General features: G+C 65.5%; 46 protein-coding genes, 1 tRNA gene and 2 pseudogenes (1 of these 49 only partly in view). 24 read left to right on the top strand and 25 right to left on the bottom strand.

Annotated elements, in window-relative coordinates; all coding sequences use genetic code 11:
- Positions 1–125: pseudogene (locus ABE463_RS16530) on the bottom strand (IS3 family transposase); the annotation flags it as partial.
- A 151-nt stretch (positions 126–276) separates the two neighbouring features.
- Here ABE463_RS16530 and ABE463_RS16525 point away from each other — a divergent pair.
- Positions 277–820: pseudogene (locus ABE463_RS16525) on the top strand (integrase core domain-containing protein); the annotation flags it as partial.
- 268 nt (positions 821–1,088) lie between these two features.
- Here ABE463_RS16525 and ABE463_RS16520 read toward each other — a convergent pair.
- Positions 1,089–1,691, bottom strand: a complete 603-nt coding sequence (locus ABE463_RS16520) for a hypothetical protein (RefSeq protein WP_346468904.1) — start codon at positions 1,689–1,691, stop codon at positions 1,089–1,091.
- 105 nt (positions 1,692–1,796) lie between these two features.
- Here ABE463_RS16520 and ABE463_RS16515 point away from each other — a divergent pair, with 105 nt between their 5' ends.
- Entirely contained in the window at positions 1,797–2,555 is a 759-nt protein-coding gene (locus tag ABE463_RS16515; protein ID WP_346468903.1) for a hypothetical protein, read from the top strand.
- A 109-nt stretch (positions 2,556–2,664) separates the two neighbouring features.
- Here the strand turns inward: ABE463_RS16515 and ABE463_RS16510 are convergent, their stop codons facing one another.
- Together ABE463_RS16510 and ABE463_RS16505 are read right to left on the bottom strand one after the other, a co-directional pair.
- Entirely contained in the window at positions 2,665–2,961 is a 297-nt protein-coding gene (locus ABE463_RS16510) for a hypothetical protein (protein WP_346468902.1), read from the bottom strand.
- A gap of 438 nt (positions 2,962–3,399) precedes the next feature.
- Positions 3,400–3,475, bottom strand: a tRNA-Thr gene (locus ABE463_RS16505).
- 162 nt (positions 3,476–3,637) lie between these two features.
- Between ABE463_RS16505 and treA the strand changes: the two genes are divergently transcribed.
- Entirely contained in the window at positions 3,638–5,266 is a 1,629-nt protein-coding gene (treA, locus tag ABE463_RS16500) for an alpha,alpha-trehalase TreA (RefSeq protein WP_346468901.1), read from the top strand.
- Positions 5,267–5,299: 33 nt separating this feature from the next.
- Here the strand turns inward: treA and ABE463_RS16495 are convergent, their stop codons facing one another.
- From ABE463_RS16495 to murJ, 7 genes are all read right to left on the bottom strand, one after another.
- On the bottom strand, positions 5,300–6,088 hold the full coding sequence (locus ABE463_RS16495; protein ID WP_346468900.1) for a hypothetical protein: 789 nt from the start codon (positions 6,086–6,088) through the stop codon (positions 5,300–5,302).
- A 202-nt stretch (positions 6,089–6,290) separates the two neighbouring features.
- Positions 6,291–8,171, bottom strand: coding sequence for a peptidase M61 (locus ABE463_RS16490; protein ID WP_346468899.1), 1,881 nt, complete (start codon positions 8,169–8,171; stop codon positions 6,291–6,293).
- 220 nt (positions 8,172–8,391) lie between these two features.
- Positions 8,392–9,342 carry a 4-hydroxy-3-methylbut-2-enyl diphosphate reductase gene (ispH, locus tag ABE463_RS16485; RefSeq protein WP_346468898.1) on the bottom strand — a complete coding sequence of 317 codons (951 nt, stop codon included), beginning with the start codon at positions 9,340–9,342 and terminating at the stop codon, positions 8,392–8,394.
- A gap of 53 nt (positions 9,343–9,395) precedes the next feature.
- Positions 9,396–9,902 carry a signal peptidase II gene (gene lspA / locus ABE463_RS16480; RefSeq protein WP_346468897.1) on the bottom strand — a complete coding sequence of 169 codons (507 nt, stop codon included), beginning with the start codon at positions 9,900–9,902 and terminating at the stop codon, positions 9,396–9,398.
- Entirely contained in the window at positions 9,902–12,733 is a 2,832-nt protein-coding gene (gene ileS, locus ABE463_RS16475; protein WP_346468896.1) for an isoleucine--tRNA ligase, read from the bottom strand. The genes lspA and ileS overlap by 1 nt, the downstream gene beginning before the upstream one ends.
- Positions 12,730–13,677, bottom strand: coding sequence for a bifunctional riboflavin kinase/FAD synthetase (locus ABE463_RS16470; RefSeq protein WP_123728667.1), 948 nt, complete (start codon positions 13,675–13,677; stop codon positions 12,730–12,732). Before ABE463_RS16470 ends, ileS begins: the two co-directional genes overlap by 4 nt.
- Positions 13,678–13,752: 75 nt before the next feature.
- Positions 13,753–15,357, bottom strand: coding sequence for a murein biosynthesis integral membrane protein MurJ (gene murJ, locus ABE463_RS16465; RefSeq protein ID WP_346468895.1), 1,605 nt, complete (start codon positions 15,355–15,357; stop codon positions 13,753–13,755).
- A gap of 116 nt (positions 15,358–15,473) precedes the next feature.
- Between murJ and rpsT the strand changes: the two genes are divergently transcribed.
- Positions 15,474–15,743, top strand: a complete 270-nt coding sequence (gene rpsT, locus ABE463_RS16460; RefSeq protein ID WP_019184515.1) for a 30S ribosomal protein S20 — start codon at positions 15,474–15,476, stop codon at positions 15,741–15,743.
- 199 nt (positions 15,744–15,942) lie between these two features.
- Here the strand turns inward: rpsT and obgE are convergent, their stop codons facing one another.
- The 3 genes from obgE to rplU all read right to left on the bottom strand — a co-directional run bounded on the left by obgE (position 15,943) and on the right by rplU (position 17,783).
- Positions 15,943–16,995, bottom strand: coding sequence for a GTPase ObgE (obgE, locus tag ABE463_RS16455; protein WP_346468894.1), 1,053 nt, complete (start codon positions 16,993–16,995; stop codon positions 15,943–15,945).
- Positions 16,996–17,189: 194 nt separating this feature from the next.
- Positions 17,190–17,450 carry a 50S ribosomal protein L27 gene (rpmA, locus tag ABE463_RS16450; RefSeq protein WP_019184517.1) on the bottom strand — a complete coding sequence of 87 codons (261 nt, stop codon included), beginning with the start codon at positions 17,448–17,450 and terminating at the stop codon, positions 17,190–17,192.
- A 15-nt stretch (positions 17,451–17,465) separates the two neighbouring features.
- Entirely contained in the window at positions 17,466–17,783 is a 318-nt protein-coding gene (gene rplU, locus ABE463_RS16445; RefSeq protein ID WP_019184518.1) for a 50S ribosomal protein L21, read from the bottom strand.
- A gap of 295 nt (positions 17,784–18,078) precedes the next feature.
- On the opposite strand from rplU, the gene uvrA reads away from it, so the two are divergent.
- From uvrA to ABE463_RS16430, 3 genes are all read left to right on the top strand, one after another.
- Positions 18,079–21,054 (top strand): excinuclease ABC subunit UvrA, encoded by a 2,976-nt coding sequence (gene uvrA, locus ABE463_RS16440; protein WP_259261362.1) that lies wholly within the window; start codon positions 18,079–18,081, stop codon positions 21,052–21,054.
- The gene (locus tag ABE463_RS16435; protein ID WP_088432134.1) at positions 21,051–21,458 is read left to right on the top strand and encodes a thioesterase family protein; all 408 of its coding nucleotides are present in this window, start codon (positions 21,051–21,053) and stop codon (positions 21,456–21,458) included. The genes uvrA and ABE463_RS16435 overlap by 4 nt, the downstream gene beginning before the upstream one ends.
- 76 nt (positions 21,459–21,534) lie before the next feature.
- Positions 21,535–22,248 (top strand): enolase, encoded by a 714-nt coding sequence (locus tag ABE463_RS16430; protein ID WP_346468893.1) that lies wholly within the window; start codon positions 21,535–21,537, stop codon positions 22,246–22,248.
- Positions 22,249–22,281: 33 nt separating this feature from the next.
- Here the strand turns inward: ABE463_RS16430 and ABE463_RS16425 are convergent, their stop codons facing one another.
- Positions 22,282–22,725, bottom strand: coding sequence for a copper chaperone PCu(A)C (locus ABE463_RS16425; RefSeq protein ID WP_346468892.1), 444 nt, complete (start codon positions 22,723–22,725; stop codon positions 22,282–22,284).
- Between the two features lie 34 nt (positions 22,726–22,759).
- On the opposite strand from ABE463_RS16425, the gene ABE463_RS16420 reads away from it, so the two are divergent.
- The 4 genes from ABE463_RS16420 (at position 22,760) to ABE463_RS16405 (ending at position 26,394) form a co-directional block, all read left to right on the top strand.
- Complete coding sequence (locus tag ABE463_RS16420; RefSeq protein ID WP_346468891.1) at positions 22,760–23,539, top strand: enoyl-CoA hydratase/isomerase family protein; 780 nt, start codon at positions 22,760–22,762, stop codon at positions 23,537–23,539.
- Positions 23,540–23,679: 140 nt separating this feature from the next.
- The gene (gene tesB / locus ABE463_RS16415) at positions 23,680–24,588 is read left to right on the top strand and encodes an acyl-CoA thioesterase II (protein WP_088432131.1); all 909 of its coding nucleotides are present in this window, start codon (positions 23,680–23,682) and stop codon (positions 24,586–24,588) included.
- Between the two features lies 1 nt (position 24,589).
- Entirely contained in the window at positions 24,590–25,099 is a 510-nt protein-coding gene (locus tag ABE463_RS16410; protein WP_346468890.1) for a DUF2007 domain-containing protein, read from the top strand.
- An 86-nt stretch (positions 25,100–25,185) separates the two neighbouring features.
- Positions 25,186–26,394, top strand: coding sequence for a sigma-70 family RNA polymerase sigma factor (locus tag ABE463_RS16405; RefSeq protein WP_346468889.1), 1,209 nt, complete (start codon positions 25,186–25,188; stop codon positions 26,392–26,394).
- A gap of 58 nt (positions 26,395–26,452) precedes the next feature.
- Here ABE463_RS16405 and ABE463_RS16400 read toward each other — a convergent pair whose 3' ends face one another.
- Entirely contained in the window at positions 26,453–27,058 is a 606-nt protein-coding gene (locus ABE463_RS16400) for an EF-hand domain-containing protein (protein ID WP_346468888.1), read from the bottom strand.
- A gap of 154 nt (positions 27,059–27,212) precedes the next feature.
- Here ABE463_RS16400 and ABE463_RS16395 point away from each other — a divergent pair, with 154 nt between their 5' ends.
- Both ABE463_RS16395 and ABE463_RS16390 read left to right on the top strand, forming a co-directional pair.
- On the top strand, positions 27,213–27,968 hold the full coding sequence (locus ABE463_RS16395) for an arginyltransferase (protein ID WP_346468887.1): 756 nt from the start codon (positions 27,213–27,215) through the stop codon (positions 27,966–27,968).
- A 37-nt stretch (positions 27,969–28,005) separates the two neighbouring features.
- Complete coding sequence (locus ABE463_RS16390) at positions 28,006–29,211, top strand: endonuclease/exonuclease/phosphatase family protein (RefSeq protein WP_346468886.1); 1,206 nt, start codon at positions 28,006–28,008, stop codon at positions 29,209–29,211.
- 271 nt (positions 29,212–29,482) lie between these two features.
- Here ABE463_RS16390 and purT read toward each other — a convergent pair whose 3' ends face one another.
- A complete protein-coding gene (gene purT / locus ABE463_RS16385; RefSeq protein WP_259261354.1) occupies positions 29,483–30,670 on the bottom strand; it encodes a formate-dependent phosphoribosylglycinamide formyltransferase in 1,188 nt (395 codons plus the stop codon).
- Positions 30,671–30,801: 131 nt separating this feature from the next.
- Here purT and ABE463_RS16380 point away from each other — a divergent pair, with 131 nt between their 5' ends.
- The 6 genes from ABE463_RS16380 (at position 30,802) to ABE463_RS16355 (ending at position 34,791) form a co-directional block, all read left to right on the top strand.
- The gene (locus tag ABE463_RS16380; RefSeq protein ID WP_346468885.1) at positions 30,802–31,671 is read left to right on the top strand and encodes an SPFH domain-containing protein; all 870 of its coding nucleotides are present in this window, start codon (positions 30,802–30,804) and stop codon (positions 31,669–31,671) included.
- Positions 31,672–31,759: 88 nt separating this feature from the next.
- Positions 31,760–31,939: an Arc family DNA binding domain-containing protein gene (locus ABE463_RS16375; protein WP_346468884.1), complete on the top strand. Its 180-nt coding sequence runs from the start codon at positions 31,760–31,762 to the stop codon at positions 31,937–31,939.
- Positions 31,936–32,124 carry a DUF4177 domain-containing protein gene (locus ABE463_RS16370; protein WP_346468883.1) on the top strand — a complete coding sequence of 63 codons (189 nt, stop codon included), beginning with the start codon at positions 31,936–31,938 and terminating at the stop codon, positions 32,122–32,124. The genes ABE463_RS16375 and ABE463_RS16370 overlap by 4 nt, the downstream gene beginning before the upstream one ends.
- A gap of 1 nt (position 32,125) precedes the next feature.
- A complete protein-coding gene (locus tag ABE463_RS16365; protein ID WP_346468882.1) occupies positions 32,126–33,418 on the top strand; it encodes an alpha/beta fold hydrolase in 1,293 nt (430 codons plus the stop codon).
- On the top strand, positions 33,415–33,972 hold the full coding sequence (locus tag ABE463_RS16360; RefSeq protein WP_346468881.1) for a PH domain-containing protein: 558 nt from the start codon (positions 33,415–33,417) through the stop codon (positions 33,970–33,972). Before ABE463_RS16365 ends, ABE463_RS16360 begins: the two co-directional genes overlap by 4 nt.
- 9 nt (positions 33,973–33,981) lie before the next feature.
- Positions 33,982–34,791 carry a M15 family metallopeptidase gene (locus ABE463_RS16355; RefSeq protein ID WP_346468880.1) on the top strand — a complete coding sequence of 270 codons (810 nt, stop codon included), beginning with the start codon at positions 33,982–33,984 and terminating at the stop codon, positions 34,789–34,791.
- A gap of 15 nt (positions 34,792–34,806) precedes the next feature.
- Here the strand turns inward: ABE463_RS16355 and ABE463_RS16350 are convergent, their stop codons facing one another.
- The 5 genes from ABE463_RS16350 to ABE463_RS16330 form a co-directional block, all read right to left on the bottom strand.
- Positions 34,807–35,481, bottom strand: a complete 675-nt coding sequence (locus ABE463_RS16350; RefSeq protein ID WP_346468879.1) for a DNA-3-methyladenine glycosylase — start codon at positions 35,479–35,481, stop codon at positions 34,807–34,809.
- A gap of 1 nt (position 35,482) precedes the next feature.
- Positions 35,483–35,854 (bottom strand): DUF423 domain-containing protein, encoded by a 372-nt coding sequence (locus ABE463_RS16345; protein ID WP_259261348.1) that lies wholly within the window; start codon positions 35,852–35,854, stop codon positions 35,483–35,485.
- A 103-nt stretch (positions 35,855–35,957) separates the two neighbouring features.
- Positions 35,958–37,037 (bottom strand): SRPBCC family protein, encoded by a 1,080-nt coding sequence (locus ABE463_RS16340; RefSeq protein WP_346468878.1) that lies wholly within the window; start codon positions 37,035–37,037, stop codon positions 35,958–35,960.
- Between the two features lie 313 nt (positions 37,038–37,350).
- On the bottom strand, positions 37,351–37,992 hold the full coding sequence (locus ABE463_RS16335) for a response regulator transcription factor (protein WP_019184539.1): 642 nt from the start codon (positions 37,990–37,992) through the stop codon (positions 37,351–37,353).
- Positions 37,992–39,188 carry a sensor histidine kinase gene (locus tag ABE463_RS16330; protein WP_259261346.1) on the bottom strand — a complete coding sequence of 399 codons (1,197 nt, stop codon included), beginning with the start codon at positions 39,186–39,188 and terminating at the stop codon, positions 37,992–37,994. Before ABE463_RS16330 ends, ABE463_RS16335 begins: the two co-directional genes overlap by 1 nt.
- 139 nt (positions 39,189–39,327) lie before the next feature.
- On the opposite strand from ABE463_RS16330, the gene ABE463_RS16325 reads away from it, so the two are divergent.
- From ABE463_RS16325 to ABE463_RS16305, 5 genes are read left to right on the top strand one after another with little or no spacing between them, the layout of a single operon-like run.
- Positions 39,328–39,924, top strand: coding sequence for a GNAT family N-acetyltransferase (locus tag ABE463_RS16325; RefSeq protein WP_259261345.1), 597 nt, complete (start codon positions 39,328–39,330; stop codon positions 39,922–39,924).
- 15 nt (positions 39,925–39,939) lie between these two features.
- Positions 39,940–40,722, top strand: a complete 783-nt coding sequence (gene minC, locus ABE463_RS16320) for a septum site-determining protein MinC (protein ID WP_346468877.1) — start codon at positions 39,940–39,942, stop codon at positions 40,720–40,722.
- Positions 40,723–40,757: 35 nt separating this feature from the next.
- Positions 40,758–41,567 carry a septum site-determining protein MinD gene (minD, locus tag ABE463_RS16315; RefSeq protein ID WP_088432112.1) on the top strand — a complete coding sequence of 270 codons (810 nt, stop codon included), beginning with the start codon at positions 40,758–40,760 and terminating at the stop codon, positions 41,565–41,567.
- 2 nt (positions 41,568–41,569) lie between these two features.
- A complete protein-coding gene (gene minE / locus ABE463_RS16310; RefSeq protein WP_017355894.1) occupies positions 41,570–41,830 on the top strand; it encodes a cell division topological specificity factor MinE in 261 nt (86 codons plus the stop codon).
- Between the two features lie 47 nt (positions 41,831–41,877).
- Complete coding sequence (locus ABE463_RS16305; protein WP_346468876.1) at positions 41,878–42,363, top strand: hypothetical protein; 486 nt, start codon at positions 41,878–41,880, stop codon at positions 42,361–42,363.
- 57 nt (positions 42,364–42,420) lie between these two features.
- Here the strand turns inward: ABE463_RS16305 and ABE463_RS16300 are convergent, their stop codons facing one another.
- The 3 genes from ABE463_RS16300 to ABE463_RS16290 form a co-directional block, all read right to left on the bottom strand.
- Entirely contained in the window at positions 42,421–43,668 is a 1,248-nt protein-coding gene (locus tag ABE463_RS16300) for a DUF819 family protein (RefSeq protein WP_346468875.1), read from the bottom strand.
- A 136-nt stretch (positions 43,669–43,804) separates the two neighbouring features.
- Positions 43,805–45,868, bottom strand: a complete 2,064-nt coding sequence (locus tag ABE463_RS16295; protein ID WP_346468874.1) for a S9 family peptidase — start codon at positions 45,866–45,868, stop codon at positions 43,805–43,807.
- Positions 45,869–46,019: 151 nt separating this feature from the next.
- Positions 46,020–46,373, bottom strand: partial view of an oligopeptide transporter, OPT family gene (locus tag ABE463_RS16290; protein WP_346468873.1) — the end only. It continues 1,617 nt past the right edge of the window; 354 of the gene's 1,971 nt are visible here — the last part of the coding sequence; the start codon falls outside the window, past its right edge; the stop codon is at positions 46,020–46,022.

Below are 46,373 nucleotides of genomic sequence, written 5' to 3'. Positions count from 1 at the left end.
CCTTGGATCCCGTATCGCTCCTGGGCCTTTTTGTAGGTCAGTTCCCCGCGCTCGACCTGGTCGACCACCGACAATTTGAAGGCCAGCGAGTAATCCCGCTGGCTGCGCCTGAGTGTTGAATCCATTGAACATTCCTCTTCCTGTGGGAAAAGGTGTCAACTCAATTCAGGACGGGTCAGTAACCAACAAAAAGCCCCGGCAACGTCGGGGCTTTTTGCTGCATCTGGTGCCGGGAGCAGAAATCGAGCCTGCTGCCAACCTGGCGCTGGAGCTTAAGTCCGCATCAAGCCGCGCAAGCGCATCATCCGAGAGACGCCGGAGCCACTGGCGGTGCCCGAGGCAGCTAACCAGACCTGGTCGATGGATTTCATGCACCATCAGCTCGCAGATGGGCGAAGCTTCCGGCTTCTGAATGTGCTGGACGATTTCAACCGGCAGGGACTGGCGATGGAGGTCGATATCTCCCTGCCTGCGGCGCGTGTGATCCGAAGCCTGGAGCAGGTCATCGAATGACGCTGCAAGCCAGTTGCGATACGCTGCGATAACGGCCCGGAATACATCAGTGGAGCGCTGCACGCGTGGGCCGAACAGAAAGGCATTGCACTGCATTACATCCAGACAGGAAATTCGCAGCAGAACGCCTACATCGAGCGCTAAAACCGGACCGTTTGCTACGCCTGGCTTGCAAGCAACCTGTTCCATGACATCGAGCAAGTCCAAGACATCGCCACCCGTTTGGCTATGGACTTACAACCACGAGCGCCCGAACATGGTGCTCGGCGGCGTCACGCCGATGCAGAGACTGGCGTTGGGAGCATAGTTCCACTTTTGGCGACCGTTAGAAACGGGGGGAATACCGCCCACCGTCACCTGCACGGGCCAACCGCGCTGCACGCCTAACAGCGGGTTTGGCACCCGGCAAGCCCTGCATACATGCAACGAGCACAACGTAGGCCTGGCCGCCGCGCCGGGTTCAACTGGTATAGGCAGCTCTACAATCCAGTCCGCGCGGACTATCAGGCGCTGACATTGATGTCCAGGGGTCCCTCGCAAGCGCCACCGCCATACAAATGCCCTGAAACGCTCCTTCAGTCTGGCCCTGACGGCAGCGGTGGCGGTGGCGGTGGCGGCACATTTAACTGATCAAGCAGTCTCCTGCGGCTCTCCATCTCCGTTCTGGATGCCCCAAGCATCCTGAAATAGGCTTTCTTGTCGACAATGACCGACGTCAATAGATTTACGTCAACTCCCCGAATAGGCTTGTCAGAAGCAAGCCACTTCCGCCAGCCCGCCAACATATCCGGATGGTCGCTCATCTCCTTCGTGTAGTTGTGAAGCTCATAATCCGCGAGTGGCCGGATAGCCAAAGCGTAAGAAGCCCTGGCATGAGTAGGGCTTAAGCACCCTTCTGCGAACGCTTTCACAGCGTAGTGACCATAGTTGCCAGCAGCAATTGCATCGGGGGCCTCGTCGTGGATCCTAAGTGCATTCCTGGCCTGACCCAGTTCAAAAAGCCGCATTGAGCGCTTCTGAGCCCCCTCAAAAAATGAACCTTTGGCCAGAGACTCGACCCTGGCTAACAGCACCTTTCGATGCTGTGCCATAAGACAGATCAGATCGTCGTCGGACAGCAGTTCATGTTCGACAAATTCTTTCAGCGTTTTCTGAAAGTTGTAAGCAACATCAGTCATGTCACATTCCAGGCGTCAATAAACTGACAGGCGACTACCACTGCAGGCTCTCCAAATCCCTGTCTATACTGGACTACTCATAGCGCGCATTCAATGGAGTGACACATGAAGCGTTTGGTGTGGCTGGCACTTCTTATTCCAGTAGCGGCACATGCTGATGACAACAGCCTTGGCAAGTTGCTGGGCGATGCAACCAAACATCTCCGACCTGGCGCGGCGGCCCCATCCGTTGAGTCTTTGAAGAAGCCTGGTCCAGATGTGCTCAACGGCTATACAAGGCTCGAATATAGAGAAGGGAGTTGGGATAGCTACCTGCTGGGTGCCGCTTTGCTACCAGAACGACCGGTGCTGCCCAAAGAATGGGAGATGTATGTCAACCGTGCACGTCGTGACAATCCTAGGGCAACCCTTGAGACGGTCAAAGGCCGTATTGCCAAGCTTGCTGCTACTCGTCGCTTCTACTTCGATGGTCTGATCGCGGTCGCATGGAGTGAGGACATGCAACTTGCAGTGCTCACGATGGCAAACCCCCCAGCGGATTTCCCGAAAGCTGGAGACGTGAAGTATGTATTTGTCTTCGACGGGCCGCACTGGACGAATACGCCGCTCGGCGCTTATCGCCCCGATCGCGTGGAAGAGGCCCCCCAACGTGGCACTTGGGGAAGATCTTGGCAAGCCTCGGTCAAGCACGGAAAAGGCGATGTACTGTGGAGCAATCAGAAACTCAGCCGAACGTTCATGACTGTCGGCGAGCCTCAGTTCATGCAGGTGGACGTATCCGGCCAGCGCATCTATCGCCTCCCGGTGAAGGTCGATCGGGTTGAATACAGCGACCAGGTCCGACACTTCGCCTTTACGGAGTAGGTACATCGGGCACGGCCGAGGAAGCCGGTCACTTCCTCGGCCGGTGGCGTAAGCTCCCCCGCCAAACTGGAATATCAAGCCCCCAACCGGCTTAGCCTAGAGCGAATGGCTACACGTTTTCGAGGTATTGACCAACAGCCTGCAGCCCTACTGCGCAAGCCGCCAGAAACGCGCCAATGCTTCCCCATTTTGATTGAGCGGCAAAAGTTGCCGACATGTCCCATCCGTCCAGGCTAGCGCTGGCATAGTTTGGCGCGAGTCCCTTTTTCTCTGCATTTCGCCTGCGCTTAGCCATCGCCTTCTCATGCGAGATCTTGACAGTGCTTGAGCGAAGCCAAGCCAATGCTGAGAGAACACCAAAGCTGATGGAAGCAACGACAACGCAATCGTAGATGGCGACGCACATTGTTTTTCCTACCTATCTAGCGCAGCTGTAAGGGATCGTCGGCCGGGCAACTGCGTATGGCGACAGGGCAAAGCTTATCAGCACCACACAGTACCGCCAGGCGCCTGCGCGACCCAACTTCCGAATTCGATCTTCAAATCTCCTAAAGCGGATCGACAAATCGCGTGCACTTTCCCCGAAACCCGCGCATCCCTTCAATCCCTGAAAGAGCCTTGAAGCATGGCTGAGTAGTCATAGCACAGGAGTGGCCGGCTGCGGTTGCCAGGTCAGGGACTGTGCGAGGAGCTAAGCGCCTGGGAAGCCGGCAGGCCGCGAGATTCGGAAATTGGGGCTGCCAGCCACGGGCTGGCACTACCAGGAGCCAACATTCCGCCGGGCATGGCCCGGCGCTACCAGAAACAAAAAGCCCCGACCAAGGCCGGGGCTTTTTGCTGTATCTGGTGCCGGAAATAGGAATCGAACCTACGACCTACGCATTACGAATGCGCCGCTCTACCAACTGAGCTATTCCGGCGAGGTCGTGAATTCTAGGGGGTGCGGACCACTTTGGTCAATCAGGGAAGCGCGCGCGCCACCGAACCGCCGCGCGCCAACGGGTCGACCCGACGTGCTCCAGCAGCACCAAGCCTTGACGCACCAGCCCCTACAGTGGATTCCCCACCTCCGGAGGCATCCCATGCGCCCCTGTCCCCGCTTGGCCGGTCTGCTGCTGTCATCCCTGTTGTTCAGTGCCCCCGCGCTGGCACAAGGCACGGCGCCGATGCCACAGACGCCGGACCAGCAGTGGCAGCCGCTGTTCCAGCAGGTCCAGGGGGCGCACCTGTTCAAGGATCAGAAGACCTTCGCGGATGCAGTGCCCCACAAGCCCAGCGCTGCCCTCCTCACCCAGTGGCGGCGCGCCAGGACTGAGCCCGGAGTCGACCTGGCAGCCTTCGTGGCCGAGCACTTCGCGGTGCCCGGTGACACCCAGCCCTACGTGCCACCAGCGGGCGAGACGCTGCGCGCGCACATCGAGGGGCTGTGGCCCGTGCTGACCCGCACCACCGACACGGTGGATCCGAACGGCTCGCTGCTGCCGCTGCCCAAGCCCTACGTCGTGCCCGGCGGGCGCTTCCGGGAGGTGTACTACTGGGACAGCTATTTCACCCTGCTCGGGCTGGCCTCCAGTGGCCGCTGGCAGCAGGTGCGCGACATGGTGGACAACTTCGCATGGCAACTCGACAGCTACGGCCATATCCCCAACGGCAACCGCAGCTACTACCTCAGCCGCTCGCAGCCGCCGTTCTTCAGCCTGATGGTGGATCTGCTCGCTACGCATGAGGGCGACGAGGCCTACCGCCGTTACCTGCCACAGTTACGCATCGAGCATGCATTCTGGATGCGCGGCGCGGAAGCGCTGGCGCCGGGCGAGGCACGCGAGCGGGCGGTCAGGCTGGCGGACGGGCAACTGCTCAACCGTTACTGGGACGACCGCGCGGTGCCACGCACCGAGTCGTGGATGGACGATCTGGCCACCGCCGCCCAGGCGCCACAGCGCGCGCCCTCGCAGGTGTATCGCGACCTGCGCGCCGGGGCGGAATCGGGCTGGGATTTCAGCTCACGCTGGCTCGCCGAGCCGTCTGCGTTGGCGAGCATCCATACCACGGCGATCGTGCCGGTGGATCTGAACAGTCTGCTGTTCCATCTGGAAACGACCGTGGCCCGCGCCAGCAAGGCGGCCGGTGATCGCAGCGGCGCACGCACCTTCACCCAACTGGCGAAGGCGCGTCAGCACGCCATCAACCAACTGCTCTGGGATGACACGCAAGGCTGGTACGTGGATCTCGATCTGGAGCGTAGCCAGACCCGCCCTGCCCTGACCGCAGCCGCTCTGTTCCCCTTGTGGCTGGACGTTGCTGACCGCACGCAGGCACGCCGTACCGCGGAGGCCGTCCAGGCTCAGTTGCTGCGCGATGGCGGACTGCTGACCACCACCGTGACGACCGGCCAGCAATGGGATGCCCCGAATGGCTGGGCACCGTTGCAGTGGGTCGCAGTGGACGGGCTGCAGCGCTATGGGCAGGACACCCTCGCCCGCCGGATCGGCACGCGCTTCCTGCGCACCGTGCAGACGGTGTACGACCGCGAGGGCAAGCTGGTGGAGAAATATGTGGTGGACGGTTCGGCCACCGGCGGCGGCGGTGGCGAGTACCCGCTGCAGGATGGCTTCGGCTGGAGCAACGGGGTCACGTTGGCGCTGCTGGATCGCCTGTGTGCGCCGAAGCGTGCGTGTGAGAGCGCCCAGGATGTGGACGCCGCAGACTGATCCACCACCCGCGCCGCGCGAACGTGATGCGCGCTATGGCACGCAACATGCGCCGTGGACGGTGTTGGCCAGCAGCCGTGCGCGTGCCCGCTGGTCTGCGTTCAATGCAGCATCCAGCGATTGCATGACCAGCGGGGAGACGTAGTTGGGATTCACCTGCTGCAAGGCCAGGTTGTAGGCGTAGGCGGCAACCGGATCGCGCGGCACGATGCCGCCGTGTTCGTAATCCTGGGCCAGCTTGGCGACCGCATCGATGCTGCCACTGCGGGCCAGCGTTTCCAGGTATTGCCCTGCGGTGTGCTTCCACGCCACGGCCCGCTCCGGGTCTTCCAGGATATCCGCGTAGGTGCCCAGCACATCCTTGGGCGAGCGTGCATAGTCCAGTTGACCCTCGACAGAGCCCTGCAGCGCCGCCGTTTCGAGCCAGTTGCCGGGATACAGATCGCGATCAAGCACCAGCGCGCCGCACTCGCGAAGCAGACGCTCGGAGCGCTCCAGGAATGCCTTCTCTGCACCCACCAGTGCCGCGGACTGCGCGAGTTGATCCACCCGGTCGGAGGTGAACGTGCGGCACTCAAGCACGGTCAGATAGATGTCGTAGCTGGCGGTACCGTCGCCAGCCTTCGAGCGCGGCAGCAACTGCTGGACGTAGGCCAGCGCATCGCCGGGTGGACGGCTCGAGCCTTGGCGCGACAGCTCGTAGGCTTTGGGTCCCAACGAACGGAACGTGCCCGGTGCCGGCGGTGGCGCAGTGACCGAGGCCGGCACGCGCATCCCACTGAGCGCCACCGGAGAGGCAGCATCACCGGTAGTGCTCCGCACGTGTTGGCCAGCCGGAACGCTGTCCTGACTTCGAAGTGCCAACGCTCCTACGAAGATGCCGGCCGCAGCGACGAGCACCACTGCCACTCGTGCCTTCCCGTGTTTTCCAAGCATGAGCGTCCGTGCCACCTTCGCATCCAGTCCAGCGCGTTTGATAACGCATCCACCATGAATCCTCGCTGCCTCGGGCGAGGACACGGCATCACCGCGCCTTCCACAACTCCGCCAACCGGTCCGGCTTGCCCGCGATGCGCTCCAGCGACGGATACTTCAGCCCATCGTGATAATCCAGCGTCACCGTATCGATGCGATCGAAGCTCTTCACCAGCAGCGTCAGCGGTGCCTTGTCGGTCTTGGCGGCGGTGATCGCCTCCTTCAACTGCTCGGCCTTGAACACACGTCCATTAAGCGCGACCACGCTCATGCCGGGAATCAGACCGGCATTGAACGCCGGGCTGTCCCACAGCACATCGCCGATGTAGCCGGACTCGCTGACAGACAGGCCGATGGAGTACAGCAGGTTGCTGTTCTTGCCGCGGGTTTCCTGTGCCTTGAACGCCTCGTTCGGCGTATCGGTGTAGACCAGTTTCCAGCCGGCCGCTTCCAGACCGCCGGTCAACGGACCGTGCCCATCCAGGCGCTCGCGCAGGAAGCTGGCCCAGTCGAACGGCGCCACGCCATTGAGCGTACTCACCACCTCGTCGAAGGTGTACGGATGGACGTTCCAGTCGCCATCGTTCATGCCGAAGAACGCCTTGGCGAAGTCATCCAGGCCGCGCTTATTGCCGGTCAGCGCGCGCAGCTTGCCCTCCACCTCCAGCCACACCATCTGGCCGCCGGAGTAGTAGTCCTCGCTCATCTGGTAGTTGCGGAAGGCCAGCGCGCGGCGCTGCGCGATGGTCGGGTCGTTGGTGGTGTCCTGCAGGTTGCGCCAGGCCAAGCCGGGGCGACCGCGATCATAGGTGCCCGCCACATTGGCCAGCACGTCGCGGGTCTGCTGCGGGCTCCACAGCCCGGAGCGCGCGGCCAGCACCTGGCCCCAGAATTGGGTCTGGCCTTCGTACAGCCACAGCAGGCTGTCGCCCATCGGCACGTTGAAGTTGGCTGTGGTCAGATCGGCGCCCCGACGGTACTTGCCGTTCCAGGAGTGATTGAACTCGTGCGGCAGCAGATCACGGCCCAGCCAGGTCTTGTCCCACTCGGTGAAGTAGCCGGTGTCGCCGCTGTTCTCGCTGGAGCGCTGGTGCTCCAGACCGATGCCGCCGAGCTTGTCGGTCAACGCCAGCAGGAACTCGTAGCGGTCGAAGTGGCGTGCGCCGTAGAGCTTGTACATCTGCTGCACCAGCGCGCGATGCGCTTGAATCTGCTCTGGCTTGGCGGCCAGCGATTTGGCCTCATCGGCGAAGACATTCAGGTGCACCGGCACCTTGGCACCGGGATCCAGATCAAAGCGTTGGAAGTGGCGGCCGGCGAACAGTGGCGAGTCGACCAGATGGTCGTAGCTGATCGGCTTGAACACCACGGTGTCGCCTTCGCGGCGCTCGGTATCCAGCGCGGTGGCGTACGACCAGCCCGGCGGCAGCGTCACGGTGGCCTGCGCCTGGATGTTGCGGGTAATCACCCCGGCCGGGTACAGCGAATTGGCATTCCACTGCAGGTTGAGCATGTCCGGGGTCATCACCACGCGGCCCTGGGTGCCCTGCGAAGAGAGGAACTTGAACTCGGCCACCACTTCGCTGGCGCCCTGCGGCACCTGCACGGTAAAGGCATAGACGTCGTACGGATCGCGCGTCCACTGCAGCGGTGTGCCGTTGGCGGTGACGACCAGGCCGGCGAGCTTGTCGATCGGGCCACTCGGCGAATGCGCCCCGGGCAGCCACTGCGGGTACAGCAGGGTCAGCGGGCCGGGCTTGGCTGGCACCGTGGCCTTGACCTTGAAGATGCGTCGCCCGATATCGCGCGCGTCCACGTCGATGCGCAGCAGACCCGGGAAGGCCACGTCCTGTGGTGACGGTGTCTGCGCCTGCACGCCGGTGGCGGACACGGCCAGCAACACGGACAGGGCAATGGCACGCATCTTCATCAGGCAGGCTCCGGCGGGGGAAGCTCTTGATCCTAGCCCTCCGCCTGCGCCCTGCCCCATGGCCAAAGGTCATGCGTCGCGTTGCGGCCATGATTGGCACAGCGGCGTGCAGTGACGTTCTGTCTGCCGGTCGGGATCAGGGCCAACCGGGGTGCGCTGCCGGCCAGCGGCCGGCACTACCGGGGCAGCGCCATGGCATGCGTAGCGGAATGCTGCGCGGTCAGTCGACCAAGCGCAGCCGCAATTCCTTCGGCAGCGCGAACACCATCGATTCGGGCTCACCCTCCAGTTCGCCCACACCGGTGGCACCGAGCTCCTTCAGGCGCGCGATCACGCCATCCACCAGTACCTGCGGCGCCGAGGCGCCCGCGGTCAGGCCGATGTGCTTCTTGCCGGCCACCCACGCCGGATCGATCTCGTCGGCACCGTCGATCAGGTAGGACTCCACGCCATCACGGCGCGCCAGTTCACTCAGGCGGTTGGAGTTGGAGCTGTTCGGCGAACCGACCACCAGCACCAGATCGCACCGTTTGGCCAGATCGCGCACGGCGTCCTGGCGGTTCTGCGTGGCGTAGCAGATGTCGTCGTTCTTCGGGCCCTGCATCGCCGGGAAGCGGGTGCGCAGCGCGTCGATGATGCTGCGCGTGTCATCTACCGAGAGGGTGGTCTGGGTGGTGTAGGCGAAGTTCTCCGGCTGGTCGATGAGCAGCGTGGCGACCTCCTCCACATCCTCCACCAGGTAGATCTGGCCGGTGCCGCGCTCGCGGCTCCACTGGCCCATCGTGCCTTCCACTTCCGGGTGCCCGGCGTGGCCGATCAGCACCACGTCGCGGCCGGCGCGGCAGTGGCGGGCCACTTCCAGGTGCACCTTGGTGACCAGCGGGCAGGTCGCATCGAACACCTTCAGGCCACGGCGCTCGGCTTCCTGGCGCACCGCCTGGGACACGCCGTGGGCGCTGAAGATCACCGTGTTGCCGTCCGGCACTTCATCGAGTTCTTCGACGAAGATCGCGCCGCGGGCCTTGAGGTCATCCACCACGAACCGGTTGTGCACGACCTCGTGGCGCACGTAGATCGGCGCACCCAGGGTCTCGATCGCGCGCTTGACGATCTCGATCGCACGATCGACACCGGCACAGAAACCACGCGGATTGGCGAGCAACACATCCATCGGTCAGATACTCCGGCCGGCGTGAGCCGGGTTGTTACGGATACAGGAGGGAATTATCCCGCTTTTTTGGCAGCCTTGCCGTCGAACAGGCCGAACAGGGCGATACCCACCGCGCCGACCACGATCGCCGAGTCGGCGATGTTGAACGAGGGCCAGTAATGGTCCCCGATATGCCACTGGATGAAATCGACCACGTGACCGTGCAGGAGGCGGTCGATCACATTGCCGATCGCCCCGCCGATCACCAGCGCGTAAGGCACGGCGCTGCGCCAGGCACCGCGCGCGGTGCCCCACATCCAGTAGGCCATCAGGCCGCTGATGCCCACCGCCAGCGCGGCGAAGAACCACAGCTGCCAGCCACCGGCATCGCTCAGGAAGCTGAATGCTGCGCCGGTGTTGTAGGTGCGGAACCAGTTCCAGAAGCCCTCGATGACCACCACCGGCTCGTACTCGGGCAGGCTGGACAGCACCCAGGCCTTGCTCCACTGGTCGGCGATGATGATCACCGCCGACAGCAGCAGCCAGATCAGCGCGTTCGGACGCGGACGGGCGGCGGTCATCAGAACCACCGCCGGTCTTCGCCGGCACCGTCGATGTTGGTCACGCAGCGGCCGCACAGTTCCCGGTGCGCAGCCACCGAGCCGACATCGGCGCGGTAATGCCAGCAGCGCACGCACTTCTGCTTGCCGGTCGGCTGGGCGCTGACGAACACCTCGTCGGTGGTCGCCGGGCGCACCTGCACGTCACCGCTGATCAGCAGGAAGCGCAGCTCCTCGGCCAGCGGCTGCCAGCGCGCGGCGGTCTCGGCATCGGCGGCGACGGTGATCTCCGCTTCCAGCGCCGCACCAATCGCACCATTGGCGCGCATCGGCTCAAGCACCTTGGCGACCTGCTCGCGCAGGGCCAGCAGCTGATCGAAGTCGGCCGCGTTGAGCGGTGCATCGGCCGGCAACGGGGCCAGGCCCTCGTACCACGTGGCGAACAGCACGTTCTCCTTGCGCTCGCCCGGCAGGTACCCCCACAGCTCATCGGCGGTGAAACTCAGGATCGGCGCGATCCAGCGCGTGAACGCTTCGGCGATGTGGTACATCGCGGTCTGCGCCGAGCGGCGGCCGCGCGAGTCCACCGGCATGGTGTACAGGCGGTCCTTGGTGACATCCAGATACACCGAGCCCAGATCCACGCTGCAGAAGTTCAGCAGCAGCTGCACGATCTCGGCCATGTTGTAGCCGGTGTATGCCGCCTTGATCTTCTCCTGCACCTCGAAGGCGCGGTGCACGATCCAGCGGTCCAGCGCGACCATGTCGGCCGGGGCCACCAAGTGCTGGGCCGGGTCGAAGCCGTCCAGGTTGCCGAGCAGGAAGCGCGCGGTGTTGCGCAGGCGCCGGTAGGCATCCGCGTTGCGCTTGAGGATTTCCTGCGACAGCGACATTTCATTGCTGTAATCGGCCGAGGCGATCCACAGGCGCAGGATGTCCGCGCCCAGGGTCTTCATGATGTCCTGCGGCTCGATGCCGTTGCCCAGCGACTTGGACATCTTGCGGCCCTTCTCATCCACGGTGAAGCCGTGGGTGAGGCACTGCTTGTACGGGGCCTGCTTGTCGATGGCCACGCCGGTCAGCAGCGAGGACTGGAACCAGCCGCGGTGCTGGTCCGAGCCTTCCAGATACAGATCTGCCGGCTTGCCGAAGCCACGCGCCAGCAGCACGCCTTCATGGGTCACGCCCGAGTCGAACCAGACATCCAGGATGTCGGTGACCTTCTCGTACTGCGGCGCTTCCTCGCCCAGCAGCTCGGCGCTGTCCAGCGAGTACCACACGTCGATGCCGTCGGCCTGCACGCGGTCGGCGACCTGTTGCATCAGCTCGACGGTGCGCGGGTGCGGCTCACCGGTTTCGCGGTGGGTGAACAGCGCGATCGGCACGCCCCAGGTGCGCTGGCGGCTGATGCACCAGTCCGGGCGGCCATCGACCATCGAGCCGATGCGCGCCTTGCCCCAGCTCGGGAACCAGCCGACGCTGTCGATCGCGGCCATCGCGTCGCGGCGCAGGTTGGCCTTGTCCATCGAGATGAACCACTGCGGGGTGGCGCGGAACACGACCGGGGTCTTGTGGCGCCAGCAATGCGGGTAGCTGTGCACGATTTCAACGAAGGCCAGCAGCGCACCAGAGGCGCGCAGCACATCGATGATCAGCGGCTGCGCCTTCCACAGGTGCACGCCTGCCAGTTCGACATCGCCGGCCGGCGGGGTCGAGGACAGGTACACGCCACGGCCGTCGACCGGATTGATCTGGCCGGCGTTGTACTTGTCCATCAGCCCGTACTGCTGGCTGACCACGAAGTCTTCCTGGCCATGGCCAGGAGCGGTGTGCACCGCGCCGGTGCCGTCTTCATCGGAGACGTGGGCGCCGTTGAGCAGCGGGATGTCGCGCTGCGGGTAGAACGGATGGGCCAGCAGCAGGTTTTCCAGCGCGGCGCCGGTGGCACGACCGTGCACGACCAGGCCGTCCACGCCGTAGCGCTGCAGCGACCGCTCGGCCAGCGCGGCGGCCAGCACCAGCCAACGGCGCTTGCCGTTGTGGGCCGGGCCTTCGGCCAGCACGTACTCGATCTCCGCACCGAGCGACACCGCCAGCGAGGCCGGCAGCGTCCACGGGGTGGTGGTCCAGATCGGCACCGCCACCTCGATATCGGCCGGCAGCGTCACGCCGAAGCGCTCGGCCAGCTGCTGCGAATCACGCGACACGTAGGCCACGTCGATCGCCGGGGAGGTCTTGTCCTGGTATTCGATCTCGGCCTCGGCCAGCGCCGAGCCACAGTCAAAGCACCAGTGCACCGGCTTGGCGCCGCGCACGATGTGACCGTTGGCGAACACCTTGGAAAGCGCACGGATCTCGTTGGCTTCGAAATCGAAGCTCAGCGTCTTGTACGGGTTGTCCCAATCGCCGATCACGCCCAGGCGCTTGAAGTCGCGGCGCTGCAGTTCGATCTGCTCTTCGGCGAACTCGCGGCACTTCTGGCGGAACGCGACCGCATCGAGCTTGACGCCGACCTTGCCCCACTTCTTCTCGACCGCGATCTCGATCGGCAGGCCGTGGCAATCCCAGCCCGGCACGTAGGGCGCATCGAAGCCGGCCAGGTAGCGCGACTTGACGATGATGTCCTTGAGGATCTTGTTGACCGCGTGGCCCAGGTGGATCTGGCCATTGGCGTAGGGCGGGCCGTCGTGCAGCACGAACAGCGGGCGGCCCTGCGCGTTGTCGCGCAGGCGGGCGTAAAGGCCCTCGTCCTCCCAGCGCGACAGAATGCCCGGCTCGCGCTTGGGCAGGTCGCCGCGCATCGGGAATTCGGTTGCCGGCAGATGAAGGGTGGCTTTGTAGTCCTGGCTCACGCAGTGGCTCGCAATCTGTGTTCGGAAAGGATGTGACGGGCCTGTTCGGCGTCACGGTGCATCTGGTCGGTCAACGCAGCCAGATCTTGGAACTTTTCTTCATCGCGCAGTTTGGCGACGAACTCGACATCGATGTGGCGGCCATACAGGTCGCCCTGGAAATCAAACAGGTGCGCTTCCAGCAGCGGCTCCACGCCATCCACGGTGGGACGCGTACCGAAGCTGGAGACCGACGGCCACGGCTGGTCGAACACACCATGGACCCAGGTCGCGTAGATCCCCGACAGCGCCGGCGTCTTCGGAAAGCGCAGGTTGGCGGTCGGGAACCCCAGCGTACGGCCCAACTGGCGGCCGCGCACTACCCTGCCCCCAATCGTATACGGCCTGCCCAGCAGATCGCCGGCATGACGGAAATCACCGGCGCGCAGCAGTTGGCGGATGCGGGTGCTGGAGATGCGCTCGCCGTGCAGGTCGACCGGCTCGATCTCCCCCGCACTGAAGCCACGCTCGCGGCCCATCGCCTGCAGCAGGGCCAGATCGCCCTTGCGGCGGTTGCCGAAGCAGAACTCCGGCCCGATCCACACCTCGCGCGCGCTCAGCCGGTGCACCAGCAACTGCTCGACGAAATCCTCGGCCTGCATCGCGGCCATGCGCGCATCGAAGCGCAGCAGGCCGATCGCATCCACGCCAAGCTCGCGCAGCATCGCGACCTTGTCACGGGCCAGGGTCAATCGCGGCGGCGGCTCGCCCTGGGCGAAGTACTCGCGCGGCAGCGGCTCGAAAGCCACCGCCACGGCGGCCACGCCCAGCGCGCGCGCGCGCGAAACGGCGTGGCGCACCAACGCACGATGACCCAGGTGCAGGCCGTCGAATGCGCCGATGCAGACCACGCTTCCGTGCGGGAACAACTGCCCGCCTTCGACGTTTCTAAACAGCCTGCTCATCTACGTGGAATGCGGCCCACCAGGGCCGATGCTTTGCAAGAGATAGCCATGAAGTATAGCCGGGCTGCCCCCGGATCAATGCTCCCGCAGGTGGCGCGGGCGGAAGCCCATGGCGACCAGGGCCACCAGATAGGTAAGACCGCCACCGCCGACCAGCAGCGCGAGGTTGCCGATGCGGTGCCATTTGTCCATGCCGGTGAAGTCCGCCATCCCGTAGCGCAGGCCCAGCAGCACCGCCACCATCGCCAGGCAGGCCAGCCCCAGCTTGGTGACATAGCCGCCCCAGCCCGCCTTGGGCTGATAGACATCGGTCTTGCCGAGCCAGTACCAGAGCAGGCCCAGGTTCAGGTAACTGGACAGCGCACTGGCGATACCCAGCGCCAGATGCAGTCCGGGATGCTTCCCCAGCGCGACCCACACGCCCTGCGCCTTGAGCGCCTCGGGCACCATGACGTGATAGAGAACGGCCAGCAGGATGAAGTTGAACACCATGTTGGCCACCAGTGCGGCGATGCCGGCCCGGACCGGGGTGCGGGTGTCCTGGCGCGCGTAGAACGCCGGCAGCACTACCTTGAGCAGGGCGAACGCCGGCAACCCGAAGCTCAGGCCGTACACCGACAGCGCGGTCATGCGGGTATCGAAGGCGGTGAACTGCTTGTACTGGAACAGCGTGGCAATCAGCGGCTCGGCCAGCAGCACGAGGCCCAACATGGCCGGCACCGCGATCAGCAGCGTCGTGCGCAGGCCCCAGTCCAGCGCGCTGGAGAAGCCGGCCTTATCGGTACCGACGTGGTGGCGGGCCAGCGCGGGCAGGATCACCGTGCCCAGGGCCACACCGAAAACGCCCAGCGGCAGTTCGAGGAAGCGGTCAGCCAGCGACAGCCAGGACTGCGAGCCATCGGTCAGCTTGGCCGCAATCACGGTGTCCAGCAGCAGGTTGATCTGGGCCACCGACGAGCCGAACAGGGTCGGCACCATCAGGATCAGCACCTTGCGCACGCCCGGATGCCGCCAGCCCCAGCGCGGCAGGGTCAGCAGGTTGATGCCCTTCAGCGAGGGCAGCTGGAACAGCAGCTGCAGCAGGCCGGCGGCCAGCACCGCCCAGCCCAGCGCGAGGATCTGCTTTTCCGGGGTGCCGCCGAGCCGCGGGGCCAGCCACACCGCGCCGGCGATCATGCACAGGTTGAGGATGACCGGGGTCAGCGCCGGCATCGCGAACTTCTGGAAACTATTGAGCGCCCCACCCGCCAGGGCGGTCAGCGACACAAACAGCAGGAACGGGAAGGTCAGCCGGAACAGGTCCACCAACAGGCCGTGCTTGGCCGGGTCGGTATCCACCCCGCTGGAGAACAGGGTCGCCAGCTGCGGCGCGAAGATCAGCGCCAGCGCAGTCACCAGCATCAGCACGGCGCCCAGCGTGCCGGCCACCCGCGACATCAGCTCACGCAGCTCGGCGTGCGGCCGGGTTTCCTTCACCTCCGTGAACACCGGGACGAACGCGGTGGCGAACGAGCCCTCGGCGAACAGCCGGCGCAGGAAATTGGGCACCCGGAAGGCGACCCAGAAGGCATCGGTCACCGCATTGGTGCCGAACGTGGTGGTGATGACCTGGTCGCGGACCAGCCCCAACACCCGCGAAATCATGGTCATGCTGCTGAAAGACAGCAGGCCCCGCAACATCCTTGGTGAACTCACCCGTGTTCCCTCTTGACAATTGACTTGACGTACATTTTTCGAGCCATCATACTTTCCAGCTTGCTGTTCCCATTACACCGATTTTTCAGGAAACCACCACTGTGGCCAATATCAAGTCCGCCAAGAAGCGCGCCAAGCAGACCGTCGTGCGCAACGCGCGCAATACGGCTCAGCGTTCGATGCTGCGCACCGCTGTCAAGAAGGTGATCAAGGCTCTGGATGCCAACGACGCCGCCGGCGCCGAGGCAGCCTTTGCTGTTGCCCAGCCGATCCTCGACCGTTTCAGCTCGCGTGGTCTGATCCACAAGAACAAGGCTGCTCGCCATAAGAGCCGCCTGACCGCGCGCATCAAGGCCATCAAGGCCGCCTGATACGGCGCTGCGGGTGTCGTAGAGCCACGCGCTGCGTGGCTTCGACCCAGCCGCAGAGAAAAGCCCGGCCCCGGCCGGGTTTTTTGTTGCCTGCGATCTCGAGCGCCCATCCTGATCGACGGCAGCGCCACGCCATGGGTGGCTGGCACCACAGAAAAACCCGGCCGGAGCCGGGTTTCTCAGGGGCGCGCGGGTGCGCTCAGTACGCATCGCGCGCTTGCGCCTCGTCTTCCTTCTGGCGATCGAAGAACGCCATCACGTTGTTCATGATCGGCCAGGTGCCTTCGCGGCCCAGCGCCGATACCAGGTACCACGGCTGGGTCCAGCCCAGTTCGGCGACGATCTTCTCGGCGGCGGCCTTGGCCTCGTCCTCGAACATCAGGTCAGCCTTGTTCAGCACCAGCCAGCGCGGCTTGCCCAGCAGCTCCGGATCGTGCTTTTCCAGCTCGCGCTCGATCGCACGGACCTGCTCGATCGGCGAGACACCCTCCACACCACCTTCCATCGGGGAGATATCCACGAGGTGCAGCAGCAGGCGGGTGCGCTGCAGGTGGCGCAGGAACTGCGCGCCCAGGCCAGCGCCATCGGCCGCACCTTCGATCAGGCCGGGAATGTCGGCGATCACGAAGCTGCGGTAGTTCTCCACGCGCACGACGCCCAGATTGGGGTACAGCGTGGTGAACGGGTAATCGGCCACCTTCGGGGTCGCCGCGGACACGGCGCGGATCAGGGTGCTCTTGCCGGCGTTCGGGAAGCCCAGCAGGCCCACGTCGGCCAACAGCTTCAGCTCCAGCTTGATCAGGCGCTCTTCACCCTCTTCGCCCGGCAGCGCCTGGCGCGGCGAGCGGTTGGTGGAGCTCTTGAAATGCATGTTGCCCAGGCCGCCGCGGCCACCCTTGGCCACCAGCAGGCGGTCACCATGGCTGGTCAGATCGCCGATCACTTCATCGGTGCTGACGTTCATGATCACGGTGCCAATCGGCACGGTGATGACCAGGTCTTCGCCGCCCTTGCCATAGGCCTGGCGGCCCATGCCGTTCTCGCCACGCTGCGCCTTGAAGATGCGGTCATGGCGGAAATCGACCAGGGTGTTGAGGTTCTCGTCGGCGCGGATCCACACGCTGCCGCCATTACCGCCGTCGCCACCGTCCGGCCCGCCCAGCGGAATGAACTTCTCGCGACGGAAACCGATGCAGCCGTTGCCGCCATTGCCGGCGATCACCTGGATTTCTGCTTCGTCTACAAGTTTCATGATTCTGGATGCCAATCTGGAGGCGGCGGGCGCGAGGTGCACCCCACCGCAGAGTCTAACGGCCCCGGTACGATCCAGGGCCGGCGGCGGGAAATGTCCCGCCCGATAGTTGATACCAACGAAAAACCCCGCCGAAGCGGGGCTTTCGTCAGCGACCCCACGCCGTGGCGTGGGCGCCTGCGTACCGCTGAAGATCAGGCTTCGGCGACGACGCTGACGGTACGACGCTTCTTCGGGCCCTTGACCGAGAACTCCACCTTGCCGTCGACGAGCGCGAACAGGGTGTGGTCACGGCCGAGGCCAACGCCGGTACCCGGATGGAACTGGGTGCCGCGCTGACGCACGATGATGTTGCCGGCATCGATGGCCTGGCCACCGAAGATCTTGACGCCGAGGTACTTCGGGTTGGAGTCGCGACCGTTGCGCGATGAGCCTACGCCCTTCTTATGTGCCATGACTGCTTCTCCTTATTACTTGCTGCCACCGGCAATGCCGGTGATCTCGATTTCGGTGTAGTACTGACGGTGACCCTGACGCTTCATGTGGTGCTTACGGCGACGGAACTTGATGATCCGGACCTTGTCGGCACGACCCTGGGACACGACCTTGGCAGTGACCGAAGCGCCGCTCAGCGCGTCGCCCAGCTTGATGCCATCGCTGTCGCCCAGCATCAGGATGTTGTCGAACTTGATCTCGTTGCCGACTTCGACTTCGAGCTTTTCAACGCGGAGCGTTTCGCCCTGCGCCACGCGGTATTGCTTACCGCCGGTTACCAGTACTGCGTACATGACCAGACTTCCTCTGTAGTTATTGTGGTCTATGGACTGCCGCCATCGAGGGCGGACAGAAGCGGAATTTTAATGACTTCAACCACTTCGGGTCAACCCACCCCCTGCTCGGACCCGGATTTGGCTGAATACGGTTCAGGAAACCGGCCGGCGGGGTCTCAGGGAATGAGACATGGGGGTGGCAAAGTCCGCGATTGCCCCCAAATCCCAAGCTCGGTAGGCTGACCGATTGCCGTTTCCGATTGCCCCACCCGCTTGCCGGCTCCCTGAGCCGAAGCCCCACAACGGATCCCCCATGGCGATGGATTTCATCCGCATCCGCGGCGCGCGGACGCACAATCTCAAGAACATCGATCTCGACCTGCCCCGCGACAAGCTCATTGTCATCACCGGCCTGTCCGGCTCGGGCAAGTCTTCGTTGGCGTTCGACACCATTTACGCCGAAGGCCAGCGTCGTTACGTGGAGTCGCTGTCGGCCTATGCCCGCCAGTTCCTCAGCGTGATGGAAAAGCCGGACCTGGACCACATCGAGGGCCTGTCCCCGGCGATCTCGATCGAGCAGAAGTCGACCTCGCACAACCCGCGCTCGACCGTCGGCACGATCACCGAGATCTACGACTACCTGCGCCTGCTGTACGCCCGTGTCGGCAGCCCGCGCTGCCCGGACCACGGCTACCCGCTGGAAGCGCAGACGGTCAGCCAGATGGTCGACCACGTGCTGACCTTGGATGCCGAGCAGCGCTACATGCTGCTGGCTCCGGTGATCCGCGAGCGCAAGGGCGAGCACGCCCAGGTCTTCGACCAGCTGCGCGCGCAGGGCTATGTGCGCGTGCGCGTGGACGGCCAGCTGCACGAAATCGACGCGGTGCCGCCGCTGGCACTGCGCCAGAAGCACACCATCGAAGCGGTGATCGATCGTTTCCGTCCGCGTGAAGACATCAAGCAGCGTCTTGCAGAGAGCTTTGAAACCGCGCTGAAGCTGGGCGACGGCATGGTCTCGGTGCAGTCGCTGGATGTGGAGGATGCGCCCGCGCACCTGTTCTCGTCCAAGTACAGCTGCCCGGTCTGCGACTACTCGCTGCCGGAGCTGGAACCGCGCCTGTTCTCGTTCAACTCGCCGGTCGGTGCCTGCCCGGGCTGCGATGGCCTGGGCATGGCCGAATTCTTCGATCCCTCGCGCGTGGTGGTGCACCCGGAGCTGTCGCTCTCGGCCGGTGCCGTGCGCGGCTGGGACCGCCGCAATGCGTACTACTTCCAGCTGATCGCCTCGCTGGCCAAGCACTACAAGTTCGACACCGACGCCCCTTGGCAGAGCCTGCCCGAAGACGTGCGCCAGGCCGTGCTGTACGGCAGCGGCGAAGAGACGATCACCTTCACCTACTTCACCGAAGCCGGTGGCCGCACCCAGCGCAAGCATCGCTTCGAGGGCATCATTCCCAACCTCGAACGCCGCTACAAAGAGACCGAATCCTCGGCCGTCCGCGAAGAGCTGGCCAAGTACATCAGCGAGCGCAACTGCCCCGAGTGCAACGGCCAGCGCCTGAACAAGGCCGCGCGCAATGTGTTCGTGGCCGACCGTGCGCTGCCCGAACTGGTGGTGATGCCGATCGACGATGCGCTGAAGTTCTTCAGCAGCATGACCCTGCCCGGCTGGCGTGGTGAGATCGCCGGCAAGATCGTCAAGGAGATCGGCGAACGCCTGGGCTTCCTGGTCGATGTGGGTCTGGATTACCTGACCCTGGAGCGCAAGGCCGACACCCTGTCCGGTGGCGAAGCCCAGCGCATCCGGCTGGCCTCGCAGATCGGCGCCGGCCTGGTCGGTGTGATGTACGTGCTGGATGAGCCCTCGATCGGCCTGCACCAGCGCGACAACGAACGCCTGCTCGGCACCCTGACCCGCCTGCGCGACCTCGGCAACACGGTGATCGTGGTCGAGCATGACGAAGACGCGATCCGTCTGGCCGACTACGTGCTGGACATCGGTCCGGGCGCGGGCGTGCACGGCGGCGAGATCGTCGGCCAGGGCACGCTGCAGGACATCCTGGACGCCCCGCGTTCGCTGACCGGCCAGTACCTGTCGGGCAAGCGCGCCATCGAGATCCCGGCGCGCCGGCACAAGCCGAACCCGAAGATGACGCTGCACCTGCGCGGTGCCAGCGGCAACAACCTCAAGGGCGTGGACCTGGACATTCCGTCGGGCCTGCTGACCTGCATCACCGGCGTGTCCGGCTCGGGCAAGTCGACCCTGATCAACGACACCCTGTTCTCGCTGGCCGCCAACGAGATCAACGGCTCCTCGCACCCGATCGCCCCCTACAAGGAAGTGGACGGGCTGGATCTGTTCGACAAGGTGGTGGACATCGACCAGTCGCCGATCGGCCGCACCCCGCGCTCGAACCCGGCCACCTACACCGGTCTGTTCACGCCGCTGCGCGAGCTGTACGCACAGGTGCCCGAAGCGCGTGCGCGCGGTTATTCGCCGGGCCGTTTCAGCTTCAACGTGCGTGGCGGCCGCTGCGAAGCGTGCCAGGGCGATGGCCTGATCAAGGTGGAAATGCACTTCCTGCCGGACGTGTACGTGCCCTGCGACGTCTGCCACGGCAAGCGCTACAACCGCGAAACGCTGGAGATCCTCTACAAGGGTTACAACATCAACGACGTGCTGCAGATGACCGTCGAAGATGCCCTGAAGCTGTTCGAGCCGGTGCCGAGCATCGCGCGCAAGCTGGAAACGCTGGTCGATGTGGGCCTGAGTTACATCAAGCTGGGCCAGAGCGCGACCACGCTGTCCGGCGGTGAAGCGCAGCGTGTGAAGCTGTCCAAGGAACTGTCGCGCCGCGATACCGGGCGCACGCTGTACATCCTGGATGAGCCGACCACCGGCCTGCACTTCCACGACATCGAAGCGCTGCTCGGCGTGTTGCACAAGCTGCGCGACGAAGGCAACACGGTGGTGGTGATCGAGCACAACCTGGACGTGATCAAGACCGCCGACTGGATCGTCGATCTCGGTCCGGAAGGCGGCCATCGCGGTGGCACCATTCTGGTCACCGGTACGCCGGAAGACGTGGCGGCCTGCCCGACCTCGTACACCGGCCAGTTCCTGGCCAAGATGCTGCCCTCTACCAGCGCGCGCCCGGAACAGCCGGCGGCCGTGGCCAACAAGCCCGACGCCCGCCCGCCGCGCAAGGCCAAGCCGGAACCGAAGAAGGCCGTGCGCAAGACCGCCGCGACCAAAGCCCCCAGCAAGACCAAAAAGAAGACCGCATGAGCAACGAGCACAAGATCCTCGCCCGCGTGCCGATCAGCGTCCGCTGGCGCGACATGGACAGCATGGGCCACGTGAACAACGCCAAGTACATTTCCTATCTGGAAGAAGCGCGCGTGCGCTGGATGCTGGGCGTGGAAGGCGTTTCGATGACCGACCGCATCGCACCGGTAGTGGCGGCGACCAACGTCAACTATCGCCTGCCCATCGTGTGGCCCAACGACATCGTGGTGGAGCTGTTCGTCGAGCGACTCGGCAACAGCAGCGTGACCATCGGCCACCGCATCGTGGACGAGAAGAACGACAGCACGCTGTATTCGGACGGCAACGTGGTGGTGGTCTGGATGGACACCCAGACCGGCAAGAGCGCGCCGTTGCCCGAGGCGATCCGCACCGCGTCAAGCTGAGGGGTTCTGCCGCGTCACGCTGAAGGGTAGTGCCGGCCGCTGGCCGGCACGCCCGTTTCGCCTGCAAAGGAATGACATGTTTCACCAGACCGATATCCGCACGCTGCGGCCCGGGCTCACGCCCTTCCCCACCGACGTATTCACCGCCGACCAGCCGTGGCTGGCGCGACATCTGCTGCCACTGATCAGCATCGACCTGGGCGTATTGCGCCCGGCGCTGACCGGCACCATTGCCACGATGCTGTGCCCGATCGAACCGGATGAAGGCTGCATCGGCGAAGAGACCGCAGCGCACCACACCGAGTTCACCGGCACGAACTGGATCGCATTCGAGCTGACCGCCGATAACCGCATGCGATTCCTGGGGGAGGAAGGCTATTTCCTCGGCGATCAGGTGGCAGACAAACACGTCACCGAAATGACGGAGAGCTACGCCAAAGCGCATGCCTACTTCCAGTCGCATGGCCGCCTGGCCAGCTATTCGCGATACGGCGACGGCAGCGCAGGCGAGCAGGCCTATCTTGACGTGCTGGGCGGGCAGGTATCGAACGGCAACTGGGTTGAAACCGCGCCGATTCCGGCGGCGTTCGCGCTGACCTTCACCGCCGCCGCGTACGACCGGCATGCACCGGAGGATGCCGAGCGCGTCATCATCAGCCGCGACGGCAACCCGTTCTTCTCGGTCGCCGAAGTCGCCGGCTACAACTGGTGCGCGGCCGGCCCGGATGCCATCGTGATGCTGTACGAGCCACACAGCCGCACCGTGCTGTTTTCCTTCGACTGGTCGTAGACGGTCGCTCCCGGCTGCGCAGCGTTGCGATCCTCACTTCAACGCGCTGCGCACCTGCAACGTTCCATCCACCTTGCGCCCGTCTTCCAGGCTCAGCCGCAATGGCAGCTGCGCGCCTTCCTTCAGCGCCACCTCCGGCTGCATCAACATCAGATGCAGTCCGCCAGGTTTGAGCGCGACCGTTGCGCCTGCCGCGATCGGCAGGCGTTCCACCGCGCGCATGCGGCTGACGCCGTCGACCAGCGTGGTTTCGTGCAGCGAGACATCGCCGAACGCCTTGCTGCCGGCAGCGACCACCACCACCGCCTCGCGGCAGTCATTGCGGATCTGGCCGTAGCCGGCCGCCATCGGCATCGCGCCCGGCGGCAAACGTACCCAACCGTCGCGCAGTGACACACAGGCCGGCGCTGCGGCCACGGCTGATGTTGCGAACGCACACAGCCCCAACAATACGCACACGAATGGTTTGGTTATCATCGGCTTCGTTCCCTGTCCGCAACGAGACTGCAGCATGACGACGCTCATCGAGGTGATCAACCATGGCCCCATCCGCGAACTGCGGCTGGCCAGGCCACCGGTCAACGCGTTGGACACCGAGCTGTGCCGGCACCTGATCCACGCAATCAACCAGGCCATGTCCGATGACGTGCACGGCATCGTGCTGTCCGGCAGCGAGCGCATCTTCAGCGCCGGCATGGACGTGCCGCACCTGCTCGGCCACGGCGATGACAAACACAAGCTGCTGGACAGCTGGCAGGCCTTCTTCGGCGCCGTGCGCACCCTGGCCGAATGCCGCGTGCCGGTGGTTGCCGCCATGACCGGGCACGCCCCGGCCGGCGGCTGCGTGCTCGCGTTGTGCTGCGACTATCGGATCATCGCCCGCAGCCCCGATGCCGCCCATCCCACGGTGATCGGCCTGAACGAAGTGCAGGTCGGGCTGGTCGCGCCGGAGGGCATCCAGCGCCTGATGCGCCGCGTGGTCGGCCACCATCGGGCCACCACCCTGCTGGTCGGCGGCGAAATGGTGCCGGCCGAGCGTGCGCTGCAGATCGGGCTGGTCGATGAGGTGGTCGACGCCCATCTGGTGGTCGCCCGTGCCGTGGCCTGGCTGCAGGGCCTGCTCACGCTGCCGCGCCAGCCGATGCTGCTGACCCGCGCGATCGCCCGTGCCGATCTCCACGAGGCCCTGCACGCCGACCTGATCCAGCTGGATCGCTTCATCGAGGCCTGGTACGCCCCGGACGCCCAGCAGGCGCTGCAGAGGCTGGTGGCCAGGCTGGGCAAGGCCTGAAGCCCGGCAAACGCCAACGCCCCGGGAGGGCCGGCCGCTGGCCGGCAACCAGGCACTGAACGATCGAAGTGGTGCATGGTTGCCGGCCATGGGCCGGCACTACCCTATAATTTGCGTTCGCCCACCCCAGGTTGCTTCCCTTGTCCGCCACGCACGAACCCGTCGTTTCCGAGCTGATCGACCTGCTCTCGCTCGAACGCCTGGAAGACAATCTGTTCCGCGGCCAGAGCCGCGATATCGGCACCAAGTACGTTTTTGGCGGCCAGGTGCTGGGCCAGGCGCTGTCCGCCGCCCAGAAGACGGTCGAGAACGGCCGTCACGTGCATTCGCTGCACGCCTACTTCCTGCGCGCCGGCAACATCGACCATCCGATCGTCTATGACGTGGATCGCACCCGCGATGGCGGCAGCTTCTCCGTACGCCGGGTCACCGCGATCCAGCACGGCAAGGTGATCTTCTTCTGCGCCGCTTCGTTCCAGCAGGCCGAGACCGGTGCCGAGCACCAGCACAAGATGCCGGAAGTGCCGCAGCCGGAGGACATCGAGCCGAACCAGCCACTGCCGCAGGCCGTCCTGGATCGTCTGCCGATCAAGGTGCAGCGCTGGCTCTCGCGCGGCGGCCCGTTCGAGTTCCGCCATGTGTACCCGCGTGACGAACTCAACCCGCCCAAGCGCCCGCCGTACCACCAGGTCTGGCTGCGCCTGAACGAGACCGTCGGCGATGCCCCGGAGCTGCATCAGGCGCTGCTCGCCTACGCCTCGGACTTCCACCTGCTCGGCACCGCGACCTTCCCGCACGGCATCAGCTACTACCAGCCGCATGTGCAGATGGCCTCGCTGGACCATGCGATCTGGTTCCACCGCCCGTTCCGCGCCGACGATTGGCTGCTGTACTCGCTGGACAGCCCCAGCGCGCAGGATTCGCGTGGCCTGGCGCGTGGCCAGTTCTTCACCCGCAACGGCATCCTGGTCGCCAGTACCGCGCAGGAAGGCCTGATCCGCGTGGTCGACGACAGTGCCGCGGCCGCCGCCGTGCCGGCCAAGGACTGACATGAGACAGATCTTCAACAGCCAGCGCGTAGAAACCGTCGAAGGCGTGGCCCAGCTGCTGCGCGACGCCGGCATCGAAGTGCGCATCACCAACGGACGCTCGTACCACAGCAAGCGCGGCAGCCAGTTCAGCTATCTGGACAAGGAAAAGGCCACTACCCACCCGACCCTGTGGGTGGTGCATGCCGATGACCAGCCGCGCGCCCGCGAGATCCTGCGCGATGCACGCCTGCTGGAAACCACCCGGCGCGACCACCCGACCGCGCAGTTCGCGTTCCGCGATGAGGTCGCCCAGAACGACGCACCACGCAACTGGGCCTGGCGCATCCGCATCGGCCTGCTGCTGGTGATCGCCGCCGTGGCGATGGTGGTGGTCATGCGCCACCGCGGCACCCCGGTCGTGGCGCCTGCACCGGCACCGGCCATGCAGCCGACGGCATCGCCGACCCCACCGGCAACCACCCCGCCGGAAGAAGAGGAAGTGCGGGTCCGGATCCAGCCCACCGAGTAATGGGTAGTGCCGGCCGCTGGCCGGCTACCCGGTCACATCCGGAACCGGCACGCGTCATGATGGGACCATCCCCGGGGGAGGACATCATGACGACGCATCCGCTGACCACCACGCTCGAACGCGAGCTGCCCGCAGCCGCAGGCGGCTGCCAGCAGTCCTACGGGCGCATCGTGCTGGCCTGCCAGAACACGGTCACCGCGATCGCACTGGCGATCACCCGTGACGTGCACGCCAGCGAGGACATCGCGCAGGAAGCCTTCATCAAGGCCTGGCAGCAGCTCAACCAGTTGCACAACCACGCCAGCTTCCTGCCGTGGCTGCGCCAGATCACCCGCAACCTCGCCCGTGACTGGCTGCGCGCCAACCGCGGCCGCCCGCTGTCCGGTGAGGCCGCCGAGATCGCCATCAACATGGCCGCCGACCCCAGCCCGAGTGCCCCGGATCATCTGCAACGGGTAGAGGAAGAACTGGCCGCCGAAGACATCATCTCGGCGCTGCCGGAAGACAGCCGCGAAACCCTGCTGCTCTATTACCGCGAAGGCCAGAGTTCGCAGCAGGTCGCCGATCTGCTCGGGCTCAGTGATGCCGCCGTGCGCAAGCGCCTGTCGCGTGCACGTGCCACCGTGCGTGAGGAGATGCTGCGTCGCTTCAGCGACTTCGCCCGTAGCAGCGCGCCGAGTGCCGCCTTCGCCACGACCGTCGTATCGATGGTGCTGGTCGCCGCCCCGGGCACGGCCAGTGCTGCGATCCTGCTGGGCACCGGACTGGGCACCGGCAAGCTCGGTCTGGGCGGTGCCAGTGTCTCCGGCGGTGCCGCAATGGGGTCATTGACGGCCGCGGCCAGCCAGACGAACGTTTTGCCGCCGGATCTCGCCTGGGGTGCGATCATCGGCAGCATGGTCGGCGGCGTGCTGGGCAGCTACCTGGGCGGCCGTTATCTGCTCTCGTATGCCGAGAACGAAAGCGAGCGCGCAGCCATCCGCAGGTTCGTCCACTACAGCACCTTCACTGCGATGCTGGTCTGCATGGGCGTATTCGCCCTGGGCTTCCTGCCCCTGGCCTGGTACTGGCCAGCCGTGGCGCTGGCGATCGGCCTGGGCGTCGTCAACTATCAGTGCCTGGTCCCGCTGCAGCGGATCATGGCGCCGATGATCGCGCGCGATGCGGCCCGCCATGGGCGCACCGGGGCGAACTGGAAATACCAGTCGTTGTACGGCCCCAAAGCGCTGTGGGTCATGAATCTGCTGGTGGTCGGCACCATCGTCTGGGCGATGTACAAGAACGGCCGCATCTGATGGACGAAAAGCGCCGGTCGATGACCGGCGCTTTCGTTGTGCAATGTCTGCGTACCGCTTACTTCGCGGCCGGTGCCTTCGGCGGCATCGGCGGCTTGCCGTCGCGATGCTTGCCATCGCGATGATCACCACGCGGGCCACCGAACGGCCCCTTGGCAGCATCGAACTCGGCCTTGCTCAGCTGGCCATCCTTGTTGGTATCGGCCGCGGCAAACCAGGCATCACGATGCTGCTTCATGCGCAGCTCGCGGTCGGCCTTGTCCAGGTAACCATCCTTGTTGACGTCCATCGCATCGAAGCGCGCGGCCAAGCGCGGGTCCGCCTTGGCCTCCTCGCGGCTGATGCGGCCGTCCTTGTTGGTGTCCAGCTTGGCCATCCAGTCGCCATGCCCACCCGGGCCACGCCCATGGCGCTTGCCATGCCCACGGGGCAGTTCCTCACGGGACAGCTTGCCGTCCTTGTTGGCATCCAGCGTGTCGAACTGCGCGGCCAGACGCGGCGACTTGGCCGCTTCGGCGCGATCGATGAAGCCATCGCCATTGGTATCCAGCTTGGCGCGGGCGGGCTTGTCGGCGGCGGCGGGGGTATCGGCAGCGACCGCCAGGCCGGCAGCACCGGTGGACAGCAGCAGGGCCAGCAGCAGGAGGGATTTGCGGTTGCGCATGGGTAACTCCGGTTCGTAAGGGAAACTGCGTGCGGTGCGTGGCACCCACACCGGTAACAACGCGTGGACGCGGGAGGCGTTGACAGCCCGGCCAGCCGTGTTCATTTGGCAGACAGTCGCGCCGGCTGCGACGGCACGGGGCTATGCTGTGGGCATGGCAATACACGGCGACCGCGACGACGAGCTGCGACTGTTCCAGACCGGTGACCACCCCTGTGGCTACTGGCCGGAGCGGGCCGCGCGCGATCTGGTACTCGATCCCAACGATCCGCGCCTGGGCACGCTGTACCCGATGGCGCTGGGCTGGGGCTTCCGTCGTTCCGGTGATCTGGTCTACCGCCCGCACTGCGCCGACTGCCACGCCTGCGTGGCCGTGCGCATCCCCGTGGCCCGCTTCGCACCGGACCGCAGCCAGCGCCGCTGCCTGGCCCGTAACGTGGATCTGGAAGTGCGTATCGTCGCGGCCGAGCAGACCGAAGAGCAGTTCGCGCTGTACCACCGTTACCTGTCCCACCGGCACGCGCAGGGCGGCATGGACGAGCACGGCCCGCACGAGTTCGACCAGTTCCTGATCGGGCGCTGGTCGCAGGGGCGTTTCATCGAAATCCGCGCCCCGGGGGAGGACGGCCATCGCGGCCCGCTGCTCGGGGTCGCCGTGACCGATGTGACCCCGCAAGGACTCTCGGCGGTCTACACCTTCTTCGATCCGGACCAGGCCCATCGCGGCCTGGGCACCTTCGCGATCCTCCAGCAGATCGCCTGGGCCCAGCGCGAGCAGCTGCCGCACCTGTACCTGGGCTACTGGATCCGCGACCACCGCAAGATGGACTACAAGCGCCGGTTCCGCCCGCTGGAGGCCTATGACGGCCGCCGCTGGCACGCCTTCGATGACGAATTGGACGGCCGCTGACGCATCACTGACACCGCGCCGGGTGCAAAATAGGCGGATGAAAGCCCATCCCCTGATCCTTGCTCTGGCCCTGCTCTGCGGCGCCTGCGCCCAGACCCCTGCCAAGACCGCCGCCATGCCGGATACCGCCTCCGCACCGCTGCGGATCGCCACCTACAACACCTCCCTGTACAGCGACGAGACCGGCGGGCTGATCGCCGAGCTCGAAGGCGACAGCGAACACGCGCGCAAGATTGCCGCCGTCCTGCAGCAGGTCCGCCCGGATCTGGTCCTGCTCAACGAGTTCGATTACGACGACGCCCATCGCGCCGCTGATCTCTTCCAGAAGCGCTACCTGGAAGCCGCCCAGCCGGGCGGCGGTGAACCGCTGCATTACGCCTATCGCTACCTCGCCCCGGTCAACACCGGCGTGCAGAGCGGACTGGACCTGGACAACAACGGCGAGATCGGTGGCGAAGGCCGCGCCCGTGGCAACGATGCCTGGGGCTACGGCCTGCACCCGGGCCAGTACGGCATGCTGGTGCTGTCGCGCTACCCGATCGATGAAGCCAAGGTCCGCAGTTTCCAGCTGCTGAAGTGGAGCACGATGCCCGGCGCCCTGCGCCCGATCGACCCGCGCACCGGGAAATCCTTCTACAACGACCACGTCTGGTCGCAGCTGCGCCTGTCCTCCAAATCGCATTGGGACGTGCCGGTGACCACCCCGAACGGCACCGTGCACGCCCTGGTCTCGCACCCGACCCCACCGGTCTTCGACGGCCCGGAAAAGCGCAACGCCGCCCGCAACCACGACGAACTGCGCCTGTGGCAGGACTACCTCAAGGACCGCGACACCTCATGGCTCTGCGATGACCGCGGCCAGTGCGGCGGCCTCGCGCAGGACGCGCGCTTCGTCATCCTCGGCGACCTCAACAACGACCCGGCCGACGGCGACGGCCGCCATGAGGCCATCGTCGAACTGATCGAAAACCCCCGCGTCCTGCGCTACCCCACCCCGCGCAGCATCGGCGCCGAACAGACCAGCCTGGCCTATGCCGAGAAAGGCATCACCCGCAAAGGCGCGCCCTTCCATGCCACCGGCGACTTCGGCCCGAAATCCGGCACCATGCGCCTGGACTACGTCCTGCCCTCGGTCGGCTTCAGCTACATCGGCAGCGGCGTGTTCTGGCCCGCCAATGACAGCCCGGAAGCAAAAATCGCCGACGGCAGCGACCACCACCTCGTGTGGGTCGACCTGAAGTAAGGCCCGCGTCGCTCTCAACGAAAAACGGCGAGCCAAAGCTCGCCGTTTTTCGTTTGCTCCGCTGTTCGAACCGCACAACCGACCTTCCACGAAGAGGTGATCGGGCAGCCCGATGAAGGACCGTGTGCGGCATGGATGCCGCACTACGAGCCCCCAAGGATGGGTTTACGGCGTGTCCTGCATCGGGCTGCCCGATCGCCTCACACCGACAGCAACCAAGGCGCCCAGCTTCGGCTTCGGCTTCGGCTTAGGCTTGGGCCTCAAACCCGGCTCAAGACCGCAACTCGATCCCGATAGCCTCAGCCGCCTCACGCGCAATCTTCCGCGCAGCATCGATATCCGCACCGCGCGCCAACGTCACCCCCACCCGGCGATGCCCATGCACGCTCGGCTTGCCGAACAACCGCAGCGCCGAATCCGGCTGCACCAGCGCCGCGGCCACATTGCTGAAGAACGGCACCCCCTCCCCGTGCGCCAGCAGCGCACACGACGCCGACGGACCACTCTGGCGGATCACCGGAATCGGCAGCCCCAGGATCGCCCGCGCATGCAGCGCGAACTCGCTCAACTCCTGCGAAGCCAACGTCACCAGGCCCGTGTCGTGCGGCCGCGGCGATACCTCGCTGAACCACACCTCGTCGCCCTTCACGAACAACTCGACCCCGAACAGCCCCCAGCCGCCCAGCTCATCGGTGATCGCCTGCGAAATCTCCTCCGCCCGTGCCAGCGCGCGCGGCGACATCGGCTGCGGCTGCCAGCTCTCGCGGTAATCCCCATCCTTCTGCCAATGCCCGATCGGCGCGCAGAACGAGGTCCCGCCCGCATGGCGGACAGTCAGCAGGGTGATTTCGTACTCGAAATCGATGAAGCCCTCCACGATGCAGCGCCCGGCACCGGCACGGCCGCCGGTCTGCGCGTATTCCCAGGCCGGCGCGATGTCCGCGTCCTGGCGCAGCGTGCTCTGGCCCTTGCCCGAGGAGGACATCACCGGCTTGACCACGCACGGCAGCCCGATCGCGGCGACCGCCGCGCGGTACTCGGCGTCGGTATCAACGAAACGGTACGGCGAGGTCGGCAGGCCCAGCGTCTCGGCGGCGAGCCGGCGGATGCCCTCGCGGTCCATGGTCAGGCGAGCGGCACGCGCAGTCGGCACTACCCGCAGCCCCTGCTCCTGTTCCAGCTGGACGAGCGTTTCGGTATGGATCGCCTCGATCTCGGGCACCACCAGATGCGGCTTCTCCAGTGCAATCAGCGCGCGCAGCGCCATCGCATCGAGCATGTCGATCACGTGCGAACGATGTGCCACCTGCATTGCCGGCGCGTCGGCGTAGCGGTCGGCAGCGATCACCTCCACCCCCAGCCGCTGCAGCTCGATGGCGACTTCCTTGCCGAGTTCACCGGACCCCAGCAGCAGCACACGGGTGGCGGAAGGAGACAGCGGCGTACCGAGCGTGGACATGGCGGTGTTCCGGGCAACAGGGGCGGGAGGGCATTTTAGCCGCTGCGCCCCCTCCATGAGCGGCCTTCCCGGCACTTGCGGAGTGATATCAATTTGATATCTTCCAATCAACTACCCAAGGACGCCCCGCCATGAAAGAGAAGTCGATCCGCTCGCTGTCCGGCCTGCCCTTCCTGCTGCTGGTGCTGGCCCTGACCGCGGTGGCCGTGTGGATGTTCGTGGTCGGGGTGGACAAGGGCAACCGCAACCCGGCGCTGATCATCGGCAGCCTCCTGCTGGCCACCACCGCCCTGCTCAGTCTGGTCGGCCTGTATACGGTGCAGCCCAACCAGGCCGTGGTCGTCAGCCTGTTCGGCAAGTACGTGGGCACCGTAAAAGAAAACGGCCTGCGCTGGAACAACCCGTTCTTCACCAAGGTCAAGGTGAGCCAGCGCGTGCGCAACTTCGAGAGCGGCAAGCTCAAGGTCAACGAGCTGGACGGCAGCCCGATCGAGATCGCCGCGGTGATCGTGTGGCAGGTGGTGGATGCTTCCGAAGCTGTCTACAACGTGGATGACTACGAGAGCTTCGTGCACATCCAGTCCGAATCGGCGCTGCGCGCGATGGCGACCAGCTATCCGTATGACCAGCACGAAGAAGGCCAGCTGTCGCTGCGCAGCCATGCCGCTGAAATCTCCCAGCACCTCAAGGACGAGCTGGCCGAGCGCCTGGCCGATGCCGGCGTGCAGGTGATCGATGCGCGCATCAGCCACCTCGCCTATGCCCCGGAAATCGCCCAGGCCATGCTGCAGCGCCAGCAGGCGAACGCCGTCATCGCTGCACGCACGCGGATCGTCGCTGGTGCGGTCGGCATGGTCGAAATGGCCCTGGCCGAACTGCAGAAGAACGGCGTGGTCCAGCTCGATGAAGAGCGCAAGGCGCACATGGTGAGCAACCTGCTGACTGTGCTGTGTTCGGACCGTGGCACCCAGCCGGTGGTCAACGCCGGTTCGCTGTATTGATGCACCAGCGTGCCGACCGAGGGTCGGCACCTGCCAACGCAACCCGGCGCCGAGGGGACGGCACGGGGTGTAGATAAAGGACCCCCGCATGACTGAAAAGAAAGCGTACCCGCTGCGTATCAATGCCGACGTTCTGGCGGCAGCGCAGCGCTGGGCCGACGACGAACTGCGCAGCCTCAATGCGCAGATCGAATACGTGCTGCGTGATGCACTGCGCAAGGCCGGACGCCTTCCCAGACCCACCACCGACAAGGAGAGCAAGACATGAGCGCACGTTGGACGTATCTGACCGTTGAAATCAAACCGAATCTGATGGGCATCGTCAAAGCAGAGCAGATCCAGGACGCACTGACCCGACACGGCCAGCTGGGGTGGGAACTGGTCAATGTGATCAGCCTGGTGTCCGCAACCCCCTTCACCACGGCAGTGGCGATCTTCAAGAAGGAGGCGTGAGATGCGGATGCTGACACGCTGGGGATCGACCCTCCTGATGTTGTGCGCAAGCACCCTCGCCCACGCCACGTCACCGGAACAGACGGCGAGCGCGTTGCTGGATCACCTTGAGGCAGACAGGACCACTGCCGCCGAGGCGATGTTCACGCCAGAGATGGCCAAGGCCGTTCCCGCCGCGCAACTCCGGTCCATCTGGCAGTCGCTGGGCGAACTTCGTGAGCGCGGTACCGCACGCATCACCACGCACGAGGGCATGACCATCATCGTCGTGCCCCTGACGTTCGCCAAGGGCGCGCTCGATGCGCAGATCGTGGTGGACGCGCAGCAGCGCGTGGCGGGCCTGATGTTCAAACCTGCGGCGGCACCAGCCGCGCCCGCGCCGCCGGCCGATGCGCCCTATCGCGAATCCTCGTTCGAGGTCCCCACCGCGACCGGCGCACTGCCGGGAACACTGGCGATGCCGACCGGCCGCGGCCTCTTCCCCGCCGTCGTGCTGGTGCACGGCTCCGGCCCGCAGGATCGCGATGAAACCGTCGGCCCCAATCGCCCGTTCCTGGACGTGGCGCGCGGCCTGGCGGCGCAGGGCATCGCGGTGCTGCGCTACGACAAGCGTACGAAGGTGCGCCCGCAGGACTTCGTCGGCCGGGATTTCACCATGGACGATGAGACCACTGACGATGCCGTTGCCGCAATCAACGCAATGGCCGGCGCACCTGGCATCGATCCAGGTCACCTGTACGTCATGGGTCACAGCCAGGGCGGCATGCTGGCGCCACGCATCGCACAGCAGTCGGACAAGGTGGCCGGTCTGATCCTGTGGTCGGCACCGGCGCGCTCACTGCTGACGCTGTTGCCGGAGCAGAACCGCTATCTGCTGGGGCTGCGGGGCCAGATCAGCGCGGAGGAACAGGCCTTCCTGGACACGCTCGATGCACAGATCGCCGCCGCACGTGGCACTGCCGACGTGCCGGCCAAGGACCTGCCGCTGGGCCTGCCGGCCGCCTACTGGCGCGCCTTTGAAGAGGTTGACCCGGTCGCCGATGCGCGCGCCTTGAAGCAACCGATCCTGCTGTTGCAGGGCGGCCGCGACATCCAGGTGATCGATACGGATTGGCAGTTGTGGAAACGCGGCCTGTCGCGCCAGCGATCTGTCACCTTCCGCGACTACCCCAGCCTCAACCACCTCGGCATCGCCGGGCAAGGCCCGGGCACCCTGGAGGAATACGCCAGCCCCGGCCATGTATTGCCGCAGCTGATCGACGATGTTGCCCGCTGGATCAAGGAGCGATCATGAGCACGCGCAGTTCCGCTCTACCACGCAGCATCGAGGTCGCCCCGGCACCAGCCTGGCGGTTGCTCTGGCTGTGGATTCCGCTACTGCTCGTCGCTGGCCTGATGGTCGGCACCGCGCTGGACGCACCGGAGCGTTCGCACACCGAGCTGATGATCACGTTGCCTTTCCTGGCCGTACTGGCAGCCGTACTGACCTGGGCCTACAGCCGGCGTCGCATCGTGCTGCATGAGGACACCCTGGAGGTGTTGTCGACCTTCTACCGCAAGCGCGTGCCGGTCAGCGCGATGCGGCTGGACGAGGCGCGTATCGTCGACTTCGCCGAGCATGGCCGGTACAAGCCTTCGATCAAGACCAACGGCTACGGCGTACCTGGCTTTCAGTCCGGGCACTACCGCATGGCCGATCGCAGCAAGGCGTTCTGCCTGATCACCGACAGCAGCCGCGTGCTGTACGTGCCGCTGCGCGATGGCAGCGCCCTGGTGATCAGCCCGGACCGCCCACGTGCACTGCTTGATGCCCTGCAGGCGCTGGCCGGACCGCCGCGCGCGCACTAAGCTGGTGACATGCGCCGATCCCCTGCCCTGCTGATCAATACCGCCGAGATCGACCTGTGGCCCGGCGGCCTGCTGCGTGCGCGCAGCTCCGCCGACGCACGCGCCCTGGCCCGTGCGCAGTGGGTCCTGCGGCGCAAACGCGATGGGCGATACCTCGCCGTGGCCACCCCGCACGGCGTGTTGCCGCTGGTGCCGCGCCTGATGCGCGAGCCGGGCATCGAGGAGGCACTGGATGCGCTGGACCGCCAGCTGCTGGATCACCGCCGTGGCAGCGCGCCCGATGCGGTGCTGCCCCTGAGTGGACTGCAGCATCGCCTCGAAACCCTCGGAATTGATGCCGATGCTTACGAGGCCGCGACCGGTCTGGCGCTGGAAGCCGAACCGGCTCAGCTGCACCTGGCCGGCTTCGACCGCTACCGGCGGCCACTCTGGCTGCAGCGTGACGCCGCACGCAGCTGGCAACGCCTGCGCGCGCGGGCCGCTGCCGATGGCATCGCCCTGGATGCGATCTCCGGCTACCGCAGCCACGATTACCAACTCGGGATATTCGCGCGCAAACGCAACCGCGGGCTGAGCGTGGAGGAGATCCTCAAGGTCAACGCCGCGCCGGGCTACAGCGAGCACCACAGCGGCTACGCGCTGGATATCGGCACACCCGGCGAACCGGCGGCGGAAGAATCGTTTGAGTCGACTGCCGCGTTCGCGTGGTTGGCCGAGCATGCGGGCCGCTTCGGCTTCCAGCTGAGCTACCCGCGCGACAACCCGCATGGGATTGTCTACGAACCGTGGCACTGGTGCTGGCGACACCCCACGCCCTGACCGGCGCGAGCCGCCTCACCCCTGCGAGCGGTTGGTCGTCGTCTTCGGATCCACCGTGAAATCTACGATCCGCCACAGGTACAGGCTCGCGTAGGTTCGGAACGGGCCCCATTTCTCGCCGCGGGCGAGCAGTTCCTTCGGGGTCGGCATCCGCTCGGCCTTGTCCACGCGCTGGGCGCCCTTGCGGACACCGAGGTCGTCCACCGGCAGGATGTCCGGGCGACCGAGCCGGAACATCAGCATCATCTCCACCGTCCAGCGGCCGATGCCGCGGATCGGGACCAGCGCGTCGATGATCGCGTCGTGGTCCATCACCGACATCCGACGCAGGTCGGGGATCTCGCCCGCTGCCTCGCGACGCGCCAGGTCTCGCAGGGCCAGCGCCTTGTTGCCCGAGACCCCGCAGACCCGCAGCCCGGCATCATCGATGCGCGCCAGCGAATCGGCGTGCAGCCGGGGGCTGCCGATGGCGCTCTCCACCCGCCCGACGATGGTCGAGGCGGCCTTGCCGCTGAGCTGCTGGAACAGGATCGCCCGTGCCAGCGCATCGACCGGGTCGAAGGTCTTTGCCCAACCCGGCTGCGCCTGGATGGGGCCAAGCCGCTTCATCCACGTGCCCAGCCGCCGGTCGCGCCGGCTGAGCCAGTCATGCGCCTGATCGACATCGAAGCCACGGCGGTAACGGGGCATGTCAGCGCTTCAGCGCATTCAGCCCGTAGGCCAGCCAGCCCACCATCAGGGCCGTGCCGCCGATCGGTGCCAGCTGGGTGCTGAGCTTCCACAGCGCGCCTGCCACCAGGCTGCCGGAGAACAGCAGCGTGCCGATCAGCAGCACATACAGGGCCAGCCGGCCCAGCGTGTTCTGCTGGGTCGGGCCGAGTACGGCCAAGGCCACACCGTGCCCGAACGCGTACAGCGCCGCGGTGGTCACATGCGACTGCGCCAGCGGGTCGGCGATGCCATGGGAGGCGTAGGCCGACAGGCCCACCGCCGTGGCCGCGAGCAGGCCGCCCAGGCCAGCCAGCAGGGAGGGTTTGCGCGTGCGTCGTTCCAGGTTGAGCATGCTTGCGTCCTTCAGCCAGTGCTCCGTGGCCGGAGCCAAAAAAAAACGCGCCGCAGGAAGCGGCGCGTTTCAGGTCGTGCGTTACATCACGGCAACCGTCGGATTACTTGACGGCCCAGTAGATGTCGTACGTGCCTTCCGGAGTGAACGACTTGTCCACGCCGTCCTTCCAGGACTCGTACGGACGATCAATCACTTCGTTGCCGCCGGTCACCGACCACGCACGCAGGGCGTTACGGGCGATGTCCAGGCCGGCCATGTGGCCGGTGTAGGCCGCGTGGGCCGAACGATGCGGAGCCACATGCACGTACTTGACCGGTGCACCATCGTCGATCTTCACCGTCAGCGCTTCGGCCGTCGCGGCTTCAGCACCCTTCTTCTTGACCGGCTGGGCCACGTCGAAGGCGTACTTCTCGGCGCCGAAATCGGTGGTGATGATGCGGAACGGACCGGCGGCTTCGAGGTTGTTGGCCTCCATGACGCGCTTGATCCACTCCTGGTTGTCCTTGATGGACTTGGTGATGGTCTCCTGGCCGCGGTCCACGTTGCCGGCGGTGACGACCAGCAGGTCCTCGGCCGGGACGTCCACGATGGCCAGATCGGTCAGCGGGGCTTCGGCGGTGCGGTAGTCCACGTTCGGCACGGTGGCCAGCATGTTGGCCATGCGCGACAGACCGAGCTTCAGGTCGTCACCGGCGTGACGGCTGACGTACAGGCCAGCGTAACGACCGAACAGGTTGAACCCGTACTTGACGCTGTAGTCCTGCGTGATCTTGACGTTGCGGCCACCCTTGCCGGTCGGCTCGAGGGTGAAGTTGGTCACCTTGTCGTGGCCCTTGGTCTGGTCCTCGATGGCGATGGCAACGTGCTTGTTCTGCTCGGACTCGGTGATCACCCAGCTACCCTGGCCCAAGGAACCTTCCTTGGAGGTGTAGTCCAGGCGTGCGCCGACACCGGCAGCCGGGCCGGAGTGCTTCAGTTCAACGGCGGGATCGCGCAGCAAGAGCGGGTTCCAGTCCTTGAAGCGGCGCAGGCTGTTGACCGTGTCGTACACGATCGTCATCTTGCGGTTGGTCTCGATGCTTTCGGAAATATGGCGCTCGCCCGGCAGACATACGCCAATGATGACGAACAGGCCAGCCACGATCCCCAAGGCGATCAGGAACTCGATAATACGGGTCATTCAGGAGTCTCCGGGGCCGATCCCACGGCCGGGTTGATTGAAGCGAAGCGCCAATCCTAGCAGGCTTCGCCGGTGTTGTTGATCAGGGTTGGCACACCGGTTTCCATGTCGGCAGCGGTTTTGCATAGACAAGGAGCGGAAAGATAACGCATCGCGCGTGTCAGCACGTAGCGTATGGGCAATATTTCTTTGCCGGATTCGGCCGCTGGACCCGTAAATCCCCTTGTATCGCTTGCGCTGCAAGGGTTTCGCGGAATTCAGAAATTACCTGCGAACCCGCGACCGCCCGAAGGCCGCCGACGGGTCCACCGGCTCAGACCAGCTGCAGCTCGAAGGCCTTGAGCACCGCCCGGGTGCGGTCGCGCACCCCCAGCTTGGACAGGATGTTGGACACGTGGTTCTTGATGGTGCCTTCGGCCACGCCCAATGAATTGGCGATCTCCTTGTTGGAGAAGCCACTGGCCATCAGCCGCAGGATCTCCGTCTCACGGTCGGTCAACGGGTCCGGCCGGTCCAGGCTCACGAACTCGTTGCGCATGTGCTCCAGGCCCGACAGCAGCCGCTGGGTGACCGCCGGCTGCACCAGCGAACCGCCATCGGCCACCGTGCGGATCGCGCCCACGAGCTGATCCAGGGTCACATCCTTGAGCAGGTAGCCCTTTGCCCCGGCCTTCAGCCCCGCCAGCACCAGCTGATCGTCATCAAAGGTGGTCAGGATGATGGTCGGCGGCAGCTGGTTCAGCCGCGACAGCATCTGCAGCGCCTCCAGCCCCGACATCACCGGCATGCGCATGTCCATCAGGACCACGTCCGGGCGGACCTGCGGAACCACCTCGACTGCCTGGCGGCCATCAGCGGCCTCGGCGACCACCTCGATACCGTCATCGAGCGCCAGCAGCGAGCGGATTCCCTGCCGCACCAGGGTTTGGTCGTCGACCAGGCAGACGCGAATCATCAACGCACTCCTTCAATGACAGCGGTCAGCATCAATACTGGCACGCCGGGTACCGAGGCGCGCAGGCGGAAGCCCTGACCCCGGCGGGTTTCGATCTGCAGCTCACCACCGCATTGTTGCAGCCGCTCGCGCATCCCGCGCAATCCATTGCCGACCACGATGCCGTCCGCGCCGACCCCATCATCATGCGCCTCCAGCACCACGATGCCCGGCGGCTCGCGCCGGACCTTGATCCACAGGTTGCGTGCGCCGGCGTGGCGCACCGCATTGGTGATGATTTCCTGGGTGCAGCGCAGCAGCACATGCGCGCGCTCGGGGTCTTCCACGCTCAGTGGCTCATCGATGTCCAGGTGGATATCCAGCGAGGGCACCTGCTCGGTCAGCGGGCGCAGGGCCGCGGCCAGATCGATGGCGCCACTGTCGCGCAGCTGGCTGACCGCCTCGCGCACGTCGGTCAGCAGCAGCTTGGCCAGGGTGTGGGCCTGGTGCACGTGTTCCTGGGCCTGGCCGTCGGTCAGGTGGCCCGCCACCTCCAGGTTGAGGCTGAGGGCGGTCAGGTGGTGACCCAGCAGGTCGTGCAGCTCGCGCGAGATGCGGGTGCGCTCATTGACGCGGGCGCTCTCGGCCAGCAGTACACGGGTGGCGCGCAGCTCGGTATTGAGCCGGCGCTGCTCTTCCCGGGCATCGGTCTGCTGGCGCGCGACCAGGCTGGTCACGAAGATGAACATGGAGAAGCCGCCGTACAGCAGCGACTGCATCAGCGCTTCGAACAGCGGCATGCGCAGGATCAGGTAGTACACCGGCAGCACCGCCAGCTGGCTGAGCAGCAGCCAGATCACGCCACCACGCACGGGCAGCATCCACGGAATGACGCCGGCAGCGACCATCATCAGGATGCTGCCCAGCCCCGAGCCGCTCAGATAGCTCACGCCCAGCGCCGAGGCGGTGAGCAGCACCAGCATGACCCGGTCGTACCAGCGCGAGTGGCCGCCGTTGCGCAGCCCGCGGGTCAGCCAGAAGTAGCCGGCGCCGAAGGCCAGGTACGCGGCGAACAACCACAGCGCCCAGGCATCCACGCCACCGCCGCGACGCAGCAGTGCTTCGTACTGTGAATAAACCAGAGGGAGTCCGACCATGACCCAGGTGAACAGGCCGGCCAGTCGCAGTACTCGGGTGTGGCTGAGGTATCCCAACATGGACGCATAGTAGGCTGAACCTGTTCCCCTGCACTCCCACAGAAGTCATGCCTGTCGGCTCGCGGGGGGAGGCCACCCATGCAATAATCGGACCGAACGGCCCCTCGATGGGCCAACCGCGTTACCCCACGGAGTCACAATGTCGATTGTCATCCGCGACGTGCGCGAGCACGAGCTCGATTCCGTCCTGGCCCTGAACAACAATGCCGGCCTGGCCATCCTGCCGTTGGATGCTGCCCGCCTGCGTCTGTTCTATGAAAGCGCTGAGTATTTCCGCGTCGCCGAGCGCGACGGCAACCTGGCCGGTTTCCTGATCGGCTTCGGCAGCGACAGCCAGCACGACAGCAGCAACTTCGCCTGGTTCAAATCGCAACTGGGCAGCAAATTCTTCTATATCGACCGCATCGTGGTCGCCAGCCGCCGTCGCGGCGGTGGCGTCGGCCGTGCGTTCTATGCCGATGCGCAGAGCTACGCCGAGCTGCGCTACCCGCAGCTGACCTGCGAGGTCTTCCTGGACCACGGTGCCGATGCCGCCCTGCTCTTCCACGGCAGCTTCGGCTTCCGCGAAGTCGGGCAGAACACCATGGCCCACGTGGACGTGCGTGCCAGCATGCTGCTCAAGGACCTGTGCAGTTACCAGTGGGTGCACGACACCTACGGCGACCAGTTGCCGGATGTGCCCTGGGTGGGCCATCGCCGCGAGCCGCTGCGCGTCCAGCAGCAGACGGGGACCTGATCGGTGGCAGCGAACATGGATTTTGAACAGGCCGGCGAACTGAAGATCGGCCAGGTCGGCATCGCCAATCTGCGTATCCGCACCCTCGACGTCGACCGCCTCACCCGTGAAATGCAGGAACGTGTGGCGCGTGCGCCGAAGCTGTTCGGGCGTGCGGCCGTGATCCTGGATTTCGGCGGGCTCAGCAAGATGCCGGACGTGGCGACCGCCAAGGCGCTGCTGGACGGCCTGCGCAAGGCCGGCGTGCTGCCGGTTGCGCTGGCCTATGGCACCACCGAAACCGACCTGCTCTCGCAGCAGCTCGGCCTGCCGCTGCTGGCCAAGTTCCGCGCCCAGTACGAGCGCGCCGAGGCCGAGCCGGCCTCTGCGCCCCTGCCGGTCGCCGAACCGCCGCCGCGCCGTGCGCGTGCCGCCGCTGCCGTGCCTGCGGCGCCGGCGCCCAGCGCTGTGGCCACCGGAGGCGCGCCCAAGCCGGGCCGCATGCAGACCGCAAACGTCCGTTCGGGCCAGCAGCTGTACGCGGAAAACTGCGACCTGACCGTCATGGCCACCGTCGGCGCGGGCGCCGAAGTGATCGCCGACGGCAGCATCCACATCTACGGTACGCTGCGGGGCCGTGCCCTGGCAGGTGCCCAAGGCAACACCACGGCGCGTATTTTCTGCCGTGAATTCCACGCTGAACTGGTCGCCATTGCCGGCCATTACAAGGTACTGGACGATGTTCCGGACTCCCTGCGCGGCAAGGCCGTGCAGGTGTGGCTGGAACAGGACCAGATCAAGATCGCTGCGCTGGACTGACGCAGCCCCCAAACAGAAGAATCAGGAGAAATCCTTTGGCTGAAATCATCGTAGTCACCTCCGGCAAGGGCGGCGTCGGCAAGACCACCAGCAGCGCCAGCCTGGCCTGCGGGTTGGCACGTCGTGGCAAAAAGGTGGCGGTGATCGACTTCGACGTCGGCCTGCGCAACCTGGACCTGATCATGGGCTGCGAGCGCCGCGTGGTGTACGACTTCGTCAATGTCGTGCACGGCGAAGCGACCCTCAAGCAGGCCCTGATCAAGGACAAGCGCTTCGACAACCTGTACGTGCTGGCTGCCTCGCAGACCCGCGACAAGGACGCGCTGACCCAGGAAGGCGTACGCAAGGTGCTCGACGATCTCATCGCCGACGGCTTCGAGTACGTCATCTGCGACTCGCCGGCCGGTATCGAGAAGGGCGCGTTCCTGGCGATGTATTACGCCGACCGTGCGGTCGTGGTGGTGAACCCGGAAGTGTCCTCGGTGCGCGACTCGGACCGCATCATCGGTCTGCTCGATTCGAAGACCCACAAGGCCGAATCCGGCAAGAACGTGCCCGCCTTCCTGCTGCTCACGCGCTACAGCCCGGTACGGGTGGAAAGTGGCGAGATGCTCAGCATCACCGACGTGGAAGAAGTGCTGGGCCTGAAGGCCATTGGCGTGGTGCCCGAATCGGGCGACGTGCTCAATGCGTCCAACAAGGGCGAGCCGGTCATTCTGGACCCCGAATCGGCGGCGGGCCAGGCATACGAAGATGCGGTTGGCCGCATCCTTGGCGAAGAGCGTCCGATGCGCTTCACCACCGTGGAGAAGAAAGGCTTCTTCAGCAAGCTGTTCGGAGGGTAAGCATGGGACTGTTCGATTTCCTGAACCGAAAGAAGACCACTGCCGAAACGGCCAAGAACCGCCTGCAGATCATCATCGCGCAGGAACGCAGCCACCGCGGCGGCCCGGACTACCTGCCCCTGCTGCAGCGCGAGCTGCTGGAAGTGATCAAGAAGTACGTCAACATCGACGCTGATGCGGTCAAGGTCGATCTGGTCAAGGACGGCGAGCACGATGTGCTCGATATCTCCGTCGCCTTGCCGGAAGGCCCGCAGCAGCCCTGATCGACATCGCCCCTTCCGTTTTGGAAGGGGCGGTTGAGCGGTAACCCATGAACGACGCTGCCCCCACCGCCGAACCGCAGGTCACCCGCGTCGGCGATATCCGTTTCGACGATGCCCATGCCCTGCTTGCCGCCCACGATCTGCACCTGCATCGTGTGGCCGATGGCGCGCCGATTCCGGGCAGCTATTGGGGCGAACCCGAAGCCGGCATCATCGGCAGCGACGTGTATGTCCGCGATGACACCCCCGTGCACTCGATGCTGCACGAAGCCTGCCACCTGATCGTGCTGCCGCCGGAGCGGCGTGCGCTGGTGCATACCGATGCCACCGATTCGGTGCCCGAAGAAGACGCGACCTGTTACCTGCAGATCGTGCTGGCCGGCAGACTGCCCGGTGTGGGCAGCGACCGCCTGATGCTGGACATGGATGCGTGGGGGTATACTTATCGGTTGGGGTCGACCAGAGCATGGTTCGAGCACGATGCGGAAGACGCAAAGGCGTGGCTGGTCGAACGCGGCCTTCTTCCTGCGTAAATCCGCACGTGCGGTCAGTCCCGGGCGCGTGGCAATGCATCCACGCATGGCGTGGATCTACCCGCCCTGCCCTGCCATCGCGCGCAGGGTGATGCCCACGATGTACGCCAGATACGTGCCCGTCGCGTAGCCCATCGTGCCCAGCAGCACGCCCACCGGCGCCAGCGAGGGATGGAACGCTGCCACGACCACGGGCGCGGAGGCTGGTCCGCCGATGTTGGACTGCGAACCGATCGCGAAGTAGAAGAACGGCACCTTCAGCGCGCGTGCCAGCGCCCACAGCAGCACGATGTGCACCGCGATCCAGATCAGGCCCAGCGCGAACAGCCACGGGCGATCCAGCAACGCCAGCAGGTCCATCTGCATGCCGATGCAGGCGATCAGGAAATACAGCAGGAGCGAGCCGAGCTTGGAAGCACCGGCGCCTTCCAGATTGCGCGCACGGGTGAAGCTCAGCGCCAGGCCGCAGGTGGTTGAGATCACCACCACCCACACGAACGGCGCGTCCAGACTGAACTGCGAGGCCCAGGCGACATGCCCCTTGAACCACGCCGAGACCGGCCCGGCAATCGCGTGCGACAGGCCCACCACGCCGAAGGCAACGGCGACGATCAGCATCAGGTCGGTCAGGCTGGCCACGCGCTCGTGCTTGGCTTGGAAAGCTTCGATGCGAAGTTTGAGGGCATCAATGCCGGAGGTATCAGCACCACTGCGGGCGTCGATCTTCGCCGCGCGCCCGGCCATGAAGATCAGCACGGCCATCCACACATATCCAACACCGACATCGACCACCGCGAACTGCCCGAAGGTGGTCGCGTTGACATCGAACACTTCGCGCATGGCCAGCATGTTGGCGCCGCCACCGATCCAGCTTCCCGCGAGTGCGGCCATACCCGCCCAGGTATCGCCGGCGACGGTGGCCGGATGCAGCCATTTCATCAACTGGAACGCGACCACCGCGCCGATCATGATGCTGAGCGAGGCGCCCAGGTACATCACGATCAGTTTCGGGCCCAGCCGCAGGATGCCTTTGATGTCCACGGCCAGGGTGAGCAGCACCAGGGCAGCGGGCAGCAGGATGTCACGGGCGACCGGGTTGTAGAGCTGTGTGTTCTGGCCGTCGATCAGACCGACGGTGTTGTACACGCCCGGAATCATGTAGCACAGCAGCAAGGCAGGCACGTAGGTGTAGAAACGCTTCCACAGCCCCTGTTCGCGCGAGGCGGTCCAGAACACGGCACCGAGGGTGGCGGCGATCAGGCCGAAGACGACGATGTCGTTCTGGATCAGGGCAGGTGCTTTCACGGAGATGGGGTGCCTGGGTCGTGCCGGCCGCGGGCCGGCAACCTCATGAATACTGAAAGCGCGGTGCAGATGCTGGCCAGCAGCCGGCACTAGCGATGAAAAAGCGCCGCCCCTGGGGGCGGCGCTTCAAACCGGCTTATTCGCCGATGTGCTGCTTCAACCAGCCGTTGACGGTGTCGTGCCACTGCACGCTGTTCTGCGGCTTGAGCACCCAGTGGTTCTCATCCGGGAAGTACAGGAACTTGGACTCGATGCCCTGGCGCTGCGCAGCGGTGAACGCGGCCAGGCCCTGCTCCACCGGAATGCGGTAGTCGAGCTGGCCGTGCACGATCAGGATCGGCTTCTTCCAGTCGGCCACGTGGTTGACCGGGTTGAACTTCTCGTAGCTGGCGGCCTTCTCGTACGGCGTGCCACCCTGCTCCCACTCGGTGAACCACAGCTCTTCGGTGGCGTAGCCCATCATGCGCTGGTCGAACACGCCGTCATGATTGACCAGGCACTTCCACGGCTCGTTCCAGTTGCCGGCGATCCAGTTGACCATGAAGCCGCCATAGCTGGCGCCCAGGGCGCACGCCTTGTCACCGTTGAGGAACGGGTACTGCTTCTGTGCCGCGGCCCAGCCCTTCTGCAGGTCTTCCAGCGGGCGGTCGCCCCAGTGCTGGCTGATCGCATCGGTGAAGGCCTGGCCGTAGCCGGTGGAGCCGTGGAAGTCGATCATGACCACCGCGTAGCCCTGGCCGGCGTAGGTCTGCGGATTCCAGCGGTAGCTCCAGCCGTTGCCGAAGCTGCCCTGCGGGCCACCGTGGATCAGGAACGCGACCGGGTAACTCTTGCCTTCCTGGTAGTTGTACGGCTTGACCACGTAACCGTGCACGGTCTCGTTGTTCCAGCCCTTGAACTGGAACTGCTCGTAATCGCCGAAGGCGACGTCGGGCAGCATCTCACCGGCGCTCGGGGTGATCTCGCGCGGGTTCGCACCATCGAAGGCGGCCACGATGATCTGATCGCCGCTCTTCAGACTGTTCTTGGTGTACGCCAAAGTGGTGCCGGCGATCACCGGCGAGCCGATGCTGCCGCCGTCGGCCACGACCTCGGCCTCACCGGTGGCGATGTCGACGCCGAACAGGCGGTGCTCGCCCATGTCGTCGGCACTGGTGTAGATCAGGGTGCCGTCACCGGACAGCACGATCTCGCCGGCCGAACGATCCCACTTCGGTGCGATCTCGCGGGTCTTGCCGGTGGCCACGTCCATCGCCATCAGGCCGAAGCGGTCCGCTTCGAAGCCCGGGCGCTTCATGGCGCGGTAGTACAGGGTCTTGCCGTCGGCGCTGAACACCGGGCCGGCATCCCAGGCCGGGTTGGCCGCGGTCAGGTTGACCGGCGCCTGCTTGCCCTCGGCATCCAGGCGGTACAGGTCGAAGTTGGTCGACCACGGCTCCTGCTTGCCGGCCACGCGGATGGCCGCGACCACGCTCTTGCCATCGGGCGACCAGGTGAAGTCGTCGTTGCCACCGAACGGCTTGGACGGCGCATCGCCGGCCAGCGTCGCGCTGATCGCCGAAGCACCCTTCACCGCGGCGGCCTTGCCTGCCGGCAGCGGCGCCACGAACAGCGTATTGCGGCGGCCATCGGCCCAGGTATCCCAATGGCGCACGAACAGGTTATCGAACACCTCACCGGTGTTCTTGCGCGCCTTGTGCGCGTCCAGCTTCTTGCTGGTGCAGGCCAGGTCCGAACCGCAGTCCTGGAACACGCCGCTGCTGAAGGCCACGCGGTCGCCCTGCGGGGAGACGTGGAAGCTGTCCACATCGACCGGGAAGTCGGTCAGCTGGCGCGGCGTGCCGCCGGTGGTCAGCTGCGCGTAGAGCTGCTGGCTGCCGTTCTTGGCGCTCAGGAAGTACACCGTCTGGCCATCGGCCGACAGCGCTGCGGAATTGACGTTCCAGCCCGCCGGGGTCAGCGGCTTGGGCGGGGCCAGGTCACGCGTGCGCAGGTTGCGGATGTACAGGCCGGTGCTGGCCTTGCTGTCGGTGCCGACCACGCGCTTGGCGAAGATCACATTGCCGCCATCGGCGGTCAGCAGCGGGCTGGAGACCCGATCCAGCGCGATCATGTCGCGCACATCCAGGCCACGCGTGGCCGCCAGCGAGGGCATCGCGGTCAGCAGGCACAACGGCAGCAGGGCGTAACGAAGTTTCATCGGGGTCTCCGCGGAACGGCAAAACGCCGATGGTAGGGCCGCAGGGGCCGCCTATGCAAAGGCCATCGGTCATGCCAGCGGATCGGCGGGAGGCAGAAACGACAAACCCCGCCTGAGCGGGGTTTGTCGTGACGCAGACCGGGGTCGCTTGTTAGACCGACCCCACCGCGCGCTTGCCGGTGCGGTAGATCAACCAGCCGACCAGGAACAGCACGGCCAGACCGATCCACTGCGCGCCCGGCAGGTGGAACGGCAGCGCCAGCACGTCCGCGCGGCTGCTGATCACGATCGGCACCGCGATCGCGATACCCATCAGGGCTTCACCGGTGATCAGGCCCGCAGCGAACAGCACGCCCGGCTTGTGCACGCGGTCGCGGCCTTCTTCGTCGTCGCCGCGGATCTTGTGGAAGCGTTCCACCAGGTAGGCGATCAGACCGCCCAGGAAGATCGGCACCATCAGCTCCAGCGGCAGGTAGATGCCGATCGCCGCAGCCAGCACCGGCAC

This window comes from Stenotrophomonas sp. TWI819, from assembly GCF_039673075.1.
Lineage (GTDB): Bacteria > Pseudomonadota > Gammaproteobacteria > Xanthomonadales > Xanthomonadaceae > Stenotrophomonas > Stenotrophomonas rhizophila_B.
Note: the sequence above shows the minus strand (reverse complement) of the source record. Positions and strands in the feature narration are given on the sequence as shown.

Coding starts and splice junctions, on each gene's coding strand:
- obgE (WP_346468894.1), bottom strand. CDS start 16,995: ATGAAACTTGTAGACGAAGCAGAAATCCAGGTGATCGCCGGCAATGGC.
- ABE463_RS16420 (WP_346468891.1), top strand. CDS start 22,760: ATGACGACGCTCATCGAGGTGATCAACCATGGCCCCATCCGCGAACTG.
- ABE463_RS16345 (WP_259261348.1), bottom strand. CDS start 35,854: ATGCTCAACCTGGAACGACGCACGCGCAAACCCTCCCTGCTGGCTGGC.
- ABE463_RS16375 (WP_346468884.1), top strand. CDS start 31,760: ATGACTGAAAAGAAAGCGTACCCGCTGCGTATCAATGCCGACGTTCTG.
- murJ (WP_346468895.1), bottom strand. CDS start 15,357: ATGTTGCGGGGCCTGCTGTCTTTCAGCAGCATGACCATGATTTCGCGG.
- ABE463_RS16365 (WP_346468882.1), top strand. CDS start 32,126: ATGCGGATGCTGACACGCTGGGGATCGACCCTCCTGATGTTGTGCGCA.
- ABE463_RS16435 (WP_088432134.1), top strand. CDS start 21,051: ATGAGCAACGAGCACAAGATCCTCGCCCGCGTGCCGATCAGCGTCCGC.
- ABE463_RS16390 (WP_346468886.1), top strand. CDS start 28,006: ATGAAAGCCCATCCCCTGATCCTTGCTCTGGCCCTGCTCTGCGGCGCC.
- ispH (WP_346468898.1), bottom strand. CDS start 9,342: ATGGATGTGTTGCTCGCCAATCCGCGTGGTTTCTGTGCCGGTGTCGAT.
- ABE463_RS16360 (WP_346468881.1), top strand. CDS start 33,415: ATGAGCACGCGCAGTTCCGCTCTACCACGCAGCATCGAGGTCGCCCCG.
- ABE463_RS16325 (WP_259261345.1), top strand. CDS start 39,328: ATGTCGATTGTCATCCGCGACGTGCGCGAGCACGAGCTCGATTCCGTC.
- ABE463_RS16350 (WP_346468879.1), bottom strand. CDS start 35,481: ATGCCCCGTTACCGCCGTGGCTTCGATGTCGATCAGGCGCATGACTGG.
- rplU (WP_019184518.1), bottom strand. CDS start 17,783: ATGTACGCAGTACTGGTAACCGGCGGTAAGCAATACCGCGTGGCGCAG.
- uvrA (WP_259261362.1), top strand. CDS start 18,079: ATGGCGATGGATTTCATCCGCATCCGCGGCGCGCGGACGCACAATCTC.
- ABE463_RS16305 (WP_346468876.1), top strand. CDS start 41,878: ATGAACGACGCTGCCCCCACCGCCGAACCGCAGGTCACCCGCGTCGGC.
- ABE463_RS16515 (WP_346468903.1), top strand. CDS start 1,797: ATGAAGCGTTTGGTGTGGCTGGCACTTCTTATTCCAGTAGCGGCACAT.
- ABE463_RS16335 (WP_019184539.1), bottom strand. CDS start 37,992: ATGATTCGCGTCTGCCTGGTCGACGACCAAACCCTGGTGCGGCAGGGA.
- treA (WP_346468901.1), top strand. CDS start 3,638: ATGCGCCCCTGTCCCCGCTTGGCCGGTCTGCTGCTGTCATCCCTGTTG.
- ABE463_RS16490 (WP_346468899.1), bottom strand. CDS start 8,171: ATGAAGATGCGTGCCATTGCCCTGTCCGTGTTGCTGGCCGTGTCCGCC.
- ABE463_RS16520 (WP_346468904.1), bottom strand. CDS start 1,691: ATGACTGATGTTGCTTACAACTTTCAGAAAACGCTGAAAGAATTTGTC.
- ABE463_RS16395 (WP_346468887.1), top strand. CDS start 27,213: ATGGCAATACACGGCGACCGCGACGACGAGCTGCGACTGTTCCAGACC.
- ABE463_RS16330 (WP_259261346.1), bottom strand. CDS start 39,188: ATGTTGGGATACCTCAGCCACACCCGAGTACTGCGACTGGCCGGCCTG.
- ABE463_RS16370 (WP_346468883.1), top strand. CDS start 31,936: ATGAGCGCACGTTGGACGTATCTGACCGTTGAAATCAAACCGAATCTG.
- ABE463_RS16510 (WP_346468902.1), bottom strand. CDS start 2,961: ATGTGCGTCGCCATCTACGATTGCGTTGTCGTTGCTTCCATCAGCTTT.
- ABE463_RS16430 (WP_346468893.1), top strand. CDS start 21,535: ATGTTTCACCAGACCGATATCCGCACGCTGCGGCCCGGGCTCACGCCC.
- ABE463_RS16405 (WP_346468889.1), top strand. CDS start 25,186: ATGACGACGCATCCGCTGACCACCACGCTCGAACGCGAGCTGCCCGCA.
- rpmA (WP_019184517.1), bottom strand. CDS start 17,450: ATGGCACATAAGAAGGGCGTAGGCTCATCGCGCAACGGTCGCGACTCC.
- ABE463_RS16410 (WP_346468890.1), top strand. CDS start 24,590: ATGAGACAGATCTTCAACAGCCAGCGCGTAGAAACCGTCGAAGGCGTG.
- minC (WP_346468877.1), top strand. CDS start 39,940: ATGGATTTTGAACAGGCCGGCGAACTGAAGATCGGCCAGGTCGGCATC.
- minE (WP_017355894.1), top strand. CDS start 41,570: ATGGGACTGTTCGATTTCCTGAACCGAAAGAAGACCACTGCCGAAACG.
- purT (WP_259261354.1), bottom strand. CDS start 30,670: ATGTCCACGCTCGGTACGCCGCTGTCTCCTTCCGCCACCCGTGTGCTG.
- ABE463_RS16355 (WP_346468880.1), top strand. CDS start 33,982: ATGCGCCGATCCCCTGCCCTGCTGATCAATACCGCCGAGATCGACCTG.
- ABE463_RS16400 (WP_346468888.1), bottom strand. CDS start 27,058: ATGCGCAACCGCAAATCCCTCCTGCTGCTGGCCCTGCTGCTGTCCACC.
- ABE463_RS16295 (WP_346468874.1), bottom strand. CDS start 45,868: ATGAAACTTCGTTACGCCCTGCTGCCGTTGTGCCTGCTGACCGCGATG.
- ABE463_RS16380 (WP_346468885.1), top strand. CDS start 30,802: ATGAAAGAGAAGTCGATCCGCTCGCTGTCCGGCCTGCCCTTCCTGCTG.
- lspA (WP_346468897.1), bottom strand. CDS start 9,902: ATGACCGCCGCCCGTCCGCGTCCGAACGCGCTGATCTGGCTGCTGCTG.
- ABE463_RS16470 (WP_123728667.1), bottom strand. CDS start 13,677: ATGAGCAGGCTGTTTAGAAACGTCGAAGGCGGGCAGTTGTTCCCGCAC.
- ABE463_RS16340 (WP_346468878.1), bottom strand. CDS start 37,037: ATGACCCGTATTATCGAGTTCCTGATCGCCTTGGGGATCGTGGCTGGC.
- ABE463_RS16425 (WP_346468892.1), bottom strand. CDS start 22,725: ATGATAACCAAACCATTCGTGTGCGTATTGTTGGGGCTGTGTGCGTTC.